General features: G+C 30.2%; 54 protein-coding genes (2 of these 54 cut by a window edge). 28 read left to right on the top strand and 26 right to left on the bottom strand.

The genetic code is table 11. The features are described from left to right. A protein-coding gene (locus Q1A46_RS13745) for an outer membrane beta-barrel family protein (protein ID WP_299679733.1) crosses the window boundary here: on the top strand, positions 1 to 1,096 show its 3' portion. 1,373 nt of this gene lie to the left of the window's left edge; 1,096 of the gene's 2,469 nt are visible here — the last part of the coding sequence; its start codon lies off the left edge, out of view; the stop codon is at positions 1,094 to 1,096. Positions 1,097 to 1,180: 84 nt separating this feature from the next. Here Q1A46_RS13745 and Q1A46_RS13740 read toward each other — a convergent pair whose 3' ends face one another. The 6 genes from Q1A46_RS13740 to rpmH form a co-directional block, all read right to left on the bottom strand. Beyond that, positions 1,181 to 2,506 (bottom strand): TolC family protein, encoded by a 1,326-nt coding sequence (locus Q1A46_RS13740; protein WP_299679730.1) that lies wholly within the window; start codon positions 2,504 to 2,506, stop codon positions 1,181 to 1,183. Next, a complete protein-coding gene (locus Q1A46_RS13735) occupies positions 2,507 to 5,677 on the bottom strand; it encodes an efflux RND transporter permease subunit (RefSeq protein WP_299679727.1) in 3,171 nt (1,056 codons plus the stop codon). Between the two features lie 3 nt (positions 5,678 to 5,680). Then, on the bottom strand, positions 5,681 to 6,814 hold the full coding sequence (locus Q1A46_RS13730) for an efflux RND transporter periplasmic adaptor subunit (RefSeq protein ID WP_299679724.1): 1,134 nt from the start codon (positions 6,812 to 6,814) through the stop codon (positions 5,681 to 5,683). An 8-nt stretch (positions 6,815 to 6,822) separates the two neighbouring features. Beyond that, the gene (locus tag Q1A46_RS13725) at positions 6,823 to 7,278 is read right to left on the bottom strand and encodes a MarR family winged helix-turn-helix transcriptional regulator (RefSeq protein WP_299679721.1); all 456 of its coding nucleotides are present in this window, start codon (positions 7,276 to 7,278) and stop codon (positions 6,823 to 6,825) included. A 140-nt stretch (positions 7,279 to 7,418) separates the two neighbouring features. Next, entirely contained in the window at positions 7,419 to 10,271 is a 2,853-nt protein-coding gene (carB, locus tag Q1A46_RS13720; RefSeq protein WP_299679718.1) for a carbamoyl-phosphate synthase large subunit, read from the bottom strand. 104 nt (positions 10,272 to 10,375) lie between these two features. Continuing rightward, positions 10,376 to 10,537, bottom strand: coding sequence for a 50S ribosomal protein L34 (rpmH, locus tag Q1A46_RS13715; protein WP_095072834.1), 162 nt, complete (start codon positions 10,535 to 10,537; stop codon positions 10,376 to 10,378). Between the two features lie 218 nt (positions 10,538 to 10,755). Here rpmH and Q1A46_RS13710 point away from each other — a divergent pair, with 218 nt between their 5' ends. From Q1A46_RS13710 to Q1A46_RS13700, 3 genes are all read left to right on the top strand, one after another. After that, entirely contained in the window at positions 10,756 to 12,369 is a 1,614-nt protein-coding gene (locus Q1A46_RS13710; RefSeq protein WP_299679715.1) for a CTP synthase, read from the top strand. A 157-nt stretch (positions 12,370 to 12,526) separates the two neighbouring features. Next, positions 12,527 to 13,096 (top strand): Crp/Fnr family transcriptional regulator, encoded by a 570-nt coding sequence (locus Q1A46_RS13705; protein WP_299679712.1) that lies wholly within the window; start codon positions 12,527 to 12,529, stop codon positions 13,094 to 13,096. Positions 13,097 to 13,155: 59 nt separating this feature from the next. After that, positions 13,156 to 13,578 carry an SRPBCC domain-containing protein gene (locus Q1A46_RS13700; RefSeq protein WP_299679709.1) on the top strand — a complete coding sequence of 141 codons (423 nt, stop codon included), beginning with the start codon at positions 13,156 to 13,158 and terminating at the stop codon, positions 13,576 to 13,578. A 128-nt stretch (positions 13,579 to 13,706) separates the two neighbouring features. On the opposite strand, the gene Q1A46_RS13695 is transcribed toward Q1A46_RS13700, so the two are convergent. The 4 genes from Q1A46_RS13695 to Q1A46_RS13680 all read right to left on the bottom strand — a co-directional run bounded on the left by Q1A46_RS13695 (position 13,707) and on the right by Q1A46_RS13680 (position 17,458). Further along, entirely contained in the window at positions 13,707 to 13,928 is a 222-nt protein-coding gene (locus tag Q1A46_RS13695; protein WP_299679706.1) for a hypothetical protein, read from the bottom strand. Between the two features lie 86 nt (positions 13,929 to 14,014). Next, on the bottom strand, positions 14,015 to 15,331 hold the full coding sequence (locus Q1A46_RS13690; protein WP_299679703.1) for a TlpA family protein disulfide reductase: 1,317 nt from the start codon (positions 15,329 to 15,331) through the stop codon (positions 14,015 to 14,017). Between the two features lie 402 nt (positions 15,332 to 15,733). Beyond that, complete coding sequence (locus Q1A46_RS13685; RefSeq protein ID WP_299679700.1) at positions 15,734 to 15,973, bottom strand: hypothetical protein; 240 nt, start codon at positions 15,971 to 15,973, stop codon at positions 15,734 to 15,736. A 252-nt stretch (positions 15,974 to 16,225) separates the two neighbouring features. Continuing rightward, entirely contained in the window at positions 16,226 to 17,458 is a 1,233-nt protein-coding gene (locus Q1A46_RS13680; protein ID WP_299679697.1) for an FtsX-like permease family protein, read from the bottom strand. 4 nt (positions 17,459 to 17,462) lie between these two features. Here Q1A46_RS13680 and Q1A46_RS13675 point away from each other — a divergent pair, with 4 nt between their 5' ends. Continuing rightward, complete coding sequence (locus Q1A46_RS13675; protein WP_299679694.1) at positions 17,463 to 18,734, top strand: DUF1343 domain-containing protein; 1,272 nt, start codon at positions 17,463 to 17,465, stop codon at positions 18,732 to 18,734. Here the strand turns inward: Q1A46_RS13675 and Q1A46_RS13670 are convergent. Together Q1A46_RS13670 and Q1A46_RS13665 are read right to left on the bottom strand one after the other, a co-directional pair. Then, positions 18,712 to 19,728 (bottom strand): PLP-dependent cysteine synthase family protein, encoded by a 1,017-nt coding sequence (locus Q1A46_RS13670; protein WP_299679691.1) that lies wholly within the window; start codon positions 19,726 to 19,728, stop codon positions 18,712 to 18,714. The genes Q1A46_RS13675 and Q1A46_RS13670 overlap by 23 nt on opposite strands. Before the next feature lie 106 nt (positions 19,729 to 19,834). Beyond that, the gene (locus Q1A46_RS13665) at positions 19,835 to 21,931 is read right to left on the bottom strand and encodes a S9 family peptidase (protein ID WP_299679688.1); all 2,097 of its coding nucleotides are present in this window, start codon (positions 21,929 to 21,931) and stop codon (positions 19,835 to 19,837) included. 132 nt (positions 21,932 to 22,063) lie between these two features. Here Q1A46_RS13665 and Q1A46_RS13660 point away from each other — a divergent pair, with 132 nt between their 5' ends. From Q1A46_RS13660 to Q1A46_RS13640, 5 genes are all read left to right on the top strand, one after another. Continuing rightward, positions 22,064 to 22,387 (top strand): YbaB/EbfC family nucleoid-associated protein, encoded by a 324-nt coding sequence (locus tag Q1A46_RS13660; protein WP_299679685.1) that lies wholly within the window; start codon positions 22,064 to 22,066, stop codon positions 22,385 to 22,387. Between the two features lie 8 nt (positions 22,388 to 22,395). Continuing rightward, on the top strand, positions 22,396 to 22,773 hold the full coding sequence (locus Q1A46_RS13655) for a VOC family protein (RefSeq protein WP_299679682.1): 378 nt from the start codon (positions 22,396 to 22,398) through the stop codon (positions 22,771 to 22,773). A 2-nt stretch (positions 22,774 to 22,775) separates the two neighbouring features. Further along, positions 22,776 to 23,090 carry a DUF2752 domain-containing protein gene (locus Q1A46_RS13650; protein WP_299679679.1) on the top strand — a complete coding sequence of 105 codons (315 nt, stop codon included), beginning with the start codon at positions 22,776 to 22,778 and terminating at the stop codon, positions 23,088 to 23,090. Between the two features lie 14 nt (positions 23,091 to 23,104). After that, positions 23,105 to 23,431, top strand: coding sequence for a CCC motif membrane protein (locus Q1A46_RS13645; protein ID WP_299679676.1), 327 nt, complete (start codon positions 23,105 to 23,107; stop codon positions 23,429 to 23,431). A 187-nt stretch (positions 23,432 to 23,618) separates the two neighbouring features. After that, positions 23,619 to 26,594, top strand: coding sequence for an ATP-binding protein (locus tag Q1A46_RS13640; RefSeq protein WP_299679673.1), 2,976 nt, complete (start codon positions 23,619 to 23,621; stop codon positions 26,592 to 26,594). 99 nt (positions 26,595 to 26,693) lie between these two features. Here the strand turns inward: Q1A46_RS13640 and Q1A46_RS13635 are convergent, their stop codons facing one another. The 5 genes from Q1A46_RS13635 to Q1A46_RS13620 form a co-directional block, all read right to left on the bottom strand. Then, complete coding sequence (locus Q1A46_RS13635; protein WP_299679670.1) at positions 26,694 to 26,951, bottom strand: hypothetical protein; 258 nt, start codon at positions 26,949 to 26,951, stop codon at positions 26,694 to 26,696. Between the two features lie 34 nt (positions 26,952 to 26,985). Further along, the gene (gene rocD, locus Q1A46_RS13630) at positions 26,986 to 28,266 is read right to left on the bottom strand and encodes an ornithine--oxo-acid transaminase (protein ID WP_299679666.1); all 1,281 of its coding nucleotides are present in this window, start codon (positions 28,264 to 28,266) and stop codon (positions 26,986 to 26,988) included. Positions 28,267 to 28,407: 141 nt separating this feature from the next. Then, positions 28,408 to 28,515, bottom strand: a complete 108-nt coding sequence (locus tag Q1A46_RS20930) for a DUF6768 family protein (RefSeq protein WP_306420524.1) — start codon at positions 28,513 to 28,515, stop codon at positions 28,408 to 28,410. Continuing rightward, positions 28,481 to 28,792 (bottom strand): DUF6768 family protein, encoded by a 312-nt coding sequence (locus Q1A46_RS13625; RefSeq protein ID WP_299679663.1) that lies wholly within the window; start codon positions 28,790 to 28,792, stop codon positions 28,481 to 28,483. The genes Q1A46_RS20930 and Q1A46_RS13625 overlap by 35 nt, the downstream gene beginning before the upstream one ends. A 6-nt stretch (positions 28,793 to 28,798) precedes the next feature. Then, entirely contained in the window at positions 28,799 to 29,224 is a 426-nt protein-coding gene (locus Q1A46_RS13620) for an RNA polymerase sigma factor (protein ID WP_299679797.1), read from the bottom strand. 248 nt (positions 29,225 to 29,472) lie between these two features. Between Q1A46_RS13620 and Q1A46_RS13615 the strand changes: the two genes are divergently transcribed. The 13 genes from Q1A46_RS13615 to Q1A46_RS13555 all read left to right on the top strand — a co-directional run bounded on the left by Q1A46_RS13615 (position 29,473) and on the right by Q1A46_RS13555 (position 43,201). Beyond that, entirely contained in the window at positions 29,473 to 29,826 is a 354-nt protein-coding gene (locus tag Q1A46_RS13615; protein ID WP_299679660.1) for a hypothetical protein, read from the top strand. Positions 29,827 to 29,950: 124 nt separating this feature from the next. Further along, positions 29,951 to 31,402, top strand: coding sequence for a 23S rRNA (uracil(1939)-C(5))-methyltransferase RlmD (rlmD, locus tag Q1A46_RS13610; RefSeq protein ID WP_299679657.1), 1,452 nt, complete (start codon positions 29,951 to 29,953; stop codon positions 31,400 to 31,402). Positions 31,403 to 31,408: 6 nt separating this feature from the next. Further along, positions 31,409 to 31,891 carry a DUF6452 family protein gene (locus tag Q1A46_RS13605; protein ID WP_299679654.1) on the top strand — a complete coding sequence of 161 codons (483 nt, stop codon included), beginning with the start codon at positions 31,409 to 31,411 and terminating at the stop codon, positions 31,889 to 31,891. After that, positions 31,866 to 32,588: a DUF6048 family protein gene (locus Q1A46_RS13600; protein ID WP_299679651.1), complete on the top strand. Its 723-nt coding sequence runs from the start codon at positions 31,866 to 31,868 to the stop codon at positions 32,586 to 32,588. The genes Q1A46_RS13605 and Q1A46_RS13600 overlap by 26 nt, the downstream gene beginning before the upstream one ends. Before the next feature lie 61 nt (positions 32,589 to 32,649). After that, positions 32,650 to 33,597 carry an isopenicillin N synthase family oxygenase gene (locus Q1A46_RS13595; RefSeq protein ID WP_299679648.1) on the top strand — a complete coding sequence of 316 codons (948 nt, stop codon included), beginning with the start codon at positions 32,650 to 32,652 and terminating at the stop codon, positions 33,595 to 33,597. 6 nt (positions 33,598 to 33,603) lie between these two features. After that, positions 33,604 to 33,927: a translation initiation factor gene (locus Q1A46_RS13590; RefSeq protein WP_299679646.1), complete on the top strand. Its 324-nt coding sequence runs from the start codon at positions 33,604 to 33,606 to the stop codon at positions 33,925 to 33,927. Between the two features lie 174 nt (positions 33,928 to 34,101). Next, on the top strand, positions 34,102 to 35,034 hold the full coding sequence (locus Q1A46_RS13585) for a DUF1835 domain-containing protein (RefSeq protein WP_299679643.1): 933 nt from the start codon (positions 34,102 to 34,104) through the stop codon (positions 35,032 to 35,034). A 7-nt stretch (positions 35,035 to 35,041) separates the two neighbouring features. Then, positions 35,042 to 35,911 carry a nucleoside phosphorylase gene (locus Q1A46_RS13580; protein WP_299679640.1) on the top strand — a complete coding sequence of 290 codons (870 nt, stop codon included), beginning with the start codon at positions 35,042 to 35,044 and terminating at the stop codon, positions 35,909 to 35,911. Further along, positions 35,912 to 36,766, top strand: a complete 855-nt coding sequence (locus Q1A46_RS13575) for a substrate-binding domain-containing protein (RefSeq protein ID WP_299679637.1) — start codon at positions 35,912 to 35,914, stop codon at positions 36,764 to 36,766. It begins immediately after the preceding gene. Positions 36,767 to 36,790: 24 nt separating this feature from the next. Then, positions 36,791 to 36,949 carry a hypothetical protein gene (locus Q1A46_RS13570; RefSeq protein WP_157730221.1) on the top strand — a complete coding sequence of 53 codons (159 nt, stop codon included), beginning with the start codon at positions 36,791 to 36,793 and terminating at the stop codon, positions 36,947 to 36,949. Between the two features lie 206 nt (positions 36,950 to 37,155). Then, entirely contained in the window at positions 37,156 to 41,637 is a 4,482-nt protein-coding gene (locus Q1A46_RS13565) for a T9SS type A sorting domain-containing protein (protein WP_299679628.1), read from the top strand. 11 nt (positions 41,638 to 41,648) lie between these two features. Beyond that, the gene (locus tag Q1A46_RS13560; protein ID WP_299679625.1) at positions 41,649 to 41,813 is read left to right on the top strand and encodes a hypothetical protein; all 165 of its coding nucleotides are present in this window, start codon (positions 41,649 to 41,651) and stop codon (positions 41,811 to 41,813) included. 140 nt (positions 41,814 to 41,953) lie between these two features. After that, on the top strand, positions 41,954 to 43,201 hold the full coding sequence (locus Q1A46_RS13555) for a T9SS type A sorting domain-containing protein (protein ID WP_299679622.1): 1,248 nt from the start codon (positions 41,954 to 41,956) through the stop codon (positions 43,199 to 43,201). 31 nt (positions 43,202 to 43,232) lie between these two features. Here Q1A46_RS13555 and Q1A46_RS13550 read toward each other — a convergent pair whose 3' ends face one another. Further along, positions 43,233 to 43,874, bottom strand: a complete 642-nt coding sequence (locus tag Q1A46_RS13550) for a protein-L-isoaspartate(D-aspartate) O-methyltransferase (protein WP_299679619.1) — start codon at positions 43,872 to 43,874, stop codon at positions 43,233 to 43,235. Between the two features lie 117 nt (positions 43,875 to 43,991). On the opposite strand from Q1A46_RS13550, the gene Q1A46_RS13545 reads away from it, so the two are divergent. Together Q1A46_RS13545 and Q1A46_RS13540 are read left to right on the top strand one after the other, a co-directional pair. Further along, positions 43,992 to 44,957, top strand: coding sequence for a Gfo/Idh/MocA family protein (locus Q1A46_RS13545; RefSeq protein ID WP_299679616.1), 966 nt, complete (start codon positions 43,992 to 43,994; stop codon positions 44,955 to 44,957). A gap of 32 nt (positions 44,958 to 44,989) precedes the next feature. After that, positions 44,990 to 45,877 carry a 3-hydroxybutyryl-CoA dehydrogenase gene (locus tag Q1A46_RS13540; RefSeq protein WP_299679613.1) on the top strand — a complete coding sequence of 296 codons (888 nt, stop codon included), beginning with the start codon at positions 44,990 to 44,992 and terminating at the stop codon, positions 45,875 to 45,877. A 461-nt stretch (positions 45,878 to 46,338) separates the two neighbouring features. Here the strand turns inward: Q1A46_RS13540 and Q1A46_RS13535 are convergent, their stop codons facing one another. The 5 genes from Q1A46_RS13535 to Q1A46_RS13515 all read right to left on the bottom strand — a co-directional run bounded on the left by Q1A46_RS13535 (position 46,339) and on the right by Q1A46_RS13515 (position 53,457). Continuing rightward, complete coding sequence (locus tag Q1A46_RS13535) at positions 46,339 to 48,930, bottom strand: T9SS type A sorting domain-containing protein (protein ID WP_299679610.1); 2,592 nt, start codon at positions 48,928 to 48,930, stop codon at positions 46,339 to 46,341. 195 nt (positions 48,931 to 49,125) lie between these two features. Further along, positions 49,126 to 50,247 carry an efflux RND transporter periplasmic adaptor subunit gene (locus tag Q1A46_RS13530; protein ID WP_299679607.1) on the bottom strand — a complete coding sequence of 374 codons (1,122 nt, stop codon included), beginning with the start codon at positions 50,245 to 50,247 and terminating at the stop codon, positions 49,126 to 49,128. A gap of 30 nt (positions 50,248 to 50,277) precedes the next feature. Beyond that, positions 50,278 to 51,519, bottom strand: a complete 1,242-nt coding sequence (locus Q1A46_RS13525) for an ABC transporter permease (RefSeq protein WP_299679794.1) — start codon at positions 51,517 to 51,519, stop codon at positions 50,278 to 50,280. Positions 51,520 to 51,524: 5 nt separating this feature from the next. Continuing rightward, a complete protein-coding gene (locus tag Q1A46_RS13520; RefSeq protein ID WP_299679604.1) occupies positions 51,525 to 52,754 on the bottom strand; it encodes an ABC transporter permease in 1,230 nt (409 codons plus the stop codon). Between the two features lies 1 nt (position 52,755). Further along, entirely contained in the window at positions 52,756 to 53,457 is a 702-nt protein-coding gene (locus Q1A46_RS13515; protein ID WP_299679601.1) for an ABC transporter ATP-binding protein, read from the bottom strand. 138 nt (positions 53,458 to 53,595) lie between these two features. Here Q1A46_RS13515 and Q1A46_RS13510 point away from each other — a divergent pair, with 138 nt between their 5' ends. Genes Q1A46_RS13510 through Q1A46_RS13500 form a run of 3 tightly spaced genes read left to right on the top strand, consistent with a single transcriptional unit; the run spans position 53,596 to position 55,355 of the window. Further along, on the top strand, positions 53,596 to 54,012 hold the full coding sequence (locus Q1A46_RS13510) for a thiol-disulfide oxidoreductase DCC family protein (protein WP_299679598.1): 417 nt from the start codon (positions 53,596 to 53,598) through the stop codon (positions 54,010 to 54,012). Next, positions 54,013 to 54,663 carry an HAD family phosphatase gene (locus Q1A46_RS13505; RefSeq protein ID WP_299679595.1) on the top strand — a complete coding sequence of 217 codons (651 nt, stop codon included), beginning with the start codon at positions 54,013 to 54,015 and terminating at the stop codon, positions 54,661 to 54,663. It abuts the gene before it with no gap. Next, positions 54,663 to 55,355 carry an SMI1/KNR4 family protein gene (locus Q1A46_RS13500; RefSeq protein WP_299679592.1) on the top strand — a complete coding sequence of 231 codons (693 nt, stop codon included), beginning with the start codon at positions 54,663 to 54,665 and terminating at the stop codon, positions 55,353 to 55,355. Before Q1A46_RS13505 ends, Q1A46_RS13500 begins: the two co-directional genes overlap by 1 nt. Positions 55,356 to 55,359: 4 nt before the next feature. Here Q1A46_RS13500 and Q1A46_RS13495 read toward each other — a convergent pair whose 3' ends face one another. The 3 genes in view from Q1A46_RS13495 to Q1A46_RS13485 are tightly spaced (at most 29 nt apart) and all read right to left on the bottom strand, a layout consistent with a single transcriptional unit that may run on beyond the window. Then, positions 55,360 to 56,514 (bottom strand): flavohemoglobin expression-modulating QEGLA motif protein, encoded by a 1,155-nt coding sequence (locus tag Q1A46_RS13495; protein WP_306420523.1) that lies wholly within the window; start codon positions 56,512 to 56,514, stop codon positions 55,360 to 55,362. Between the two features lie 29 nt (positions 56,515 to 56,543). Next, positions 56,544 to 57,374 carry an N-formylglutamate amidohydrolase gene (locus Q1A46_RS13490; RefSeq protein WP_299679586.1) on the bottom strand — a complete coding sequence of 277 codons (831 nt, stop codon included), beginning with the start codon at positions 57,372 to 57,374 and terminating at the stop codon, positions 56,544 to 56,546. Next, positions 57,375 to 57,671, bottom strand: partial view of a hypothetical protein gene (locus Q1A46_RS13485; RefSeq protein ID WP_299679583.1) — the 3' portion only. 42 nt of this gene lie beyond the right edge of the window; only the last 297 of its 339 coding nucleotides appear in the window; its start codon lies beyond the right edge, outside the window — the gene reads right to left on this strand; it ends in the stop codon at positions 57,375 to 57,377. It lies immediately after the preceding gene.

Genomic DNA, 57,671 nt, shown 5'->3' with positions numbered 1-57,671 from the left:
AAACCAAGAAAGACATGTAATTACTGGAAATACTATTACAGGTACTACTCCTATCGGAAATTCTAGTTTTACATACGACAGAAAAATATATTCTGGTTATGTGAATTACGGACATCAATTCGGAAAACTTACGATGCAGTTAGGAGCTCGTTTAGAACAATATGAAATCGTAGGAAACTTTACAGGATTAGATGATAACTCAGTATTAAGAACAGAAGTAGTTACAGATGATATTTTCTCTGTTTATCCGTCTGCTTTCTTTACGTATAATCCATCAGAAAAGAATCAATTTCAATTAAGTTATAGTAGAAGAGTTGATCGACCAAGCATACAACAATTAAATCCGATTCGAGAATGGAGTACGCCATTAATTACTTCAATTGGTAATGAAAACTTAGTTCCACAGTTTACAAACTCTCTTGAGGTTAACTATACACGTAGAATTAAAGGCGGATCTATTACTTTAGGAACATTCTATAGAAATATTAATGATGTAATCTCTAGAGTTACATTTAAAGATCCTACAGATGTTTCAGATGTACGTCAGATTTTAACATTCCAAAACTTTGAAGATACAGACGCATATGGAATTGAACTTTCTGCAAATTATAAAATTGCAAACTGGTGGAGAGCTAATGCTAGTGCAGATTTCTATTCTCAAAAGCAATTTGGTGTTACCGATTTAAACGATCCTAATGCATCAAGATTAGAAGTACAAAACGAAGTATTTAACGCAAGAATTAGTAATAGTTTTACAGTATCTAAACGATTACGTTTACAATTATTCGCTATGTACCGTGGTGCTCAAGAAGATATTCAATGGAAAACAGATCCTATGAAAATGGTGAATTTAGGAGCTAATTATACTGTATTTAAAGGAAAAGGAAATGTAACTTTTAGAGTTAACGATATTTTTAACACAATGCAATTCCAATTCCAATCTAGTAATCCATTTGTTCAGAATGGAAGATTTAAATGGGAAAGTAGAACAGCATATATTGGATTCAACTACAGATTTGGCGGTGGAAAAAATAAAGCGAAATCTAGAAGACGAAGAGATAGCAACGAGAAACAAGGTGGCGGCGGTTTCTTTTAATTGAAGGGTAAAGTATTAATGCCAAAAAATCCGAAGTTGTTAACTTCGGATTTTTTTTGTTGTACATTTAACTATATAGAAAAGTTAAAAATTATTATTATCAAGTAAACTTCCAGCTAATTGTAACAACTGAAGTTCTGCATTTTTAGCCACATATTTCGCATTGTTTCTATTAAGCTCAGCGTTTATAAGATTAATTTGTGCTTGTCGAAAATCTATTGAAGATATTTGACCTAGTTTATATCGTTCATTTGAACGCTCGAAATTCAATTTATTAGTTTGAACATTTTGCTCTTGAACCTTAAGTGAAAACAAACTGTTTTGATAAGTTTCCCAGGCATTATTTACATCTCTTTCTAATTGTTCTTCTAATTGATTTTTACGAATCTCTTGTGTATCTAAAGCTATTCTTGCATTAGTTACGTTTGTCTTCGTTCTACCTCCATCGAATATATTCCAAGATAAATTTACACCTGCATTTAAACCTGTTCTAGTATTACTAATTGGACTAAATGCATTTGTTGCATCACTATTACTTTTATTCCAAGCATAAGAACTAGTTAAACTCACGTTTGGCATCCAACCTGATTGGTTAATTTTTACATCTAACTTACTTAGCTCTATATTCTTTTGAGATTGCAATAAATTAGCATTATTAGCATTAGCTTGTGATAAAATAGAATTTAACACCAAATCTTCACTATACAAAACATTAGTATCTACAGTAACAGGAGTATTTACTTTTCTACCTAAAACAACATTTAAATCTCGCTTAGCATTATTTAATTGTCTTCTTACATCGATATAAGTTATACTATCGTTATTTACATCAACTTCAGCATTTAAAACTTCAAGTTTTGTACTTTGTCCATAATCAAAACTGTACTTGGCTCTTTTTAAACGCTCTTTTGATATAGTTAACGCTTGTTTTTGAGTGCTTTCATTTTCTGTTAACCTTCCAACTTCATAGTATGCTATAAACAAAGTAATTAATGTATTTTCCATTACTTGACGCGCTTGTAATTCGGTTAGATTATAACTTTCTTTTAACCTTTTAAAGGTATTCTTTCTATTAAACCCGTTAAAAAGCGTATAGTTTAATCCAACCGAAGCATTATACGATTTAGATTCTGCTCCAGTAACAGAATTAATAGTACCATCTTGAAATTCAAGATCTGTGTCATTATTTGTATAATTTGCTCCAGCATTTCCAGTAACAGTAGGTAAATAACCACTATTGTAAATACTTTTATTGTTTTTAGCTGCTTCTAAATTATTCTTAGTAATTCGTATATCGTAATTATTTTCTAACGTTAATTCTACCGCCTTTTCTTTACTTAATAATTCTTGAGCATGAAAAGAATAACCCGTTAGTAAAAATCCTAATATGATTCCTATTTTATTTCTCATCTATATATCTTTTATGCTAATTTCTTCACTTTCTGATTTTAATTCTTTGATAGCTCTTTCAACCTCTTCTCTACTTGGTTTTTTCCCTTCCCAGAACCATTTTACGTATACTTTTGCATAATTAGAAATTGAAAGTAAAACTGGTAATGTTAGTAATGTTAAGAAAGTTGCTATTACAATTCCATACGCAATAGAAATTGCCATAGGAATTAAAAACTGAGCTTGTCTACTTTCTTCAAAAATTAAAGGTGCTAATCCAGCTACTGTAGTAATTGTCGTTAAGAAAATTGCTCTAAATCTCGATTTTCCAGCTGCAAATAAAGCCTCTTCATATTTTAATCCTTCTTTTAAATAACTGTTGAATTTACTAATCAACACTAAACCGTCATTTACCATAATACCGATTAAAGCAATGATACCTAAAAGAGATAAAATATTCACTGCGAAACCATGAAAATAATGTCCCCAAGCAACTCCAATTAAACTAAAAGGAACCATTATTAATAACATAAAAGGTTGTCCGTAAGAACGGAATGTAAATACAATAACAATGTAAATTAACAGTAAAATAACTGGTCCTACAACTGCTGCTGACCCTGAAACTTTTGACGCTTCTCTATTTTGACCTTCATATAAAGCAGTTACTGATGGATATTTTGCAGTGATTTCTGGCATTATTCGTTCTTGAATATCTGTTAGAGCGTCTGTTGCACTCGCTTGTGCATCTTTCATGTCTGCTTCTACCTTAATCTCTCGCTGTCCTTCAAGATGATTTATTGAAATTTCTCCTCTTTCAATCTCATAAGTCGCTATTTCAGCTAAAGGAACTCTATTCCCTGAAGGAGTTGCGATTCGCATTTCATCTAAATTTTTAATAGATGAACGTTCTTTCTTATCGTAACGCACCCAAACTTTAATTTCATCTTGTCCTCTTTGAAAACGTTGTGCTTGTCTACCAAAGAAACCACTTCTAATTTGAGACATTACTTCATTTAAATTCAAACCTAAGAGATATGCGTTGTCTTTTAATTGAATCTTAATTTCTTTAATACCTTGCGGATCATTATCAGTAACATCTTTTAATTCCTGATTTTTTTTCAGTTCTTCTTTCAGCTCTAATTTAGCTGCTTTTAGTTCTTTTATATTATTACTTAATAAAGAAACAGAAACCGGACTTCCTCCAAAATTTCCTCCTGAACCAAAGGTTAAAGATTCTACTCCATAAACATCTCCTACTCTATCACGAATTACATTTGTGATTTCTCTAGAGCTAAAAGTTCTTTCTTCACCTGGTAATAAATTGATTCGCAGAGAAGCTTGAGCAGAACCTGGACCAATTTGTTTTAATATATTTTCTACAACTGGTTCTCCATCAACTCCATATTTTTCTGTAAACTCTTTCTCTACTTCCCAAACTTTAGCCTCAACAACAGAAATAATACTATCTGTAATTTTCTCATTAGTTCCTTGAGGCATTGTTAGATTTACTGAAACACGATCACTTGCTATAGACGGAAAAAATGTTCCTCTAATAATACCACCTTTAAATGCACCTGTAGTAATTAATAATAATGCAAAAGGAATTACTAAACCTATTACTTTATAATTTAAAACAAATTTTAATGCTGGTGCATAAATATTATCACGCATAAAATCCATAGCGATTTCTGCGTATTTGTTTAATGTATATAATTTTTGATTTCTATCTAATGATTTAGAATGCGCTACGTGAGCAGGAAGAATTATTAATGCTTCTACCAAAGAAAGAATTAATGTAAGCGCTACAACTGTTGCTACTTCCCCAAAGAACTCTCCAATATTACCATCTAAAAAGAAGAAAACCGAAAAAGCTAAAACTGTTGTTGTAATTGCTGAAATAATTGGAGGAACGACTTCCATAGTTCCATCAATTGCTGCACGAATTGGATTTTTACCTTGCTCGAAATGATGATAAATATTCTCGGATATTACAATTCCATCATCCACCAGAATTCCAATTACTATAATCATTCCGAATAACGACAATACATTAATTGTGATATTAAAATATCCTGCTAACATAAACATTCCAAAGAATGCTACTGGTAAACCTGCTGCTACCCAAAATGCTAATCGTGGACGTAAGAATAATGATAAAAATAACATCACCAACAACATTCCCTGCCAAGCATTTTTAAATAATAGTTCGGTACGTTGGTTTAAAGTAATGGAAGAATCTCGTGTAATTTCTACTTTAACAGTATCGTGTCCTTCATTAAACTTTTCTACGTACTCATTAATTTTCTTAGCTGAACTTAAAAGATCTTCATTATTTGTATTACTTACCTGTACTCTTACCGCTAAATTTCCATTATAATAGTTTCTATTTGGGGTTTCATTCCAAATATCTCTAACTGTAGCTACATCTTTTAATCGGATAATTCTTCCAGAAGCATCTGCTCTAACTACCAGATTATCTAATTCATCTCCATAGTACGATCTATTATTGGCTCTAATTAAATATTCTTCGGCATCTGTTTTTACAGAACCTCCTGTAGTTAAAATATTTGATGTAGAAACAGCATTTGCAACTTGATTGAACGTTAAATTATAAGCGATTAAATCATTCTCTCGAACAGCTATTTCTATTTCTTCAGCAGGATAACCTGAGACTGTTATTTGAGAAATCCCATCAATTCTTCGAATATCATTTTCTATATTTCTTGCAATATCTTTTAATGATTTTAATGGGATTTTATCTCCTGTAACTACGAAACTTATGGTCTCTGCAACATTTTCAACTTTTGCTACAACTGGAGGTTCCATTCCTGTAGGAAAATTCGGAACTTTATCAACCGCATTTTTTACATCTGCTAAGACTACATTTATATCGTAATCTTTAAGCGTTTCTACTCGAATACTAGCAGAATTTTCAGAAGATGTCGATGTAACTCGATCTACTCCAACTAAACCTTTTAAATTGTCTTCAATTTTAAGTACAACTCCTTCTTCTATTTCTTGTGGAGAAGCACCTGGATACACAACATTAATATTGATAAACTTTGCTCTTGTTAAAGGAAAGAAAGATGATTTTAAAGTTGAAAAACCAAAGTATCCTAAAATTACAAAAGCAATTATGATAATGTTTACCGCAACAGGATACTTAATAAAATATGCTATTATTTTCTTCATTCCTTACTTTTTTACTTCTTGTTTCGCTTTAGAAAATAATTTCACTGGCATACCTGCATAAGCTCCTGGAACAGGCTTAGAAACTAACTGTATTCCATTTTCTAATCCTTTTATAATAACTGTATTTTCATTAAAATGAACAGGATTAATATCTACCAAGTCTAATTGATTGTTGTTAACTACATAAACAGCTTTATTTTCTATCAATAATTTTCTGTTGATTTCTAAAGCATCTTGAATAGATTTTGTAGCAACACTCGCTTCTAAATACATTCCCTCTCGTAAACCTTTTCCTTTAACTTCAATAAAAACCTGTACAGTTTGTGAAGTTTGATCTATCTTTCCATTAATTCTGGTTACTATTCCTTCCCAAGTTTTTGTTTTTTCAAGATTATATAAAACTACTTTTTTTCCTTTCTCTAAAAGATCAGCAAAACTTGCACTTACTGACAAAGGAAGCTCTAATACCGAAGTATCGATAAACTCACCCATTTTTTGTCCAGATCTTACTAAAGTTCCATTAGTAACTAAAGCTTCAGTTAAAATTCCATTAAAAGGAGCTCTAATATTATATTTTCCTAAACGAACTTCTAAATTTTTAATGTTATAGAACGTTGTATAAATATTCTTACCTGAAATGAAGTACTTTTCTTTATCTGACTTTGGTTCTGGTAATGGCTTTAAGGTAGAATTAATATCAAAGCTTTTTAAATAAGTATCCCAAGCTTGGAAAGACTCAGAATAATCTAAACGAATGTCTGGCATTACAGAAGCTATTAAATTCTGTAAAGAACTTCTTTGAGATTGGATAGAAGCGTAAAACTCTTGATTATTTATTCTTAGTAAAGTTTGTCCTTTTTTATATGAAGTTCCTACTCTAAAATCCTTTCCAGCAGTTTGTAAAACTCCCTGAACTTCAGAATAAACATCTACTTTATTTTTTGCTATTAAGTTACCATTTGCAGTAATTTTAATTGGAATTTCACTGTTTTTAACTGATTCAACAAAAACGGTTTTTTCTACTTTTGTTGCCTTTTTTTTCGGCGTCTTTTTACTACTTTCAAATCGTTTTGATACAATTACTGCTAAGGCTAAGATTAATATTCCTACTCCTATTGATATGATTAGTTTTCTCATGTTTATATTTAGTTGCTAATACAACTGTTATCTGATTTAGCTATTAAATTTTCTTGTACTTTTTTGATGACTTTTATTGTTGCTTTTATCTCTTCCTCAGAAATATTTTCTTGTAATGACTGTGCAAAGTCTTCTATAATTGGTAATGTTTCTTTAAATAATAATTCTCCTTTTTTAGTTAAAAAAATATGGTTAATTCTCTTATCTAATTTTGATGGGATTCTTGCTACCAAACTTTTCTTTTCCATAGTATTTATTAAACGAGTTAATGAGGTTTTATCTCTTCCTGTTAAAAAAGCTAACTCTTGCTGCGGCACACCATCTTTTTCGTCTAATTTCTTCAACAATATCCATTGTGTTTTCGTGAGCTTAATATTTTTCTCATGAAAGATATCTTGAATATGATTGTCAATCATTTTCGTTGTTTTACCTAACCAAGGTGCTAATGTATTTTCTAATCCCATAAAAGCTATTTATAAGATGCAAAATTACGGTTAAGGTTTAATTTAGTTGCATATACAACAAGTTAACTTTCTGTTAAAAAAGGCAAAAAAAAACCTGAAGATTGCTCTTCAGGTTTATATTATAATTTACTTATAAGTAATTATTTACTTAAATACATTTTTCTTCTAGAATATAAATCGTAGAAATCATCGTCTCTTAAATTATCTATAAATAAGATGCTCTCTCCTGTACTCTTCATCTCTGGTCCTAGATTCTTATTTACATTTGGAAATTTATTAAAAGAGAATACTGGTTGCTTGATTGCAAACCCTTCCAACTGCGGATTAAAATCAAAATCAGTCACTTTTTTATCTCCTAACATTACCTTCGTAGCATAGTTTACATAAGGTTCTTTATAAGCTTTTGCAATAAACGGAACAGTTCTAGATGCTCTTGGGTTTGCTTCAATGATGTATACTTTATCATCTTTAATAGCAAACTGAATATTAATTAACCCAACAGTATCTAATGCTAGTGCTATTGTTTTTGTATACTCTCTTATTTGATCTAATACTAACTCACCTAAGTTAAAAGCAGGTAATGTAGCATTTGAATCTCCAGAGTGAATTCCACATGGCTCTATATGCTCCATAATACCGATAATGTATACATTTTCTCCATCACAAATTGCATCAGCCTCTGCTTCAATTGCTCCTTCTAAATAGTGATCTAATAATAATTTGTTATTTGGAATCTTACGTAATAAATCTACTACATGCTCTAATAACTCTTCTTTATTGATTACAATTTTCATTCCTTGACCTCCTAATACATATGAAGGGCGTACTAAAATTGGAAAATCCAACTCATCTGCCAACTTTAATGCCTCATCAGCATTTTCTGCCACACCAAATTCAGGATAAGGAATATTATTTTCTTTTAATAATGTAGAGAAGCTTCCTCTATCTTCTGCTAAATCTAACGCTTTGTAACTTGTTCCAATAATTGGAATTCCGTAACGATCTAACTTCTCAGCCAATTTTAAAGCTGTTTGCCCACCTAACTGAACAATTACACCTTCTGGCTTCTCATGTTTAATAATATCGTAAATATGCTCCCAGAAAACAGGTTCGAAGTATAACTTATCAGCTGTATCAAAATCTGTAGAAACAGTTTCTGGGTTACAGTTAATCATAATTGTTTCGTAACCAGCTTCTTTGGCAGCATAAACTCCGTGTACACAACAGTAATCGAATTCAATACCTTGACCGATACGGTTTGGTCCTGAACCTAAAACGATAATCTTTTTCTTGTCAGATACTTTACTCTCATTTGCTACATAACGTTCTCCATTAGCAGTTTCAATCTCTTGCTCGAATGTTGAATAGTAGTAAGGAGTTTGTGCTTTAAATTCAGCAGCACAAGTATCAACTAATTTATAAACACGTTTGATTTTATAATCTTCACGCTTCTTGTATACTTCACTTTCTAAACAGTTTAACATGTGAGCGATCTGACGATCTCCATATCCTTTTTGTTTAGCTTCAAGTAATAACTCTCTATCTAAAGTATCAATTGTATATGTAGAAATTTCCTTCTCTAAGTGGAATAACTCTTCGTATTGTTTTAAATACCACATATCAATCTTAGTGATATCGTAAATCTTACTTAAAGGAATTCCCATAGCAATAGCATCGTAGATTGCAAAAACACGATCCCAACTTGCGTGAGTTAATTTATCTATTACTTGGTTATAATCTTTATATCCTTTTCCATCTGCTCCTAAACCGTTACGCTTAATCTCTAAAGATTGAGTTGCTTTGTGTAACGCTTCTTGGAACGAACGTCCAATTCCCATTACTTCTCCTACTGCTTTCATTTGCAATCCTAAAGTTCTATCAGAACCTTCGAACTTATCGAAGTTCCAACGAGGAATTTTTACGATTACATAATCTAAAGTTGGTTCAAATAATGCAGAAGTAGATTTTGTAATTTGATTATCTAATTCATCTAAAGTATAACCGATTGCTAATTTAGAAGCAATTTTAGCAATTGGATATCCTGTTGCCTTACTTGCTAAAGCAGAAGAACGAGATACACGTGGATTAATTTCAATTGCAATGATATCTTCTTTCTCATCTGGAGAAACTGCGAACTGAACATTACATCCACCAGCAAATTCACCAATACTACGCATCATTTTAATTGCCATATCACGCATTTTCTGATATGTTTTATCAGATAATGTCATTGCTGGAGCAACTGTGATAGAATCACCAGTATGAATTCCCATTGGATCCATATTTTCAATAGAACAGATAATAACAACATTATCGTTATCATCACGAAGTAATTCTAACTCGTACTCTTTCCATCCCATCATAGCTTTATCAATCATAACTTCGTGGATTGGAGAAATCTCTAAACCTCTAGTTAATGATTTTTCAAACTCTTCTTCATTATATACGATAGAAGCTCCTGCTCCACCTAATGTAAAAGATGCTCTAATACATAATGGAAAACCAAACTCTTGAGCAATTTCTTTACCTTTTAAATATGAAGTAGCTGTAGCTTGTGGTGCCATCGGTACATCGATAGTTCCCATTAACTCTCTGAATTTCTCTCTATCTTCTGTAATATTAATAGCATCAATATCTACTCCGATAATCTCTACTCCAAAATCTTCCCAAATACCTTTTTCATCAGCCTCGATACATAAGTTTAATGCTGTTTGACCTCCCATAGTTGGTAAAACTGCATCTATTTGTGGATGTTCTTTTAAAATTTTGATTATAGAACGAGTATTAAGAGGCAATAAGTAAACGTGATCCGCCATTGAAGGATCAGTCATTATCGTTGCAGGATTAGAATTGATTAATATCGTTTCAATTCCATCTTCTCGTAACGAACGTAACGCTTGCGACCCTGAATAGTCAAATTCACATGCTTGTCCGATTACAATCGGTCCAGATCCAATAATTAAAATCGATTTTAGTTCTTCTCTCTTAGGCATTTGTGTTGTATTGTGTTGTTTATGTAAAAATATAAAATTGATTAGGTATAAAAAAAGGTGTTACTAATAAAAAGTAACACCTCTATATAATTGAATAACAATCATTATTTCTTTGGTCTCGTTTCAGATGAAACTGATAATTTTTTTCTTCCTTTTGCTCTTCTTCTAGCTAATACTTTTCTACCATTAGCAGAAGCCATTCTTTCGCGGAAACCGTGTTTGTTTCTTCTCTTTCTTTTTGATGGTTGGTAGGTTCTCTTACTCATTTTAAATAAATCTTAAAATTTTTCTAAACTTATCTTTTGCTAATAGTGAAATTCGACTGCTAAAAGCGTGGGCAAATATACAACAGTTTTTCGTTCTGACAAATCTTAAAAAGTTTTTTTTTAGAATATTTTTTTTAGATTGATTTTCACACATTTTTTTACACTTTTTCGTTGCAAAATCTATCATTGTTATTACTTTTGCGCAAACCTAATACTACATGAACAACACTAAATATGTATTCGTAACAGGTGGTGTAACTTCGTCACTTGGTAAAGGAATTATTGCAGCTTCTTTAGCTAAGTTACTTCAAGAACGTGGATACTCTGTTACAATTCAAAAACTAGATCCTTATATTAATATAGATCCAGGTACTTTGAACCCATATGAACATGGGGAATGCTATGTTACAGATGACGGTGCAGAAACGGACTTAGATTTAGGTCACTACGAGCGCTTTTTAAACATTCCTACTTCACAAGCTAATAATGTTACAACTGGTAGAATATATCAGTCTGTAATAAATAAAGAAAGAAGAGGAGATTTCTTAGGAAAAACAGTTCAAGTTATTCCTCATATTACTGATGAAATTAAACACCGTATTAAGATTTTAGGAAATACTGGTGATTATGATATCGTAATTACCGAAATTGGTGGAACTGTTGGTGATATTGAATCATTACCTTACATAGAAGCTGTTCGTCAATTACAGTGGGAACTTGGTGAAGACAATGCCATTGTTATTCACTTAACTTTAGTTCCTTATTTAGCTGCAGCAGGTGAATTAAAGACTAAGCCAACACAACACTCTGTAAAAATGTTGATGCAAAGTGGTATCGGTCCGAATATCTTAGTATGTAGATCTGAACATGAAATTTCTGAAGACATAAAGAGAAAACTTGCTTTGTTTTGTAATGTAAAGAAAGAAGATGTGATTCAATCTTTAGATGCTGAAACAATATATGATGTTCCTAATTTAATGTTTGAAGAAGGTTTAGATCGTGTAGTGTTAAATAAATTAAATCTTTCTACAGAAAAACAACCAGAACTTGTTGATTGGAATTGCTTCGTTAAAAAGTATAAAAATCCAAAGCGCACTTTAGAAATTGGACTGATTGGAAAATATGTTGAGTTACACGATTCTTATAAATCGATTACAGAAGCATTTATTCATGCTGGCTCTACTCATGAAGCTAAAGTAAATGTTCGTTGGATTCATTCTGAAGAATTATCAGTAGATAATATTAAAGAACATTTAGAAGGTTTAAATGGTATGTTAGTTGCTCCTGGTTTTGGTGAACGTGGAATTGAAGGTAAAATTGAAGCTGTTAAATATGCTAGAGAAAATAACATTCCTTTCTTAGGAATTTGTTTAGGAATGCAAATGGCAGTTATTGAATTCGCTAGAAACGTATTAAATTTATCTGATGCAAATTCAACTGAAATGAATGAAGAAACTTCTGCTCCTGTGATTAATTTAATGGAAGAGCAGAAAGATATTACCAACATGGGAGGTACGATGCGTTTAGGAGCATGGGATTGTGAATTGATTAAAAATTCTAAAGCTTTTGAAGCTTATAATTCTCTTGCAATAAGTGAAAGACATCGCCATAGGTATGAATTTAATAGTGACTACAAAGAGCAAATTGAAGCTGCAGGTATGAAGGCAACTGGTATAAATCCTAAAACAGGATTGGTAGAAGTTGTTGAAATCCCAAATCATCCTTGGTTTGTTGGAGTACAATACCATCCAGAATATAAGAGCACAGTTTTAAATCCGCATCCTTTATTCTTAAGCTTTATTAAAGCAGCGATTACATATTCTGAAAATTAATTTTTCTAAATTAAATAGATTAACAAGGCTATCTGAAAGATAATTTTTCATCAATTTATTCTTATTTCAAATTGATAATATTGAAACTTTTTAGATAGCTTTTTTATGTGTGAAAAAATATTTTTAGCTTTAACTATCGATTAACCTAATTTCGTATATGCTTTCTTTACAACAACAGCTTCGATCTTATTTTGGAATTACTTCTGATGAATTTAAAGCTATTGAACATTTATTTTTAAGACATCAATTAAATAAGGACAGTTATTTTGTTAAAAAAAAGCAATATTGTAAAAAATTAAGCTTTGTTGAACATGGATATATTCGTGTTTTTGCAAATGTAAAAGACAAAGAAGTTACACAATGGATTACTACTAGTAGTTATTTTATTACAGACTTACATAGTTTCTTTTTTGATCAAAGATCACGCTGGAATATGCAAGCTTTAACAGATTGTACTTTATATACCATTTCTAAAGAAGATTATAAGCAACTGAGCAACAAAATACCGAACTGGTATAACGTAGAGAAAAATTTTATTTCTTCTTGTTTTTCAACATTAGAAGATCGTGTTTTTGATCATTTATCTTTAAATACAGAAGAACGCTACCTTAAATTCTTCAATCAAAATAAAATATTATTTAACGAAGTACCTTTACAATACTTAGCTTCAATGCTAGGTATGACACCTGAAACTTTAAGTAGAATTCGTAAAAAAATTAATTCTTGATTTATATCAAGTAGAACAATTGTATTCTTCTTGAAATTTGTATTCATAAAACTATTTTTATGCATACAGAAATCACAACTTCTATCCATATCAAAGCAACTCCTGAAAAAATTTGGAAAGTACTTTTAGATTCTGAAACCTACCCTAGTTGGAATCCTTTTATTTCTTCAATAGTTGGTGTCCCTCAAACTGGAAATACTATCGAAGTTAATATTGGAACTATGACATTTAAACCTATAATTCTCGAATCCAATCCCAATATCGAATTAAAATGGAAAGGTAAATTACTTTTTAAAGGGTTATTCGATGGTGAGCATCGATTCTACCTTCAAGATAATAACAACGGTACCACTACTTTTATCCAAAGCGAAAAGTTTAATGGGATTTTGATTCTTTTATTTAAGAAAAAGATACATACCGACGTGAAAAATGGTTTTAATAGTATGAACAACGCTTTAAAAAGTATGGTTGAAGAGCGTTAAGTTTATTCGCTACTCAAACTTAATTGCTTTAGATGGCTACTACTATATATTCTGAAAATTAATAAAAGAGGATTGAAAACTAATTTTCAATCCTCTTTATTTTCTACAAGAAAATATGCTTTGTTATTCTAACATTTTAACTCTTTCTTTTTTCCTCCACTAACTGTAAAACAACCAACTCCATCGACTGCTACACACCCAGCACCAGTACACTTTACAGTAACTCCTCCTGCGCATTTTGCTTCACATGTTGCGAATTCTCCTTGAGAAAAAGACGGAGCTAATCCTCCTAAAATATTCTTTAATTCATTCTTTTTTAAAACTCTTTTAATTTCAAAATTTAATTTCATTTTCAATATTATTTAAGTAAAACTTATTGTTTTTTATAGACATAATAAGATCTAATGTCTTCCTTTTATATATTTTGATTTTTTTATTATTTTTCTAAATAATTGTTTACAAATTGAACTAAACTATCAAACGATTCATCATTACCATACGACTTATATAAAATATTCAATTCTTTATCTACTAAAATAAAAGTAGGATAACCAATAATCCTTAACTCTCTAATTAAAGGAGATTTAGAAATATTATTAGTTTTTGGCTTCTCTTTGACAATACCATTAAACCATTTAATATCATTATCTAAATTATACTTTTTTACAGGTTCAATATCCTCTTGATAAGCTACACTAACTAAACCCAAATTGTCGTTGAGTGATTTATTTAATTGAATAAGTCTAGGTGTAAGCTCTTTACAAGGTTCACACCAAGTTCCCCAGAAATCAAGTAATAAAAGTTTTTGATTTCCAATAAATAAACTAGAAACCTTATTTTTATCTCCTTCTAAATTTTCTATTCCATAATCTTTCATTTTAAACCCTGGTCTAAAACCAAACTGTTTGATTTTATTGTTCTTTTTGAGCTTCAACTGAAATTTAGGGTCTAATATTAAAGTGTCAATTACATAGAACTCTTTTCCAATTTTTACATCATCCTTTAACAAATAAGAATCATAAAAAGCATTCGAGAACTTTTGGTTCTGATTTGAGAATTTAAATTCATCTCCGAAAAAACCGTCTTTATTTACTCTTACTTTAAATTGTTCTTTTGGACTTGCTGAAAACTCTCCATAAAAATAAGATGATTCTTCCGTAATTAATTGTAATCTATTTTTCAATTCAACATTTTTATTTGACTCAGGATAGTCAAAATAATTAGCATCTGGATAAAATCTTAAAGACACTGTATCTTTATATATAAAATCCTTAGTAACTTTTGAAACTGGAATTAAATAATTTCTGAATAAACTATCTATTAACTTATTGTTATTTGCAGTAAGATTTGTTATTTGTTTATCAAAAAAAACTACTTCATCATCTTTAAAAGAAAAGTTCATATTCTCATCAACTATGAAAAATTGTTTGTCTTCTGATAAGCCTGAAATCAAATAAATTCTAGACTTAAAATCTTGATATTCTTCCTCTGATATTTTCTTCTCTTTAAATAGTTTTTTTATTTTTTCATTTGGTGTAATCTCAAAATATCCTACTCTCGATAAGCTATCTGATGTATATACATCTTTCAGTTTCTCGGGTATTGAATTCAAAAAAGAGACTGGTGTTAATATTGTTGATGATGGGTCACCATGTCTTTTATATAAATCTATTATTAAATCATTCTTATTTTTACATGATATCATAAAAAATATAATGTATAACAAATAAAATCTTTTTCTAATTTTATTCATGTTTGATCTATTTTATTAATACAATGGATAGTAAAAGTTCTCCATTTTTATTTTAATATTTAATTACAAAATTTTTTAGTATTAATCCGTTAGAACATGCCTCACAAAAGTCTTTCAAGCACCTCTCAATCTAGAGTAAATACATTTATTATCTTAAGTATATTTCGCCCATCTCTACATTTAACAGGATAATTTTCCATATTCAAACTGTTTAGAAATTAATCCTTTCAAAATATTTTTAAGTTCACTCTTTTCCCTTACTTTTTTTAATTCAAAATTTAGTTTTTTCATTGTTTGTAATTTTAATAGTAGAATTAAGAAATCTATATATAACTGTTATATTTATAGTATATATTAAATGCTAGAAAGGAGAGTGAAAAAACCTCCTTTCTAGCAAATCCTTTAAGATTTACAGGTTTTTTTAACTTTTTTACCATTAGAACTTGCTTCACAAAATCCTTTAGCTGACCCTATTGTATCTACGGCAGAACATCCACCTCCACTACAAGATACTTTGGTACCATCTCCACATATAGCTGAACAATTACCTCTGGCAAAGAACTGAGGTACTAAACCTCCAGTAATAGATTTTAACTCATCTTTTTTAAGCACTCTTTTTACTTCAAAATTTACTTTTTTCATTATTTAATTTTAATAGTTAGACTTAGAAATTTATAGACACCTAAGATTTTTGTCTTTTACAAAATATATAAAAGATTTTAACATCCGTTAAAACGAATTAACTTAACAACTAATAATAAAGACTATAGCTAGATTTAAGGTCGACTTAACCTAAATTTTATCTTTCTTCTCATCAATTTAAAATATAAAATAAGTAATTATCATGCAAAATCCAAAATATATTGTAATAATTAAAATTAAGAATTAAAATATTTAATCAAATTTAATTGCTTTTGAAGGTTGTATTTTAGAAATTATCATTGAAGGTACCAATAACATTAATAAACACAAAAACAAAGTACCTATATTCAATAAAAAGAGATAGAAAAAGTTAAATTCTACAGGAACTGTAGACACATTATAAGTTTGTGGATTTAAACTTATTATTCTAAAATATTTTTGAATAAACAATAGAACAAAAGAAATTAAATTACCCCAAAGCAATCCTTTTAAAATTAAATAAGAGGCATTGTATAAAAAAATCTTCCTTATTTCTGTGTTTTTACTACCAAGCGACTTTAATATTCCAATCATTTGAACACGCTCAAGGATTAGAACTAATAAAGCAGTTATCATATTAATTCCAGCAACTAAAATCATAATTCCAAGAATAAACCACACATTATTATCGAACAACTTCAACCAATCAAAAAGTTGCCAAAATGTTTGCAACAAGGTATTTGCCTGTAAAGTTGGACTAATATTCATGTTTATCTCCTCTCCTTTTTCTTTCAAATCATCAAAATCATCGATTAACACTTCAAAACCTCCAACTTCATCATCTTCCCATTTATTTATTCGTTGAACTTCTTTTAAATCTCCTACTATTATAGAGTTATCAAATTCAGCAAAACCAGTTTTATAAATCCCAACAATTATTGGTTTTCTTGATTTAAAACCTGTAGAAGACTCTACTTGAAATCCAATATTTATAGTATCATTTAATTTCAGTTCTAACTGATCTACGACGGATTTTGATATTAATATTTCTCGATTACGTGGTTGATCATAATTTGGTAATCGCCCATTAACTAAAAACTCTTCGAAAAAAGAAAAATCATAATTTTTATTTACTCCTTTAAATACAATTCCTTGAAAGTTATTCTTTGTTCTAATTAAACCTGCTTTATTAATGTAAGGTTGAACTTTTTTTATTCCAGAAACAGAAGTAAAATTTGGGTAAAAATCTTGGTTTAAACTTAAAGGTACCGTAGAAACATCAGAATAATTATTGTCATAATTTGTAATCTGAACATGGCCTTTAAATCCAGCTATTTTCTCACGAATTTTATTTTTAAAACCTAAACTTACAGATACTGAAATAGACATAATCGCAATTCCTAAACTAATAGCAACAATTGCTATTTTTATTATTGGAGATGATACACTATTTTTATGCTCTTTACCAGCAATTATTCGTTTTGCAATAAATAATTCGTAATTCAAAGAAATGTTTTTTAATACAATCAAAAGTACATATTTATTCTTGTTTTTAACTACGATTTTTTCTCTTAGTTCTTGTAAACAAACTTCTCACATATCTGTTCAAGAAAAAAAGGAAAAAGAAATTGTTATTGAGAAAAAAGACACGCTAATTCTTACAGCAGCAGATCAGACTGGAATTTACATTCCTAAAATTTTAAATAAAAATATTGGAATTGTAGCTAATCAAACTTCGATAATCAATAAAGTTTCAAAATTTAATCCAGATATCACTCAAATTCACTTGGTTGATTACTTACATAATTCAACAAAAATTAATGTAACAAAAGTATTTGCACCTGAACACGGATTCAGAGGAAAAGCAGATGCAGGAGAAAAAGTAAAAGATGGAATTGATACTAAAACAGGATTACCAATTATTTCCTTATATGGAAAAAACAAAAAGCCTTCTAAAAAACAATTAGAAGACATCGATCTTATGATTTTTGATATTCAAGACGTAGGAGCACGTTTCTACACTTATATTTCTACCTTACATTATGTCATGGAAGCTTGTGCAGAGAATAATATTCCTTTACTAGTTTTAGATCGACCTAATCCGAATGCTCATTATGTAGATGGTCCTATTTTAGAACCTGAATATACTAGTTTTATTGGCTTACATAAAGTTCCTGTAGTATATGGAATGACAATTGGTGAATACGGTAAAATGATTAACGGAGAAAAATGGTTGAAAAATGGAATTCAATGTGATTTAACAGTAATACCTAATAAAAACTACACTCATCAATCTAGTTATAGTTTACCTGTAAAACCTTCTCCTAATTTACCAAACGACACTTCTATTAATTTATACCCTAGTTTGTGTTTTTTTGAAGGAACAAATGTTTCTGTAGGTAGAGGAACTTCAAAGCAATTCCAAGTTGTAGGTAGTCCATTTCACCATTTAGAAAACCATAAATATAGTTTTATTCCTAAACCAAATGAAGGTGCGAAATATCCGAAACACGAAAACAAAGAATGTTTTGGTTACGATTTATCTTCAGAAAAAAAATTAGATCAACTGAGTTTAAAATGGTTAATTGAGTTTTACAATGCTCATAAAGAACATTCAAAAGAAAAAGCATTTTTTACTTCTTTCTTCACAAAATTAGCCGGAACTAAACTATTACAAAAACAAATAGAAAATGGTTTATCTGAAGAAGAAATCAGAAAAACTTGGCAAAAAGATTTAGATGAATTTAAAAAAATAAGAGCTAAATATTTACTTTACGAGTAATAGAAAAACCTTGAGCTTTCATCCATTCATCTGAATAAATTTTATCCATATAACGAATTCCGTGATCTGGAAGAATAACAACTACAAAACTATCCGATTTAAACATTCCTTTTTCGGCATATTGTTGTGTTGCTTGAATTACTGCTCCTGAAGTATAACCACACAATAAACCTTCTGAACGAACTAATTCTCTTGCAGCTAAAGCGGCATCTTCATCTGTTACTTTTTCGTAAATATCAATAATATCAAAATCTGTTGAAGTAGGAATTAAATTCTTACCTAAGCCTTCTATTTTGTATGGTGAAATTTCGTTTGGATCAAACTCTTTTGTTTCGTGAAATTTTTTAATTGCAGAACCAACAGCATCTACTCCTAAAATTTTTATGTCAGGATTTTGTTCCTTCAAAAACCTTCCTGTTCCAGAAATAGTTCCTCCAGTTCCACTAGCAGCAACCAAATGAGTAATTTTTCCTTCTGTTTGTTTCCAAATTTCTGGTCCAGTTGTCGCATAATGAGCTTCTATATTTAACTCATTAAAATATTGATTGATGTAAATTGAATTAGGAGTTTCTTTATGAATTCGTTTTGCTGTTTCATAATAAGATCTTGGATCATCTGCTGCCACATTAGCCGGACAAACATGAACCTCTGCTCCCATTGTTTTTAAAACATCAATCTTATTTTTTGAAGATTTATCGCTTACAGCCAAAATACAACGATAGCCTTTTACTAAACTAATCATAGCTAAGCTAAATCCTGTATTTCCTGAAGTAGTTTCTACAATAGTATCGCCAGGAGTTAAAATACCTTTCTTTTCAGCATTTTCGATAATATGAAGTGCAATTCTATCTTTTGCTGACTGTCCCGGGTTAAAAGATTCTAGCTTTGCGAAATATTCCCCTGGTAACTCTTTAGTTATGTTATGTAATCTAACAATTGGGGTCTCTCCTACTAAATCTAAAATCGAATCTACTATTGCTTTGTTCCTATCCATTCTATATATAAAGAAACGTTATTGCAAAATTTATCATCTAATTGTAATTGAGATGTTTGTTTTTACAATAACGCTTACACTTACTCAATCGAGGGCAAAAATATAATTATTTTTCTAACTTATCTTCTAATACTAACAAGAAAGTATATTCTCTAGCTGTTTCTTTTAAAGAATCGAACCTACCAGATGCTCCTCCATGACCTGCTTCCATGTTTGTATGTAAAAACAGTAAATTATGATCTGTTTTTACTTCTCTTAGTTTAGCAATCCATTTCGCTGGTTCCCAATATTGTACCTGACTATCGTGTAATCCTGTAGTCACTAACATATTTGGGTATGATTTCGATTCTACTTGATCGTAAGGTGAATATGATTTAATGTAATCATAATATTGCTTGTCATTTGGATTTCCCCATTCGTCATATTCTCCTGTCGTTAATGGAATACTATCATCTAACATTGTAGAAATTACATCAACAAAAGGTACAGCAGCTATAATTCCATTATATAATTCAGGATTTGTATTCACTACAGCTCCCATTAATAAACCTCCTGCAGAACCTCCCATAGCATACAAATGCTTTGAAGAAGTATAACCGTTATCAATTAAATATTTAGAACAATCGACAAAATCGTTAAATGTATTTTTCTTATTCAACATTTTTCCATCTTCATACCATTCTCTTCCTAAATATTGACTTCCTCTAATATGTGCTAAAGCGAAAATAAAACCACGATCTAACAGACTTAAACGTGTCGTTGAAAATCCATCAGAAACCGTATATCCATAAGAACCATATGCATATTGTAAAACTGGAGTATTCTCGTCTATTTTAGTATCTTTTCTGTAAACAATAGAAAGTGCAACTTTTTTACCATCTCGGGCTGTCACCCATAAACGCTTACTTGTATAATTATTCTTATCGAACTTTCCACCTAAAACTTCTTGTTCTTTTTTGATTTCTTTAGATTGATCTTTCATATTGAAATCAATTACAGAACTTGGAGTGGTCATTGAGTTATACGAATAACGAATTACATTTGTATCAAATTCAGGATTTGAATATACACCTGCTGAATACGTTTCTTCATCAAAAGGCAAATAGTAATCCTCTGTTCCATCCCAACGTTTTATTCTAATTTTAAATAATCCGTTATTTCTTTCTTCAAGAACTAAATAATCTTTAAAAATTGAAAAATCTTCTAAAAACGTATCTTCTCTATGCGGAATAACATCTACCCAATTTTCTTTAGCTGTATTATTTTCTGGAGTTTTCATAACTTTAAAGTTAGTTGCTCCATCAATATTTGTCTTGATATAAAAATGATCTTCATAATGAGCAATATCATATTCTAAATCACGCTCACGTGGTTGAATTAAACGAAACTCACCATTTGGATTATCAGCTTCTAAAACTTGGTATTCACTAGAAACTGTACTGTAAGAACCTATAACTAAATATTTTCTCGACTTTGTTTTAGTTACAAAAGTTCCGAACGTTTCATCTTTTTCTTCAAAAACCAAAACATCTTCAGAAGTATCCGTTCCTAAAACATGTTTGTAAATTTTAGAACTTCGTAATGTTACAGGATCTTTCTTTGTGTAGAATAATGTTTTATTATCATTAGCCCAAACACTTCCTCCTGTTGTATTTTCTATTTTATCACTATAAACTTCACCTGTTTCAAGGTTCTTAATTTTGATAAAATACTGTCGTCTACTAACCGTATCCGTTGCATAAGCAACTAAAGTATTATTTGGTGACACATTTAATCCGCCTAGTTGAATATAATCATGTCCTTCTGCCTCTTTATTAACATCGAACATTATCTCTTCTTCAGCTTCTAAATCACCTTTCTTTCGAGAGTAAATAGGATATTGTTGTCCTTTTTCATACCTAGTAATGTAGAAATAGCCATTCTTTTTATAAGGAACAGACTCATCGTCTTCCTTAATTCTTCCTTTCATCTCTTCAAATAAAGATTCCTGAAAGTTATTCGTATGCCCCATTACCTTATCGAAATAGGTATTTTCAGCTTCTAAATAATCGTAAACTTTTTGAGTTTGTTCGTCTTTTTTTTCTGCGTTCTTCTGTTCATCTGTTAAACGCATCCAGAAATAGTTATCTATTCTTACATCACCATGTTTCTCTAACTTTTCTGGATTTTTATCAGCTACAGGTGGTTTTATATTATTCTCCATCTTTTCTTTTTTGCAGAACGCAAAAATAACACTTATAGCAATACTTAATACAAGATTTTTTTGGTTTGATTAATTTTTGGTAGTGTAAAGTAGTAATTTTGCAACTAAACATTATTTAAAATCATATAACTTATGTTCGGAGATTTATCTGGAATGATGGATAAGCTTAAACAAGCACAACAAAAAGTTGAAGAAACAAAACAACGTTTAAACACTGTATTAATTGATGAAAACGGTGCTGACGGGAAAATTAAAGTTACTGTTACTGCTAACAGAGAAATTAGAGCAATTAGTGTTGATGATACTTTATTACAAGATGCTGAAGAATTAGAAGATTACTTAGTATTAACTTTAAATAAAGCACTAAAAAGAGCAGGAGAAATAAATGAACAAGAAATGGCTATAGCTGCTAAAAGCGGAATGCCAAATATTCCAGGTATGGATATGTTCAAATAACTATAAAAATGAATTTAAATCAAATTACTGTTCCTTCTTTAGATTTAACAAAATCAATCCCTTTTTACGAGCAATTAGGTTTAAAGCTAATTGTTAAAGCACTTCCACATTATGCTAGATTTGAATGCCCAGATGGAAATGCTACTTTTTCAATTCATTTAGTTGAAGAATTACCTGTTGGAGATGGAATTTATGTCTATTTTGAATGTGAGGATTTAGATACTCAAGTTAAAAACCTTAAAGAAAAAGGAATCGTTTTTGATCAAGACCCTGTGGATCAAACTTGGCTTTGGCGCGAAGCTAGGTTAAGAGATTTAGACGGGAATAAAATCATTTTATTTTACGGTGGAGACAATAGATTAAATCCGCCATGGAGAATTAAATAAAAATGCAAGAAGCAAAAGAAAATAAAAAAGCGGAAGATTACATGTTACCTTGTTTTAACAAGAAAATGTTTGGAATTGATTGCCCAGGTTGTGGTTTTCAAAGATCGGCTGTTTTAGTTGCTAAAGGTGAGTTTAAACAAGCCTTTAATTTATTTCCAGCAATTTACACTTCTATTTTTTTTATTTTAGCCATCGGTTTTCATTTTTTCAGTAAGAAGAAAATCTCAGCAAAAATATTGCTTATTGTAGCTATCATTAATGTTTTAACTTTAATCGTAGCGTATCTAATAAAAATGAATAAACTATTTTTCAATTAAATAAACTTTAAAATATGTTCGAATTTGAAGAAAGAAAACTACCTAATGCTACAGCTGTATTAGTTCTTGGTATATTTTCTATACTAACTTGTTGTTGCTATGGGGTTCCTGGAATATTACTAGGAATTGTGGCCTTAATTTTACATAAAAAAGATAAAGATTTGTATTTATCGAACCCTAGTGTTTATACAAATTACTCTAACTTAAACACAGGTTTTATTTTATCTATTATAGGTATTGTTTTAAGTTTCATTTTTATCTTAATGATTGTTTGGGCAATTTCTACAATAGGTTTAGAAACATTACAAGATCCTGAATTAATGAGAGAGCTAATGGAATAATTAAAGTGAATAAAACTAACTCATAATAAAACTTAAAAGTGATTATTCCATCACTTTTAACAATACGAAAAGCAGACCTTTATAAAAAGTCTGCTTTTCGTTAATAAAAAACTTTCAAAAAGCAACTTCTTATTTTATTATTATCCTATTTTCGCCTGCTTTAGTTTAAGATTACGGGGATTATATAATGAACGAAAAAAACTGGTTACACTATTACAAAAACAGCCTAACTGATAGTGAAAATTTAGCAGTTGATATTGCTAAAATTAAAAATTTGTATCATCAAAACAATTCAGATTTAAGTAATGCTTTTATAAACAACAAGCAAGCTACTGAATTGATAGATGCAGAGGAAAGAAGGATAAATAGATTACGCGGTATTTTAAAAAAAGACAGTAGTAATTGGCATGAAATTGATCAAACAAAAATTTTAATAGCTCCTTTCCATTTAGAATATCAAACTGATAATCCTAAATTCAAACAAAAATTAATTCATCCTTTTTGGATTTATGCTACAGTAAATAGATTAGGACAATTATCTGCTCCTAAAGATATTTTCCCTCTAATTGTTCGTAATTACATGACGCCAATGGCAGATGTAAAAAACGATTTCATTTTCACTTCTATCGACACAGTTTTAGATGCTAAAGAAATTGAACCTCCAATGCCAGAATATGAAGACGAAGTGGTTCCTTGGAATGAATACTGGGATTATATTAATGAGGTTTTTAATGCTATTACTTACAAAAACTTATACCAATATAGAGCTGAAAAATATACTACACAGTTTAAGTTAACTTACTTTTCTGTAAGTTCTAAAATATCTACAGCAAAAAGTATATTATTTTTATACGAGAACTTATTAAATTATGATGAAGAGTTACCATTACTCTCTAAAATAATTACTCCTGAACAAGTTGTAAAAAGAGATGCCATTACAGATCATGATTTTTTAAACTTCAATCATCTACATTTAGGTCAAATGTCAGATAGTTTCCCTTTATCTGTAAGTCAACGTAAAACTTTATTATCCTATTTATCTGCTGAAGAAAGTTCTGTTACCGCAGTTAATGGACCTCCAGGAACTGGAAAAACAACTTTATTACAAAGTTTGGTAGCTACAGAAGTAGTTAGAAGTGCTATTATTGGCGAAGAACCTCCAATTGTTTTAGCGTGTTCAAACAACAATCAAGCTGTAACAAATATTATAGATAGTTTTATTAACTCTGAAAGTAGCTTAACAGAATTATCAAAAAGATGGATTCCAAACTTTAAAGGTTATGCCACTTATTTACCTTCAAATGGAAAGAATGAAAAGTATTTAGGTGATATTAATTTCTTAAAAGGTAATTTATTCGGACATGAAGGAACATTATGTAATCTTGAAAATGAAGAATATTTAGAAGACGCAGAATATAATTTCTTAACTGAATATTGTAATTATTTTAATGTACAGAGCAATTCTATAGAAGATGCCATTGATCATATTCAAGATGAAATTTTTATTATTGAAGAACAATTGATTGAAAGCGTTGATTTTCCTAGAAATCATATAAAGTCAATTAATTTCATTAATAAAGCACTACTAAACGAAGAAGATCATGTTACTCGAGAAAACTTCAATATTGGTAAACTTACTGCTTGGAGAACTACTTTAAGTTCTTTAAAAGCTAGTTACAAAAAAGCTGATTTTCTTTCTTTAGTAAAAGAACACTTTAAAGTTAATAATGAAGAACCTACAGAACATAAAGAATGGATTTTTAAAATAGGTGAAATCACAATTAACGATAAAGAAAAAACAAATACATATCTAAAAGAGCTTATTAATCATTTGAATATCGCGCTTCAAACCAATTTAAAATTGAAAAGTTGGAGAAAGCAAATGAATATTGAAAGCTTCCCTATTTTGAAGGAAGAAGAATTATGGGCTTCTGAATTTGAAAAATTAAATTCGAAAAACACTACTCCTCGTTTTTATTATGATGAACTAGATGTTTCTTTACGCCACAAAGCTTTTTTATTAGCAACACATTACTGGGAAGGCAGGTGGTTATTAGCCACAAGAGAAGCTTTAGAAGAAGATACTGAAAGAGGAACAGGAGAACAAGCCATTATGTTAAAATGGAAACGTAGAGCCATGTTAACACCTTGTTTTGTGGCAACGTTTTACATGGCACCAAGTCACTTTTTATACAGCCAATATCAAGGAGAAAATGAAAATGGAAAACCTATTTTTGAATATTTCCCTCTATATAATTTTATCGATTTATTAATTATTGATGAGGCCGGACAAGTTACTCCTGAAGTAAGTATTCCTGTTTTTGCGATAGCTAAAAAAGCTTTTGTTGTTGGTGATTTAAAACAAATTGAACCTATTTGGTCTATTCCTTCTAGAATTGATAAAGGAAATTTATCAAGCTTAAATATCATTCAGCAAGAACAAGACATGTATTCTTTAGAAAATTCAGGTTTTTTAGCTTCCAATGGATGTATTATGAAAATGGCTCAAAACTCTTGTGAGTATGAAACACCAATTAACAACACCAAAGAACAAGGTTTAATTCTTTTAGAACACAGAAGGTGTAATGATGAAATTATTGATTTCTGTAATGAATTGGCTTATGGTGGTATTTTAAAACCAATGAAAGGTAAAGCTAGAGAAGGACAAGCTTTTCCTTCGATGATGGCTTATCACATTAACGGCGTAAGCGAACGTAAATATAATAGCCGACAAAACATACAGGAAGTAAAAGCTATTATTACTTGGTTACAACAAAATAAAGAAAAAATACAAGATGCTTACAATGTAGATCATATTGAAGAAGTTTTAGGAATTATCACTCCATTTGCAAGTCAAAAAGGAGAATTATCTAAAGCTTTAATTGAAGCTGGTTTTAAAGTTAGTAATATTAAACTAGGAACAGTGCACGCATTACAAGGTGCAGAAAGAAGTATTATTTTATTTAGTTCTGTATACACTAATGAAGATGAAGGTACTATGTTCTTTGAAAAAGATAATAAGCCGAATATGCTAAATGTTTCTGTTTCTAGAGCAAAAGATAGTTTTATTTTATTTGGAGATACTAGAATTTTTGACGAAACAAAAAACACTCCTTCAGGAGTTTTGAAGAAACATTTGAATATTTATGAAATGGCAACTTAATTGAATTTTAAATTAAGTGTTATCAACCAATAAGTTTAGGTAAAAAAAAGATCTGGAAAATATTTTCCAGATCTTTTTTTTATATTGATATTATCCTCTTTATTTATTACAAAAAATACTACTATCCTTTTTTGAAAAGCTTTTTAAAATTAAATAATAACTTCCGTCTAATTTTAACTTTAAATAATAAGTAGCATAAGGTTTCTTTTTAAAGAAAATTGTATCATTATTATAAGTCCAACCATATCTTTTTTCAAAAGTAATTACATCTTTTAAATGCATACCTCCACAATACTTCCAATTTTTTTCATCTTCTATTATTTGTTTATTATTCTTACAATTAAGAATTAAAAACAACAGGAATATAAAAGTTATAGACTTATAGATTAACTTATTTATCAAACTCTAAAATTGTTTTCTTAATAATAGAAATACAATCTCTAAGCTCTTCTTCATTCATTACTAATGGTGGTGCAAAACGAATAATATTTCCGTGAGTTGGCTTTGCTAACAATCCGTTATCTCGTAATCTCATACAGATATTCCAAGCAGTTTCACTCTCTTCAGAATCGTTAATTACAATCGCATTTAACAATCCTTTTCCTCTTACTAAAGTAACTAATTCAGTCTCTTCAACTAATTTACCTATCTCTTCTCTAAAGATTTTCCCTAATCGATCTGCATTTTCAGCTAGTTTCTCTTCTTTAACTACATCTAAAGCTGCAATAGCAACTGCTGCTGCGATAGGATTTCCTCCAAAAGTAGAACCGTGGTTTCCAGGACGAATTACATTCATAATTTCGTCATTTGCTAATACTGCTGATACTGGATAAGCTCCTCCACTTAACGCTTTTCCTAAGATTAAAATATCTGGTTTTACATCTGGAGTTCCAGAACAGTTTTTATCTTCACAAGAACAGTTTCCACAAGTAGCTAATAAACGTCCAGTTCTAGCAATTCCTGTTTGTACTTCATCTGCAATAAATAACACATTATACTTTTCACATAATGCTTTCGCTGCTGCTAAATATCCTTCAGAAGGAACATAAACTCCAGCTTCACCTTGAATTGGTTCAGCCATAAACCCAGCTACATTCTTATTATTCTCTAAAGCCTCTTCTAAAGCTTGTAAATTATCGTATTCAATTTTAATGAAACCATTTGTAAATGGACCAAAGTTTTTACGAGCAACAGGATCGTTTGAAAATGAAATAATTGTTGTAGTTCTACCGTGGAAATTATTCTTACATACTATAATTTCGGCTTCATTTTCATCAATTCCTTTAACTTCGTAAGCCCATTTTCTACAGATTTTTAATGCAGTTTCAACAGCTTCTGCTCCAGTATTCATTGGTAACAACTTGTCAAAACCAAAATACTCTGTAGCATATTTCTCATACTGTCCTAACATATCGTTGTAAAAAGCTCTAGACGTTAATGTTAACGTTTTAGCTTGTTCAACCATTGCATTTACGATTTTCGGATGACAATGTCCTTGATTTACGGCAGAATAAGCAGATAAGAAATCATAATATTTTTTTCCTTCTACATCCCAAACATACACTCCTTCACCTTTACTTAAAACTACTGGTAACGGATGGTAATTATGAGCTCCATACTTGTTTTCTAAATCGATTGCTTGCTGTGACGTTAATTTTTCTAAAACAGCCATTTCTTTAATTTTTAAAAATTTATAAAATAACCATTCCTACTGTACCTTTATTCTTTCGAAGAAGTTCGAAAAAGCAGCGTGGGAGAGAAATCATCCCTAAGAGGTACGCAAATTAATAAATATTCATCGGCTGATAAAATCTTACTTCAAGCTTTTTGATGCTAATGATAAGATTTGTACTTCTAATCTTTTTATTTCTCTTAATAAGGCATTTTTAGCCATTTGCATCCAAGCGAATATTTTCAACATACTTACACCGAGTAAAAATATTACTGCTCCCGAAGCCCACTTTTATTAATTCTTTAATTTCTGATGCTTCAAAAAATTGAACAAGGCAGAATATAAAAAATCCGAAAAAGATTAATGTAACCATATTCATGGCAACTAAAATCCATTTATTCTTCCCTTTGAATAAACCAAATACCATCTGCCAAATGGTTTGCTCTTCTAACTCTTGATAAAAAACAGCTTCTTCTTCTGTTAATGTTTTTTTTATCAATTTATCAATGTCTTCTGTAAATTTCATAATGTATTATTTTATTGTATTCTTTAATTTTTCTCTTGCATGAAATAATCTAGATTTCACAGTACTTACTGAAACTTTTAATAATTCACTTATTTCAGTTAATGATCTTTCTTCAACGTAAAAAAGACGTATCACTTGCTGATGTGCTATCTTTAATTCTTTTATTGCTTTACTTAATTTATCTTTCTTTTCATTTACTGATCCTTGGAATTCTTCTTCAATTTCAACATCTTCTTTATAAAATGTGATATGTTTCGTTTGTCTTTGTTTTTTCCTTAAATAATCTAAAGCTTTCCTTTTTACGATTTGTATTGCCCAACTCTTAAACTTGTTTGCATCCTCTAAAGTGTTCAACTTATTTATTATAACTCCCCAACTTTCTTGAGCTATATCTTTGGCCACAACCGAACTATTCACATACGAAAAAGCTATTTTACAAAAAGGTTGATGCCTTTTTTCACCAAAATTACAAGTGCTTTTTTCTCTCCATTTAAATACGTTTTAACAAGCTCTTTATCTGTATGTAGAATTTTATTTTTCATAAATTGTATTCACTTACATGACGTGTAATTTTACAAAAGGTTCATTTTTTTTTTATATATATTGTAGATAACATAGTGACTTTATTGAGTGTAAAGTGTCAAAAAAAATAATTATTAATAATTTAAAATATATTAACCATGAATTTATTCAAAAAAATCGCCTCAATATTTTTTATATCATTAATGTTAATTATGCAAAGTTGTTCTAGCTGCGATAACGAAAATCCTACAGCAAGAGTTACTAACCAAGGAACAGATGACGTAAGTGTTCAAGTAAAAACATCAGGAGGAAATACCGAAAACATAAATAATATTGCTTCTGGCCAATCTTCAGTAACTACAAGTTACGCTCCTGGAGAAATTACTTATACAGTAGTTTTAAAAAACGGAACTGAATTAGTAAAAAAAATAGATGTAAATTTTTGTGAAGATTATGTAGTAATAGTGAAAAGCGATAACACAATTGATATTACTTCTACTCCACGAGATTAGAAAAACAATATAAAAAAACAATGAAGACCTTTTAAAATTACTTTTAAGAGGTCTTTTTATATTAAATTCGATAATAAACCCGTAAGTATTTTCTAATTTTGCAATCTTTAAAATCAATATAAAGATGCCAAGAAGAGAACGTAACAAGTTTGTTAAAAGAGGAGAGATTATTGAAATTCTTATTGAAGACTATGCCTTTGGTGGAAAAGGTATAGGACGTATCCGTAACGAACACGGAGAATTTGTGGTATTTGTTCCGAATACTTTACCTGGACAAACAGTAAAAGCTAGAGTTACGAAATCTCAAAAGAAATATGCTGAATGTAAATTAATTGATGTTCTGAAAACTTCTGAAGATGAAATTTCTTCAAACTATCAAGAAGTTCCTGGTGCACCTTATATTCAACTTCCTATAGAAAAACAACACGAGTACAAATACACAAGTACCATGTCGTTATTCAAAAAAATAGGGAAAATTGAAAATATCGAAGATTACTTTGATGAATTTGTGAGTTCTCCAAACGTATTTCATTATAGAAATAAAATGGAATATAGTTTTTCTGCCATTGGTTACGATCGTGAACAAAAAACAGATGTAGATGAATTTACATTAGGTTTTAAAAGACGTGGTGTTTGGTGGATGGGTGAAAACTTAGATAAAGATAGCGGACTTTTTGATGCTGACTTTGAAAATAGTTTAAAAACAATACGAACTTTCTGTGAAGAAACAGGTTTAGCGCCTTGGCATGGACCAAAAAAAGAAGGTTTTTTCAGATATTTTGTAGTACGAAAATCTTACAAGACAAACGAGTTGTTATGCAATCTTGTTACAACTTCTAAAGATTTAGATAAATTTAGTTTCCCAAAATTTATAGCGCTTTTACAAGAATTATTTGGTGAGCGTTTAGCTGGTTTATTACATACTATAAATGATGAAACTGGAGATAGAACCATTGCTACTTCTGGAAGTATTGATTTGGTATATGGTAAAGATAAAATTGTTGAGGAATTACTTGGATTAAACTTTGAAATAAGCATGAAAAGTTTTTTTCAAACAAATCCAAAGTCTGCTGAGAAGTTATATAACAAGGTAGTAGATTATGCCTTAGAGAATAAAGAAGCTGTTGACAATACAATTGTTATGGATTTATTCTGTGGAACAGGAACTATCGGACAAATTTTAGCTTCTCGTAGTGAAAATGCAAAAATTGTTGGTGTTGATATTGTAGCTTCTGCCATTGAAGATGCTAGAGAAAATGCCAAACGAAATCATATTGAAGGGGTTGAATTCTATGCTGCCGATGTAGGAAAATTCTTATTAGAACAACCTCAATTCAAAAATAAAATAAAAACAATTATTCTAGATCCTGCACGTGCTGGTATAGCTCCTAAAACACTTAAAAAAATCATAAATCTAAACGCAGATAGAATGGTTTATGTATCTTGTAACCCAGCTACTCAAGCAAGAGATACAGAGCAATTACAGGAAGCAGGTTATACTATTAAGAAAATAAGTTTAGTAGATCAATTTCCACATACAGCTCATATCGAAACTGTAGTTTTATTTGAAAAATAATAGTTTATGAGATTTTTAAAATATGCTATCATTTTATTTGTAGCAGCAATTTGTTTTTTATCGTGTGAGAAAGATGATTTTTGCACGCAAAACCCTGTAACCCCTAATCTTGTTTTACGTTTTTACGATAACACTACTTTAACGGAATTTAAAGAAGTAAAACGTTTTACTATATCTACCGGAGGAATTACTTTATTTTCAGATATAGCAACAGATTCTATAGCTATACCTTTAAATACAATTGCGGAAGAAACTATTTTTACTTTAACAAGAAATGAGACTGATAGTGAAGATAATACTGGAGATGAAACAGCAACTTTAACCGTAAAATATACTCCTGAAAACGAATATGTATCTAGATCTTGTGGTTTTAGAGTAATTTTTAATAATGTTACTTTCGAAGCAACTGGCTGGATAGATCGTTTATCTGTAACTGAAGTAGAATCAATAAAAAATCAAGCGAATGCGCACGTTAACATTTTCCATTAAGGTATTCATCTTCTTATTTGCAGTTAACTTGCAAGCTCAAAAAACTTCTAAAAAAGAAACTCCAAAAGATAGTGTAGTTTATAAAACGGGATACGGTTTACGTTTAGGAATAGATTTAAGTAAACCTGGATTAAGTTTTATTGATAAAAGTTATACTGGTTTTGAAATTGTTGGTGATTATAGAGTTTCTAAAAATTGGTATATTGCAGCTGAAATTGGTCATGAAGAAGAAATTACATTTGAAGATTTTACTACATCTACTTCAAAAGGAAATTACATTCGTTTAGGAGCTAACTTAAACACCTATAATAATTGGTTAGACATGAATAATGAAGTTTATATAGGTGGGCGATATGGTTTTGCTATTTTTGAACATACATTAAATGAATTTACGCCAAATATATCTACTGGAAGTACAGATACGCCAATAATATTTCCAAATCAAACTATTACTACACCTGTTAGTGAATCTGGATTAACTGCACATTGGTTTGAATTTCAAATTGGTATTAAAGTTGAAACTTTTAAAAATTTATTCATTGGGTTTCATGGCGCATACAAAATTGGTTTAAGCATAGACGATCAAGAAAATTTCAAAACTTTATATGCTCCTGGATTTAATCGTGTATTTGAAAGTAATACTGGTTTTGGTTTTAACTACACTATTTCTTACTTAATTCCTTTTGTTAATAAATAATTTTAGAGCTTTCCCTCTATTTTACTAATTTTACATTAAGTAATAAACAAACTTATTAACAATGGACAGAATACCTAGCGTTGATCTAAGAGATTTCTTATCTGAAGATGAAAGTAGAAAGCAAAAATTTATAAAAGAAATTGGAAATGCATACGAAACTATAGGTTTTGTCGCATTAAAAGGTCATTTTTTAGATGATGCTTTAGTTGACAACTTATATGCACAAATCAAAAAGTTTTTTGATTTGCCTGTCGACACAAAGCAGAAATATGAAATACCTGGTATTGGAGGACAACGTGGTTACGTTTCTTTTGGTAAAGAAAGCGCTAAAGGTAAAAAAGAAGGTGACTTAAAAGAGTTTTGGCATTTTGGACAATATGTAGAAAATAACCCTGCACTAGAAGAAGAATATCCTAATAACGTAAATGTTGAGGAATTACCAGAGTTTAATGAAGTGGGGAAACAAACCTATAAAATGTTAGAAAAAACAGCTAAATATGTTTTACGTTCTTTAGCTTTATTTTTAAATTTAGATGAAGAATACTTCGATAATCACATTTTAAATGGTAATAGTATTTTAAGACCTATTCACTACCCTCCTATTCACGAAGAACCAAAAGGAGCAGTTAGAGCTGCTGCACATGGTGATATTAACTTAATTACACTTTTAATGGGAGCTCATGGTAAAGGATTACAAGTTCAAAACCATGACGGAGAATGGATTGATGCTATAGCTCAACCAGATGAATTAATGATAAATGTTGGAGACATGTTATCTAGACATAGTAACAACAAATTAAAATCTACAATTCATAGAGTAGTTAATCCTCCTAAAGAACTTTGGGGAACATCAAGATATTCTATTCCGTTTTTTATGCATCCTGTTTCTGAAATGAAATTAGATGTTTTAGAAAACTGTATCGATGAAAACAATCCTAAACAATTTGAAGATATTACTGCTGGAGAATTCTTAAATGAGCGTTTACGCGAATTAGGATTAATAAAATAAAAAGTAATGGACTTACAAGATCAATTAAAAAACCTTTTTCCAGATCATCAATTTGAAGAGCCAAAACAGGAAGAAAAACCAGATGTTTGGTTACAAGATGAACCTTTACTTTGCAAATATGAAAAACGTAAAGGTAAGCCTATTACAATTATAGATGGTTACAATGGAACTACTGAAGACTTTAAAAAGTTAGCTAAGGAAATTAAAACTAAATTTTCTGTTGGTGGTAGTTTTAAAGATGATAAAATTATAATTCAGGGTGATTATCGTGATAAAATCATGGAACTGTTAAAAGAAAAAGGCTTTAATGTTAAGAGAGTTGGTGGTTAATACTTTTAAAAGTATTAACCATTTTTGTTAAAACGCTTTTAGCAAATTCAATAAAAACTACTTTTTTAACAAAAAAAACAATAAATACCTAAAAATTAAACCAAAACAAAATAATATTCTCAGAATATAATTTTTTTTATTAATATTGGAGTGCATTTTTTTAAGTCCCTATTAATGAGCACTTATTTACATATAACTAACGGTGATGTTACTACTCAAATTTTAAAAGATTTAAAAATAGAGGGTGAAATTATTACTTGGAGAGAGATGCTGTGTGAAGGAAAAACAACTACAGATGTTGGTAGTGAAGATTTTTGGAAAGTTCGTTTCGATTTTTTGAATTCTGCCTATAAAGTAACCAAAAAAACTTTTATCGACTTTACTCTAAAAGAATACAGAAACCTTTGTAAACAAAATCAAGATGAAATTGTATTATGGTTCGATCATGATCTATTTTGTCAAGTTAATTTAGTTGCAGTAGTTAGTTGGCTTAAGAAATATAGAAAAGGCAGAAAAATTACTTTAGTTCAAACCGATATTAGCGATCAATCTCAAAGTAGATATGGTTTTTCTGGAGTTTCAAAAGATGAATTAACAGTACTATATAACAATAGAGTAACATTATCACAAGACGATATTGAATATGCCGACTACATTTGGCAATTGTATTGTTCCGATAGTCCTTTACGATTAGAAACAGTTCATAAATTCAATCCTTCTTCTCCATTTATCTACTTAACAGATGCTATAAATGCTCATCTAAGACGTTTTCCTTCTTTAGAAAACGGACTAAATAAAATAGAGAATACAATTTTACACACTGTTAATACTTCAAACTTAAAGAACGAGAATGATTTAATACGCTCTTTATTAACGAATCAAAAAGTTTATGGCTTTGGAGATGTTCAATATTCTAACAAAATAAAAGAATTAAAAACGCTTTTTTCTTCACTAAATCCTGTAAAGCTTAGTGAGTCTGGAATTAAAGTGCTTCATAATCAATTAAATTACTATAGAGAATTACGTTCTGATTTTTCGTATCTTGGCGGGGCTAAAAAATACAGTTATTTGTATGTAAACGCTACAGACAAGTTACTGAAATTATAACATCTTAATGAAGATTAAAAATTCTGAACTTATCCTAAATAGTGATGGTAGTATTTACCATTTAAACTTAAGACCTGAACATATTTCAACAGATATTATATTTGTTGGAGATCAATATAGAGTAGAAAAAGTGACAAAACACTTCGATTCAATCGAATTTTCTACCCAAAAAAGAGAATTTAAAACAACAACTGGAATTTATAAAGGAAAACGAATTTCAGTCGTTTCAACAGGTATTGGCCCAGATAACATTGATATTGTTTTAAACGAACTAGATGCCTTAGTTAATATTGATTTTGAAACTCGAGAAATCAAAAAAAATCACACTCAATTAAATATTACTCGTATTGGAACTTCTGGTTCTTTACAAGACGATATTCCTGTAGATAGCTTTTTACTAAGTAGTCATGCTATAGATTTAAACGGTATGTTACAAGCTTATGATTTAAAAGATATCGCACATCCAGATATTGAAGAAGCATTTGTAAAACAAACCGATTGGTCGGAAAGAAAAGCTTATCCAGTTGTAATTGCTAATTCTGAAGAGCTAGCTAATAAATTAAGTTCTGAAAAAACTCATCAAGGAATTACAGCTACTGCTGGTGGTTTTTACGGACCTCAAGGAAGAGTTTTACGATTACAACTTCAAGATCCTGAACAAAATTCTAAAATTGATAATTTTTCATATCAAAGTCATAGAATTACAAACTTAGAAATGGAAACTTCAGCTATTTATGGACTTTCAAAATTATTAGGTCATAATGCATGTTCTATGAATGCAATCTTAGCAAATAGAGCAAATGGAACTTTTAGTGAAAACCCAAGTGTAGTTGTAGAAAAATTAATTTTATATACCCTAGATAAATTAGTTGAATAAATGTTGAATTTAAAAGTTGGTGGTGTTCCAGAACACTTTAATTACCCATGGTACATCACTCTAAAAAATAAAGAATACACTAAGCAAAACATCAATTTACGTTGGCAAGATTTCCCAGGTGGAACTGGAGCAATGTGTAAAGCTTTACGTGAAAAAGAAATTGATATTGCAATTGTTTTAACTGAAGGAATTATTAAAGATATTATCAATGGTAATCCTTCTAAAATTATTCAAACCTTTGTAAAAAGTCCTTTAATCTGGGGAATTCACGTAGGAACTAAATCTAAATTTCAATCTATTGATGACTTAGAAAACGCAACTGTAGCTATTAGTAGATATGGTTCTGGCTCTCACCTAATGGCTATTGTAAACGCTTATAACAATAGATGGGATATTGATAAACTAAAGTTTAAAGTTGTTAAAAATCTACAAGGAGGAATTGATGCTTTAACCAATGGAGAAGCTGATTATTTTATGTGGGAACATTTTACAACAAAACCTTTAGTAGATAATGGTACTTTCAGAAGAGTTGGTGACTGCCCTACTCCTTGGCCTTGCTTTGTTGTTGCGATTCGAGAAGAAATATTAGAAAATCATCCTGAAGAAGTAAAAACAGTATTAGATATTATTAATAATTGTACTTCGGATTTTAAATCTATTGAAAACATAGATGAAACACTTTCTATACGATATGAACAACAATTAGAAGACATCCAAAAATGGTTATCTATTACCGAATGGAATGATGGAAAAACGATGTCTGAAAATTTATTAACCAGTATTCAAAATAAAATGGTAACATTTAACGTTATTGAAGAGAAAATTGATTCTGGTAAATTGATTAAAATTTTATAAATTAGCATTTCTAAAAGTAAAAAAATGAAAAGAGTAGTATTTATTGCAATTTGTGTAGTTGGTTTATTAGGATTAACATCTTGTGGAAGCACAGCTCCTTGTGGCTTATCACAAACAAAAACTAAGCAAACTCAACAAAACTATCAACAAGAGGTTGTTGTTGCGGATGCAACAGCAGAATAAGTTGATTGTTCTTTTTTCAAATTCAATAAATCCGCTTTCTTTAGCGGATTTTTTTGTTATAATATATTTTCATTTCTCTCGTTTACTCCCAAAAAGCTTTCTTTCATTACCATCTATACCTGTTTTATACCAATTCATAATTTAAAACGATCTTTTTTCTTTAGATTTGTATTGAACATATATAATACCCTTAAAAACATTTTATTATGAGAAAAAAATTACTTTTTCTTTTTTTCAGTATGCTCATTTTAAATTATGTGCATGCACAAACTTTAGCTGCTGGTGATATTGCTTTCATTGGAGTTAATGAAGATGTAGGTCCTGGATCTGGTAAAGATCATAGTTTTACTTTTATTGCTTTAAAAAGCATACCTGCTGGAGAATCCATATATTTTAGTGAAGAAGGATGGAATGATGATTTAACTGATACACCACAAGGATTTTGGAATGGTTCTGAAGGACATTTTGAATGGACCTCACCTGTTGGTGGAACTCCTTGTGGAACAGTAGTACATATTTATGAATCTGGTGCAGATGTATTCACTTCTACATCAGGAACTGTATCTGGAATATTAGCAGGAACAGGCTGGAATCTTTTTGCTGGTGATCAAGTAATAGCTTACCAATCAACTACAGGTGCAAGACCAGCTAACACTGTTCCTACTTTTATTACAGCTATCCACTTAAACGATAATCGAGAAAATGGTGGTAACCATAATGCTACTACTGGATGGAGCCTTATCTCTTCTGGAGGTAGTACATCTCATGTTCCTCCTGGGTTAACAAATGGTGTTAACTGCATGGCAATACACGCTCCAACTCCTCTGTCAGATAACGAGGTAGATAATATTAAATATCAAGGATCTCTTACTGGTAATGCTTCAGATTTACTTGCAATGATTTATGACTTAAATAATAAAAACACAAACTGGTATCGTCATAATTCCACTCCTGCAGATATTACACCTGCTGGTTTTTCTCCAAATGTTACATGTGCTGCTCCTTGTAATGAGCCTGATGTACCAACTGTAAGTGCACAAACTGTAAGTTGCCCAAGTGACGATGTTTCTCTAACAATAACTGGTAGTTTAAATGATGCTACAGAATGGATAGTTTACACTGGTTCTTGCGGAGGAACCGAAAAAACTAGAGGTAGTAGCAGTACAATTAACATCGGTAAAGTAACAAGTACTACAACTTTTTATATTAGAGGAGAAGGAGGTTGTGTTACTCCAGGTAGCTGTGCTTCTATTACAGTTAATCCTGCTGTTGATAATGTTAAACCTACAATAGCTAGTATTAGCAATCAAACACTTAATGCAGACGCAAGTTGTGAAGCTTCTCTAGCTAATTATACTAGTTTAGCTGTAGTTTCAGATAATTGTGATACTTCTCCAACTGTAACCCAATCTCCAGTAGCTGGTACTACGATTACTGGATTTACTACAGTCACTATTACAGTGACAGACAGTTCTGGTAATAATAACAGTACTAGTTTTGATGTAAGTTTAACTGATACAACTGCTCCTTCAATAGCTAGTATTAGTGATCAAGATCTTAGTGCAAATGCAAGCTGTAATGTTTCTCTACCTGATTATACTGGTTTAGCTGTAGTTTCAGACAATTGTGATGCTTCTCCTAGTATAACACAATCACCAGTAGCTGGAACGACTATTACAAATACAACTACTGTTACTCTAACAGTAACAGACGCTTCTGGTAATAACAACAATACTAGTTTTGATGTAAGTTTAACTGATACAACTGCTCCTTCAATAGCGAGCATTAGTAATCAATCAATTAGTGTATCATCCGTATGTCAAGCTTCATTACCAGACTATACTGGTTTAGCTGTAGTTTCAGACAATTGTGATGCTTCTCCTAGTATAACACAATCACCAGTAGCTGGAACTACTATTACAGCTACAACTACAGTTACTCTAACCGTAACAGACGCTTCTGGTAACAATAACAATACAAGCTTTGATGCTGCTTTGGATTGTAAAATAAAAGCTTATGTGGATATTAATGCAACAGGTAATAATGATGGAACATCTTGGACAGATGCTTATACAAATCTACAAGAAGCAATAGATGAAGTAGTATCTAACGGTGAAATTTGGGTAGCGGCAGGTACGTATTTACCTACAGAATCTCCTGATGGTGTTTCAACTGATCCTAGAGATTATGCATTCCATTTTAATAAAGATATAAAGTTATATGGTGGTTTTGCAGGTAACGAAAATGCTTTAAGTGATAGAGCTGATACAGGAAATACAACTATATTAAGTGGAGATTTAGGTACTCTTAACGATAATAGTGACAATGCATACCATGTATTAATTGGAGCAACACCTGATCCATCTTCATCTAGTTCTAATGCTAGTATTATAGATAGATTTACAGTGTCTAATGGATTGGCTAATGGTACCGGAGACATCACATATTCTAACACAAAATATAATAGAAATAATGGAGCTGGAATAAGTTTATTTGATAGTAGTGCTACAATTTCAAATCTTATTATTGAAAATAATATTGGTGATCTTGGAGGTGGACTCTATATGAGAGCACCTAGCTCTGCTAATCTTACAAATATTATCTTTAAAAATAATACAGCTAACTTTGGAGGAGGAGCATATATCACTACATCTTCTCCAACATTTCAAAATGTTATTTTTGCGAATAACACAGGAGTAGTTCAAGGAGCAGGAATTGAAGGTTTTTTTAATAGTTTTCCAATTATTAATAACGCAGTATTTGTAAATAATTCATCAGATACAAATGGGGGAGCTATGCACTTTAACAATAATAGTTATCCAACTGTTTATAACTCTACTTTTTACAACAATACTACAGGTTTAACAAATGGAGGTGCAGCTATACATATTACTAATGGAGGAAATCCTCTTATAGTAAATAGTGTGTTTTATAATAATTTAGCAAATGGTAGCACAAATAATTATTTTAACGACAGTTCTTCTGAAACAGGATTTAACAATGCAAGTGATGATAGTACAGTTGTTGGTGCTTCTGTATCTTTAACTGCTAATCCTTTCTTAAGCACAAATGATTTAGATGGAGCAGATAATGTTTTTGGTACTTTTGATGATGGATTAAGACCAAGTTCAGGTAGCGCTATCATAAATACTGGATTAAATGGTATAAATTCAATAGCAAATGATATTACTGGTAAAGCTAGAGTTATTAATGCTACGATTGACATAGGTGCCTATGAAGCTAATCCTTCTGTTTGGACAGGAACAACAAATAACGATTGGAATACCGCAAGTAATTGGTCGACAAACGCTGTTCCAACTACAAGTTCAGATGTATCTATTCCTGCTGGTATTACAAATTACCCTACAATACCTTCAGCTGTTTCCGTAACTTCTATAGATATTGTTTCTGGTGCTTCTTTAATTGCAAACGCTGGAGTAACAGGAGATGTAATCTATCATAGAAATATTCCTAATACCGATTGGCATCTAGTTGCTTCACCTGTAAGTGGCGAAACTATAGAAGATATCATAACAAATCATCCTTTAGCTACAGGAACAGTAAATACAGCTAATTTAGGTTTTGCTCCTTACACTACAACTTCAGCTACTTGGAATTATCAAAATGCCTCATCTACAGGAACTTTAAATAATGGTCAAGGATATTCTGTGAAGCTAACTTCTGCTTCAGATTTAACCTTTAAAGGTAGTGCTAATACAAGTTCTATAAATTTTGCGGTTACTAATGGAGCTAAATCTTTTAATTTAATAGGTAATCCTTTTACAGCTTATGTAAATTCTGCTACCTTAACTGCTAGTAATTCAAGCATACTTTCAGAACAGACTGTATGGTTATGGAATGGTACTGATTATGTAACACACAATAGTGCAAATCCTATTGAAATTGCACCAGGACAAGGTTTCTTTATTGAAGCAAGCGCTTCAAGTAACTTTAGTTTTAATCAAGCTAATCAAAGCCATCAAGGAACAGATACTTTTCAAAGAACTGCTCCAAAATTAACTTTTGATTTGTTAGTAAAAGATCAAAATACAGAAAGAAAAACCAAAATATTCTTTATTGATGGTAAAACTACTGGCTTTGATAATGGATATGACTCAAAAATGTTTACTGGTGTACAACAAGACTTTGCTATCTACACAGAATTAGTTACAGATAATACAGGAAAAAAATTAGCTATCCAAACATTACCTAATGATAACTTAGACACAACGATAATTCCTGTTGGTATTATAGGTAAAGCTAATCAAGAATTAACTTTTTCTATTCAGAATATTAATTTACCAGAAGGAATAGAAATATATTTAGAAGATAAAATATCTAATCAATTCATTAATTTATCTATTGAAGATTATAAAACTACATTAGAAAATGATAATAATTCTGTTGGACAATTTTACATTCATGTTAAAGCGAAAAGTTTAAGTAACGATGATTTTAAAGATACTCCAATCAGCATTTACAAATCTTCTAATAATCAAATATCAATTACTGGTTTAAATACTAATGCCGAAATACATTTATATTCTTTGCTAGGAAAGGAAATCATTTCACAGAAATTAACTCCAAGTATAATAAATACAATTACTATTCCTGAATTATCAACTGGAGTTTATATCGTAAAAGTTATATCTGAAACTAAAGAAATAACTAAAAAAATCACTTTCTAATCTTAGTAATTATGAGTAAAAAAAATACAGACAATAATATATCTCGTAAAGAGGCTTTAAAAAAAATAGGAAATTACGGTAAATACACTGCTCTAACAGCATTAGGAACTTACTTAATATTAAATCCTAAAAAAGCACAAGCTGCTTCTCCTGAACCACCTGGAAGTGGTTTCTAAAAACAGTAAAAAATCCGCTTTCTTTAGCGGATTTTTTTGTTTCTAACACTTTTATATACTTTTTAAAAAACTAATCAATAGGATTTTAAACTATATTTCACTAGTTTTAACTGTACTTCAACGTAAAGCCAAATAGAAATATGAAATCAAAAATTACTTTAGTAATAGTTTTAATATTCATCTCACTATTTCAACCATACAAAATTAATTCTCAAGTTAACGATGTTCAAGTTTTTGGTTTTATACACAGTTTAGTTCATCATGCTTCTCAGAGGGAAACTCCAATTCCTGAAACTGCAACTTTTTACTGGGTTAATGATATTGTACAAAGTACTTCTGATACATTTGCTGCATCAGGTACATTTGGCCAATTGACAGATCATGTTGATCGTAATCTTCCTCCTAATCCTGGGATTGGCTATGATGGTGTTCCAGGCACATGGGATCCAGATACTGGAGGCACATTTACAACCTCAACTACAAATACCATCTTAATCACTGCTGCTAATTTTATACAATATGTTTCACCTACACAACCAGATCCTGCTGATCCTATAGCTGGACGATCTGTAGTAAATAAAACTGAAACACTTTTTGATTGGTTGAATAATGAAAAACCTAATTTGCGTTTTTATATTTATGGAAATTGGCCTGAGATGGATTTAATGAATAGCTATCCACCTACTTTACCAACTCAAAATGAAATTGACGAATTCCATAATATTACAATGGGAACTTCTGGAAGTTTTGATTCTTGGTGGACCGATTATCAAGATGCAATTGTTACTTCTAGACCTAGTTATAACGCTCGTTTAATTCCTGTAGGTAGAATTATTAGCCAGATATTAACTTCTGTAATTCCAAATCAAATTCCGTTTAATGAATTATACGAAGATTCAGATCCACATGGTAGAGCTAATATCTATTTTTTAGCAGGAATGATAACTTATATAGCGATGTATGAAAAAGAAATTCCAACTAGTTATATGCCGTCTTCAATTATCAGTTCAGCTATAAGAAATAACTTAACTCAAATTCGAAATTTTATTACTCAAGAACTCAATAACTTTAACTTTTCAAATGGAGATAGTAGAGTATTTTATAATCGACCTGTGTTAAGTACAGAAGAAAATCAAATTACAGAAAACCATATCTCTATAACACCAAATCCTGTTAAGAACACTTTTCAAATTGAAAGTCAGACTAACAATACATTTGATGTCTCTATCTACAATATAAACGGGCAAGTATTGAAAAACATTTCGAATTACAATACAACAGAAAGTAATTTTATTAATATCAATAATCTTTCAAGTGGTATTTATTTTTTGAGATTAAAAGATCAAACAAATAATTCTACGATAACACGAAAAATTATAAAAAGGTAGTTTATAGAGTCAACACCTCAAATACTTATAACTAATTCTTTTTCTTTAGCATCGGTACAAACTTGAAATCACCAAGTTCGTGCTTTTCGAATTCTTTAAGAGATTTACGAATTAATAAAGTCATAATTTGAGTTCCTTCACCAACAGGAATTAACAACTTTCCTCCTACTTTTAATTGTCCTAGTAAAGGCTTAGGAATAAAAGGCGCTCCAGCTGTAACTATAATTTTATCAAACGGTGCTTGTTCAGGTAAACCTTTGTAACCATCTCCAAAAATGAAACGTTTCGGTTTATAACCTATTTTAGGCAAAAACAAAGATGTTCTCTTAAATAATTCATGTTGCCTTTCTATGGTATAAACTTCTGCTCGTAATTCTAATAACACAGCTGTTTGATAACCAGAACCTGTACCAATTTCTAATACTTTTTCACCTTCTTTAATCTCTAATACTTGTGATTGAAATGCAACTGTATACGGATGAGAAATAGTTTGGTTGGCTGCTATTGGAAAAGCCTTATCTTGATAGGCGTGATCTTCGAAACTACTATCGATAAATAGGTGGCGTGGAATTTTTCTAACAGCATTTAATACTTTTTCATCTACTATTCCTTTTTTGTTTAACACAGTAGCTAATTGGTTTCTAAGTCCTTGATGTTTGGTAGTATCTCTCACAACATGTAAATTTTCAGCAGGCTAAAAGTAGCAATAAATACCAAAAAAAGTCTATAAAAGTGTATCTTTGTTAACACTGATTTGTAAATCAGTTCAATAAAAATAAATCTGAAATTTATGCTAAAAGCTGGAGTTTTAGGTGCAGGTCATTTAGGAAAAATTCACCTACGCCTTTTACAAGAATCTGATAAATACGAACTCGTTGGATTTTACGATCCTAACAAAGAAAACGCAGATAAAGTAGTTACTGAATACGGCTACAAATATTTTGATACTGTAGAAAGCTTAATCGATGCAGTTGATGTTGTCGATATTGTAACTCCTACGCTTTCTCATTTCGATTGTGCAAAACAAGCGATTAAAAAAGGGAAACACATTTTTATTGAAAAGCCTATTACAAATACCATACAAGAAGCAGAAGCAATTCGAACTTTAGCTAGTCAGAATCATGTACGCGGACAAGTAGGACATGTAGAACGTTTTAATCCTGCTTTTACAGCAGTAAAAGACATTATCGAAAGTCCTATGTTTATTGAAACTCATCGATTAGCCGAATTTAATCCTAGGGGAACAGATGTTCCTGTAGTATTAGACTTAATGATTCATGACATTGATATTATTCTTTCTGTAGTAAAATCTAAAGTAAAAAATGTTTCCGCAAGCGGTGTTTCTGTTATTTCTGAAACTCCAGATATCGCAAACGCTAGAATAGAATTTGAAAATGGTTGTGTTGCCAATTTAACTTCAAGTAGAATTTCAATGAAAAACATGAGAAAAACGCGCTTTTTTCAAAAAGATGCTTACATCTCTGTTGACTTTTTAGAAAAGAAATCTGAAGTAGTTAAAATGAAAGATGCTCCTGAAACACCAGATGATTTTGCTATGATTTTGCAAAATGCTGAAGGAATAAAAAAACAAATCTATTTTGAAAATCCAAAGATAGAACCAAACAATGCGATTTTAGATGAGTTGAATTCGTTTGCAGACGCAATTCACAACAAAACTACTCCGATTGTTTCCTTAACTCAAGGAACAGAAGCTTTACGAGTGGCACATCAAATTATCGATTGTTTTTCTAAATAATAATCCAAAACAACACTAAAATTAAATCTTACATGAAAAATATTGCAGTAATTGGTGCAGGTACTATGGGAAATGGAATTGCCCACACATTTGCTCAATTTGGTTACAATGTTCAATTAATAGACATATCTCAAGCAGCTTTAGATAAAGGTTTAGCTACGATTTCTAAAAACTTAGATCGTATGGTAGCTAAAGAAAAAATATCTGCTCAAGATAAAGAAGATACTTTAAGCAACATTACTACTCATACATCTATTAAAGAAGGTGTACAATCGGTTGGTTTAGTTGTTGAAGCTGCTACTGAAAATATCGATTTAAAATTAAAAATTTTTAAAGATTTAGACGAGGTTTGTGGTGAAGATACTATTCTTGCAACAAACACCTCTTCTATCTCTATTACACAAATCGCTGCTGCTACAAACAGACCAGAAAAAGTAATAGGAATGCATTTTATGAATCCTGTTCCTATTATGAAGTTAGTAGAAATTATTAGAGGATATAATACTTCAGATGAGGTAAACAATACTATAGTTGAACTTACTGAAAAGATAAAGAAAGTTCCTGTAGAAGTAAATGATTATCCAGGTTTTGTAGCTAATAGAATTTTAATGCCAATGATTAATGAATCTATTGAAACTTTATACAATGGAGTTGCTGGTGTTAAAGAAATAGATACTGTAATGAAATTAGGTATGGCGCATCCAATGGGACCATTACAATTAGCTGATTTTATTGGTTTAGATGTATGTTTATCTATTTTAAACGTAATGTATGATGGATTTAAAAATCCAAAATACGCACCATGTCCATTATTAGTAAATATGGTAACTGCAGGTAAATTAGGAGTAAAATCTGGAGAAGGTTTTTACGATTATAGCGAAAGTAGAAAAGCTGAAAACGTTGCTAAAATGTTTCAATAAAATTTTAGTAAATCTTTTATAAACAAAAAGGAACTCTGGTCTTAGAGTTCCTTTTTTTATTGGGGAATTACATGTTCTTTAGATGTAATAAGGGGAAAACATTTGAATGTAATTGGGGATTACACGAACATTTATAGTCTATTATTTATTAAAAGGGTATTTGTTTTTATTTACATAAACTGGAATCTTTTGAACATTCATTTTTGATGGATTCTCAGTTGTGAATAATTTTATTATTAATTCATTTAACATTTGAAAAACTTTCATGATCTTGACTTTTTTAGGGATTGTTACTTACTTCTTACATTGGCTAAATTACGAAAGCTTTTAGCTTGCTAAATTGATTTTTAGACTTCTAGTAGCTATTTTATCGATAAACGGTATCATTTACTCGTTAAACCAAATTAAGATCGTTTTAATTGTTAATATAGACGTAACTCCCTAACTTATCCTTACATGAGTTATTTAAAAATTAGTTTCCCTTTCATTTCACGTTCCTTTGAACTTATTCTGTAGAAATAAATACCAGACGATAATTGATTTCTATTATAGTTTAAGTTATTCACTCCAATCTTAGCTGTAATCTTTTCTTTATGAACTCGTTTACCTAATACGTTAAAAACCTCAAAGCTAAAATCGTTAGTATTAGTAGAATTAAACGTAAATGTTGTATTAGTTACCACTGGATTTGGACTTACGGTTACACTTTCTATTAATGACTCATCTTTAATTGAGGCTGTAGATTGTTTAGAGAATTTAATATTACCTATTTCTAAATTTTTATCTACCATAGTTCCATCGTCTGCTACAAGTGTAATAAATAACATTTTCACATCATTTAAATTGATATCTCCGCTTAAATTAGACATAATATCTCCTTTAAATAAGGTATAACTTTTTAAATCTTCAGTTAAGTTGACTGTAATAAAAGGTTGGTCTTCAAAATTAGCTATACTTTCTTTAACCAATAAGATTTTCATTTCACCTACTCCTTTAGCATCAAATGAGATCTGGTCATACTCTGATAAGTCTACACCATCGAACTTTGGAGTTAAAGACCTATATACCGAGATATCTTGATTAGCAGTTGCTGTAAAATTGATATTTCTTTCAACCTTATACACTCCTTCTTCATCTGTTTCATTATTTGCTACAACATTGAATGTATTCACAAAATTTTGAGAGCTATCATCTACTCCCCAAGTACCATCTGAAAGGAATAAATCATCTGGTGTTAAATCATACTGGTTACGAAGTCTGAATCCAAAGTCATAAATATTTCCAATATCTAAGGTTACGTTATTAATATAACCTGTTAAATCAACATTAAAAGTTACAGGTTCACTAGTTGCTGTTTCTGTTGCCCTTTTATTACCTTCAATTATAATTGTAGACGGTCTTAGATTATTAATAATCTCTAAATCTATTTTACCACCTCTTCTGTATGCTGCTTTTTTAATAAACACAGGTGGAGCATCTGAACTTCTATATTCACTAATTGGCTTCTGAACTTCTAATAATCGTAAAACCTCAACAGACATATTGTATAAATCATCTATAGAACTCGCCCAAACTTGAAAGTTATAATATCCTTTTTCTTCATACTCATCTAAATTCCAGTGAGATTCTACTATAAATGAAGTATTATCAGATGATTCTCTAACAGAGAAACTTGCAACAAATTCAATAGATCCATTAGGCTGTTTTACTCTTGATTTTATAAATAATTCTTCATTTATATCCATATTAGATACTGATAATAATTCAGCACCAGTAAATCGATCACAAATATGTTTTGTGTGTTCATAAACCTTGTTTTCTGTTTTAAGAATTAATAACGTTCCAAATGCTTCGTTATTTCTCATGTAATCAACCGATACTAAATCAGTAGCATTAGTAATATCCACTAAATCGTTTGGAGAACTTTCTACAGCTGTAGTACCAGATATAACATCCATTGGTACAAAATCCCAAAGCGATATATTTTGATTATTAGATCTTCTTGCATAAAAGCTATTTTTTTCTATTTTCCTAGCTTTTGTAGCATCGAATTTGTAATTAGCTTTTATTCTATTGACATTTCTTCTATTGATTTGAGTTGACAAACGATTATTACTTTCTAAGCCTCCGCTATTACCTGTAGAAGTTGGGGTGATAGTAGGACAAGCTGCCACTCCTGAACATGAAGGGTCATCACAATCTACCAAACCATCTCCATCATCATCGATTCCATTAGTACAATCTTCTTGCGGTACTGGTGCTGTAGGACATCTTGCTCCATCATTTTGAGAACTTGATGGTCCAAATGCAAAAATATTAGACGTCATATCTAAACTACTTGTCACATTTTGCACAGCGTATACAACATAAACAGTACCTGTTTGGTTAGCTGAAATATAGAAATTACCATCAACATCGAAATACACAGCTCCGTAAGTGTAATTTAAACCCGATAGAATAGGAACTTCTCCTAACACTGTAACATTACCATTAGAAGAATCTATTTTATACAAAATATTAGAATTTTTTTCTACCGTATATAACATATCGTCAACAGCATTGAATGCCCAATCGTGATTTCCTATGCTTTGAGATAATGTTCCTGTTCCTGTTTTAGTTAAATAAGTTGCTGATGCAGGATCTAAATCGATAGTATAAAAAGAGTTTCCTCCTGATTTTAAATAATAAATACCATCTTGGTTTACATCTCCAACATAACTGTAAGATGCACCTGCAACAGTATAAACTGTAGTTTCATAATCATTTCCAACTCTAATAATTGTATTTCCATCTGTAGATTTGAGAGAACCCCAGATGTAACCGTCCTTCTCATTGTAACCAACACCATTTATCACAAAAGGTGAAAGGTTTATTCCATCTAATATTGCATTACCAGAAGCTAAATTCTGAGCGTATACATCATTACTTTGAAATAAATATGCCTCTGTAACACAGTTGAATGGTTCATTAGTTTGAGATATTAGTTCTTGAAAAGAGAAACTAATTAAAATAATAAGTATGAAATTCTTAATCTTTGCGTAATAATTCTTCATGGTAAGATTCAATAATTGGGGGTTTAACAATAATGTTTACAGCAATTTACGATTAAAACACTCAAATCTCTCAGGAAAAATACCGTTTCGTAAGTTTTTAACGGTTAATGGTACAAATGATTAGATCAACATCATTAAAATGAAAAAGGAGCTGTTAAACAGCTCCTTTTTGTTATTTATTAATAATTAGATTCGTTAATTATCTTTTTCTTCATCTTTTTTATCTTTAGATGCTTTGTTCCATATTTTAATTTCATCTGTTGTTGTAACTCCAGATTTAACTTCAATATTTACTCCATCAGAAATACCTAATTCTAATTCCTTTTTCTCAAACTTACCATCTTCCTTTTTTATTTCAACATAAGGTTTCTCAGTTTTCTTATCGAAACGTAATAAAGCTTCTTTAATCGCTAAAACATCATCTTTCTTTTCTAAAACAATATCTGCATTAGCAGAATACCCTGCTCTAATGAAATTACTATCATCTAAGGTTACATCTGCTTTAATTTTAAACTGTACAGCACCTGCTTCTTCTGTTCCTTTAGGCGCTATAAAATTTAATTCAGCAGGAAACTTCTTATCTTCAATAGCCCCTAAAGATACTTGTAATTTAGTTCCTCTTACTAATTTACCTACTTCAGATTCGTCTACTTTACCTTCGAAAATCATTTTATTCATATCAGCAATAGTCGCAATTGTTGTTCCTGCATTGAAACTATTACTTTGTATTACTTGATATCCTTTTTTAACTGGTATTTCTACAATCATTCCCGAAGAAGTAGCTCTGATATTAGTGTTCGCTGCACTTCCTAACCCAGCTGTTGTTCCTCTTTTTACAATATCCATATTAGACTTTGCATTAGATAAACGTTGTTTAGCATTATTAAATGACAACTCAGAATTCTCAAACTCTTGTCTAGAAATTACTCCTTTTTCAAAAAGACTCCTGTTACGGTCGAATTGAGTTTTAGCGTTTTCATAAGACAATTGTGCATTTTTAATTTCGTTATTCGCTGAATTTAAAGCTTCAACATTTGGCACTACTCTTACTGTTGCAATTAAATCTCCTGCTTTAACAATTTGACCTTCTTCAACTAAAATTCGATCGACAATTCCAGCAATTTGAGGTTTAATCTCTACTTCTTCTAATGGGACTACTTTACCTGTAGCTACTGTTTTTTTGACAATAGTCGTTTTGAAAGGTTTTTCTGTTTCATATTCGACCACATTTTTCTTGTTCTTTTTCGCAAACCAAACTAAAACGGCTGCAAACAAAATTGCTACAATTGCTAATATAATTTTGGCTCTTTTACTCATTGTATTTATTTATAAAGTCTGATTATTATTTTATTCTTCTCTTAATGCTTCTATAGGTTTTATTAAAGTTGCCATGTAAGCTGGTATTAACCCTATTGATGTTCCTAATACTATTAAAATCCCGAAAGCTATTAGTATGATAGGAATATTAACTGTCGGATTTAATAATGCCGCATCTGGACCTGTAGCAAATGCTTTATCTATCCCATAAAGTACGAGACCTCCAAAAATGATTCCTAACATTCCTGCAACTACAGTTAAAAAAATTGATTCTAGTATTACTTGTAATCTTATTTCTATTGGAGTTGCTCCTAACGCTCTTCGTATTCCTATTTCTTTGGTTCTTTCTTTAACCGTGATCAATAAGATATTTCCAATTGCAAAAACTCCTGCTATTAATGTTGCTATTCCTACAAACCAAGTTAAAAATTGCATTCCAGTAAGGAAACCTGTAAATTTTCCTATTTCTTTCCCTAAGTTGATCCCGCCTAATGCTTTATTATCTTCAGGATCTACCGTATGTAGGTTTTTTAAAGCTAATTGAATATCTAATTCAAACTGTTCAATATCTATACCTTCTTCAGCAGTAATCATCATCCAATCTATTCTATTTCCTCTATTATAAATTTGCTGAAAAGTAGTAAATGGTATGTAAGCTGTGTCACCATCAAAATCAATTGCTCCAGATTTATAAACTCCAACTACTTTATAGTTTACATTATTAATAATGATATATTGATTGATTGGATCTTCATTTTTTTCAAATAACTGTTTATAAATATTTTCTTCTATTACAGTCACTTTAGTTTTATTATCAATATCATTCTGATTTAGAAATCTTCCGTAAATCAAATTTTTCTTCTGTACCTTATCTAGTACTGGATAATCTCCACTAACTTGAAAATCTCCAGACTTAAAACCATTTACCATTAAATTCATGGTTTGACATCTTGGCACAATATATTTTAAACGTCCTTTAAACTCTTCTTGTAATACTTCAACATCTTTTGTCTTTAATTGTATTCTTCGACCTTTTTGAAATCCTTTAAATGGTTTTTCAGTTCTTTGTGTCCAAACTACTAGGCTATTTGTCGCAAAATCACCAAATAAGTTTTTAAAATTATTTTCCATTCCTCTAGCAGCTCCTAAAAGAACAACTAACAAGAATATTCCCCAAAGCACTCCAATAATCGTAATCACTGTACGAGTTTTGTTTTTACGAATTCCTCCGTAAATCTCTTGCCAAGTATCTGAATCAAATAAAAATTTAATCATAATTAATCTGCTCTTAGTGCTACAATTGGTTTGATTTGTGCGGCTCTTTTCGCTGGTAAATATCCTGCAAGTAAACCTGCTAATATTAAAATAATTGTAGCTCCTACAACTATTCCTGTACTTACGCTAGGGTTATAGATAAAATACTTCTCTAATCCGTCTCCTATTTGATCAAGTATGAAAGTTCCAAGTAAAAGCCCAAAATATCCTGCTAAACCGGTTATTAAAAGTGATTCTTTCACCACCATTGCTATTATTGAAACAGGTTTAGCTCCCAATGCTTTTCTTATTCCAAATTCTTTTGTTCTTTCTTTAATAGAAAAAATCATAATATTACTAATTCCAATAATTCCTGCTATTAATGTTCCTGAACCTACAAAAATCACAATAAAGAATAATGCTGTTGTTAACTGACCTACACCTTTATTCGCTTCTGCCATATTTCTAATAAACAAAGCACTTTGATCATCAGGATGTATATCTAATCGTTGTTTTAAATCTCTCTCTAATCCATTACCAAATGATAAAGCTTTATCAATTGTAAGTCTCGGATTATATCCAATTAAAATATTATCGATAAAATCATTGTTTCCATATAATTTTTGAGCTGTAGTAATTGGCATATATATATTACGTTCTTCTCGATCTCCACCTTCATCGGAAAAAACCCCAACTATTTTATATGATATATTATTTACATTAACATACTTACCTAAAGCTACTCGTTCTCCAAAAAGATCTTTCTTAACCAAGCGCCCTATAACAATTACTTTATTGTTTTGATTTAGATCTAATTGATTTATAAATCTTCCTTCATCAATAATCGTTTTTTCTAAATATCTATGATCTGGATGAACAGCTCTAATGTTATAATTATCTTGATTATTTTTATAAACAACCTGAGCACTTAAGTATTTTCTTGCTGATATGTATTGAATCTTATCAGAATAATTATCTACGATATAATCTAAATCTTTATTTCTAAGCTTTATTCTTCTACCAGATTGTAATCCTTTATACGGTTTAGTAGTTTTCCAAACTCTTACAAACATTGAATTATTTGCATCATCAACAAAAGCTTGAGTAAAAAAATTCTGAAGTCCATTTACAATTCCAAAAAGAAGTGTAAATAATAATATTGCGAATGAAATTGTAAACCCAGAAAGTATGGTTCTAAGTTTATTTTTGTTGATACTTTGAAATATCTCTCGCCAAGAATCTATATCGAACATACTAATAAACTTTTTTCAAATCGTGTTTTTTTGTATACTCGTCACTTATAATTACTCCATCTTTTAATCGAACAATTCTATTGGTTTGTTCTGCTACATCTTCCTCATGAGTAATTACAAAAACTGTCATCCCTTCATCATTAATTCCTTTTAAAAGATCCATAACAGAATCTGTTGTTTTAGAATCTAATGCTCCAGTTGGCTCATCTGCTAAAATTACTTTAGGTTTTGTTACTAGAGCTCTAGCGATTGCTACTCTCTGTTTTTGTCCTCCAGATAATTCATTAGGTAAGTGATTAGCCCAAGGTCCAAGCTCTACCTTTTCTAGGTATTCTTGAGCTATTTTTAATCGTTCTTTTCTTCCCATACCTTTATAGTACAATGGAAGTGCTACATTTTCGACAGCTGTCTTATATGAAATCAAATTAAAGGATTGAAAGACAAATCCAAGAAATTTATTTCTTAAAATAGCAGCCTTTTTTTCATTTAGGTTTTGAATTAGTTGTCCGTTTAAGTAATAATTCCCTATATCGTGATTATCTAACAAACCAACAATATTTAGTAATGTTGATTTTCCAGAACCTGAAGATCCCATAATTGAAACAAATTCACCTTCTTTAATATGTAAATCAAGCCCTTTTAATACATGTAGCGATTCTTTTCCTATTGGATAAGATTTGTGTAGTCCTTCTATTCGAATCATATGGTTAGTTAGTTTTACTTTAAAATAAGTACACAAAAAACCTAATATTGCATACTTACAAACACTAGACGCCGACAATTAAAATTTGTTACAAGAAGTTATCGTAATTTTGTAAAAAAAAGATTAATTCATTTTTTTATGACTGATTTACCAAAGAATAAACAAATTATACTTTTTGATGGAGTTTGTAATTTATGTAATGATTTTGTTTTGAAAGTGATTAGATTTGATAAAAGAAATAACTTTTTATTTACTTCTTTACAATCAGAAACTGGAAAAGAAATACTGAAACATTTAAATATTGATACTTCAAAAATAGATTCAATTATTTTGTTTGAACCTTCTTCTACTTATTACATTAAATCCTCAGCAGCGTTAAAAATTATGAATAGCTTCGGAAGTGTTTGGAAATTAACTTATTTTTTCTGGTTAATTCCAAAACCTTTACGTAATCTTGCCTACGATTTTATAGCCAAAAATCGTTATAGGTGGTTTGGTAAAAAAGAACAGTGTATGATACCAACCCCAGAATTAACATCTAAATTTTTAAATTAAATGGTACAAGATTTAAAATGTGTGATTTTTGACATGGATGGTGTAATAATAGATTCAGAAGAATTACATAAAAAAGCTTATTATCAAGTTTTTGAATCTTTAAACCTTAAGGTTAACGAAGCTTTGTATACATCATTTACAGGCTCGTCAACTTTAAATGCATTTCAAAAATTAGTAGCACATTTTAATTTAAATGAGCAACCAGAGGATTTGGTTTTAAATAAAAGAAAACGATATGTTGACTTTTTTGAAACTGATCCTAATTTAAAATTGATAGATGGTGTTGAAGATTTGATTAAATATTTTTATAGCAAAGGATATGTTTTGGTTTTAGCATCTTCTTCTGCTATGGTAAATATAAATAGAGTATTTAATCGTTTTGATTTACAACAATATTTTAAAGCCAAAATTAGTGGTGCAGACCTAAAAGCTTCTAAACCACATCCTGAAATATTTGAAAAAGCTGTACATTTGGGTGGTTATAATAAGGGGGAATGTATTGTAATCGAAGATTCTGACAATGGTATTAAAGCGGCAAATGATGCTGGTGTATTTGTTGTGGGATATAATAATCCTGTAGTTACAAATCAAACTTTAGAAAATGCCGATATGGTAATCTCTGATTACAAAGAACTAATTGAATTATTTTAATGAAAGCAACGTCATTAAAAGCGTTTTTTATTACGCTTGTATTTATACTATCGTTTGGAGGCTTATCTATATACATATCTAAAAAGTCAAAATCCAACGCTGAAAAGAAAAATGTAGCTGAGAAACTTCAAATGGTAAAAAGGGTTAGAGATCAAATAGATTCGGTAACTTTAGATACCAAGACTGAAGATAATACTATGGAGCAAGTGATTAAATTGCTCGATGACTACGAAAAACATCAAAAAATTGGTAGAAAACTTACCCATTTTGATATCCAAGAAGTCGAACAACGTTTAGATTTAATTTTCCCACAATCTTATGTAACTTTCCTAGAATACTTCGGAAATGGCGGTTCTATTTATAACAATAATATTTTAAGTGTTAAAGAGCCTTTATTTTTATCTGAATATCTTAAAAATACAGACAGAAAAGTAGAAGATGAAGATGGATTTCAAATAAATACAAATTCTGTTTTATGTTTAACTTCTGAAGATTCTAAAAAAGGAATTTGGTGTTGGTTAACAGAAAACGATGCTAACAATTCTGGTGAATGGCCAATAGCATATTTCAATAATAATGAAAAGAAACTCTACTACGGAGTTGATAATTTTAATCAATGGTTAGATTTACTTTTAATTCACAGATCTGAAATTGCAACTGTAATGAGTAACGACTCAACTTCAGTTGAATAATTTTTTACTTTAAATTATCTAAAATAAAATTTATCGTTGTGTTTGAATTATTATTCACAGCATAAGAATCTGTAATAAATTTTGGAGGAACAGCATAACCTTGATCTATTAAATACTTAATATCGTCTGCAAATTCTAATGTTACTTTCCCTGTTAATAATACTCCTAAATCTTTACCTTCTTTATGATAATTGTAGATCTTTTTTAACCCAGTTAAATATAAATAATCTTTGGTAAAACCTCCTCCTCTATAAGCTCTTAAAGTTATATAAAAAGCAGCTTCTCTATTTAAATCATAAGTATTATGAAGTGATCTGAATGTTTTTGAAAAAGAATATCCTTTCGCTAAACCATTTACTGCTAAAACTCTATAGGCTAATTCTTTTAATCGTTTTATGGTTAGATTTCCAGACATATATTCACTAAAAACAGCTAAACCTTCTTGGGTTTCTTCATTATTAGGAAATCCATGAGAAAAGACTTTTAAATCATGTTCCAAACCATTCATTGTAGTTACCATATGAACTCCAATTTCATGATTGGTTAAAATGGCCATTTCATTTTCAGAATAAGTATGATTGCTATTAACAACTAAACTCTTTGTACTATTTAAAACCATTGCTATAGCACTCATAGTTGAAGAATGCTTGATATTAAAATCAAAATCATACTTCTCTCCATAAGTTTTAAAGATTTCTTCAGCTTCCGATGGTGAATATTTTGGTTGAAAAATAGGATTGTTTTCAGCATCATCTTCAAAATGAAGAATGAACTTAGCGTTTTCTACATCTGCCTCAGTAGGAGAACCAAAAGATCGTAAACTGTTGTAGTAAAACTTCTTCCCTTCTCCAATAGTTTCTATACATTGAATTAATCCTGAATAGAAGTAAATAATTTCTTCATACAAATTTCTAATCCTCTCATCTTCTATTGCTTCTAATTCTAAGGCAAAAAACTGACTATGTAATTTAAATTTATCGAAGTCTCTTTCTGGATATTTAAAATCTGGATCTGTTAAATATTTTGAAGCAAAAAACTTTTGTTTTTCCTCTTCTATATTAACAGGATTTACATATCTCAATAATTCAATTTTCTTAACAAGCGTATCAATTTGCTTGTCTATATCCAATAGTTTTTGTGCTTTTACAGAAGTATCCATTATCATTAAAAAAACTCAATACAGCAAAGTTAAGATTTATGTTTTGCATAAAAAGTTTCTGCATGTTCTTTTAACATTACATCTAAATAAACTTTTACAGCTTGTACAACTTCAGGATATATAATTTGATTGAGTTCATCGCAATAAACCTTAGCGACTTCAGTTGCCAAAACCAAAGTATTTTTAAAATTTTGAGTGATATATTTTAAGAAATACCCATTTCCTTGAAAAGTATCATTAATCTTCGAAGTAGATTTTATGCCTTTTGGCAAAGGCATTTTTTCTAAAATTGCTCGCCAACTTTCTATTTCTTGTTTAAAACGAATTTGATCAACATTAGAGGTACCTAAATTCCAAGTTGGCACTTCTCTATCCCAACGTTGCCAATTATAACTATGCATATCATAAACAATACACAATCCAAATTTCTCTTCTATTTTATGTATCAAGGCATGAACAACTTCATAAAATGCCGAATGTTTTTGTAAACTTTTACTTTTTTGTTCAGATGGTAAAGGAGTTTTCCAAAGTTGTTTTCCCCAAGCATCTTCATATATCGCATTGTCTGGAGCTCTATTTAAATCATATTCAAATCGAGAATCTAAACCAGCAATAACAATCGGATGAGATGCTATCATTTGTTTTGTATAAGGATCTTCTTCATACCAACGATCATATTCAGTATGCAAACAATTACTCCATAATTCTTTCCTAAATTGATGTCCATCATGTACTGCTCCACAAACATATGGTACATAATCATCAATTTTTATCGTGAAAGAATACTCATTTGAAACAGCTTCAAAAACCTCTTCAGAAGTAATTTTTTGAATAATTTCTTGAACTGATAATCTCTCCATTTAATTCAAAATCTTTTGTAATGTTTTAAAAATCGACTTCTCAACTTTATCAACAGTTCCGTCTGCAAAAAAGACTTCTTTTATATCTTTTATTAATGCTCTTTTTTCTTCTTGAGAAAATTTATTAATTAGTAAATACTCTTTAATATTTTCTAAAATATCTTCCTCTTTATCAAAAACAATTTGAGTATGTACTTTGTTAAATGTTTTCTCATCTACTTTAGAAAGAATATAGTCTCTTTCTTCTTCTGTTTCTAACATATTACATTGTGCTGCATACAATAACACATATGCTTC

It is taken from the genome of uncultured Tenacibaculum sp. (assembly GCF_947502995.1).
Lineage (GTDB): Bacteria > Bacteroidota > Bacteroidia > Flavobacteriales > Flavobacteriaceae > Polaribacter.
Note: the sequence above shows the minus strand (reverse complement) of the source record. Positions and strands in the feature narration are given on the sequence as shown.

Coding starts and splice junctions, on each gene's coding strand:
- Q1A46_RS13740 (WP_299679730.1), bottom strand. CDS start 2,506: ATGAGAAATAAAATAGGAATCATATTAGGATTTTTACTAACGGGTTAT.
- Q1A46_RS13735 (WP_299679727.1), bottom strand. CDS start 5,677: ATGAAGAAAATAATAGCATATTTTATTAAGTATCCTGTTGCGGTAAAC.
- Q1A46_RS13730 (WP_299679724.1), bottom strand. CDS start 6,814: ATGAGAAAACTAATCATATCAATAGGAGTAGGAATATTAATCTTAGCC.
- Q1A46_RS13725 (WP_299679721.1), bottom strand. CDS start 7,278: ATGGGATTAGAAAATACATTAGCACCTTGGTTAGGTAAAACAACGAAA.
- carB (WP_299679718.1), bottom strand. CDS start 10,271: ATGCCTAAGAGAGAAGAACTAAAATCGATTTTAATTATTGGATCTGGA.
- rpmH (WP_095072834.1), bottom strand. CDS start 10,537: ATGAGTAAGAGAACCTACCAACCATCAAAAAGAAAGAGAAGAAACAAA.
- Q1A46_RS13710 (WP_299679715.1), top strand. CDS start 10,756: ATGAACAACACTAAATATGTATTCGTAACAGGTGGTGTAACTTCGTCA.
- Q1A46_RS13705 (WP_299679712.1), top strand. CDS start 12,527: ATGCTTTCTTTACAACAACAGCTTCGATCTTATTTTGGAATTACTTCT.
- Q1A46_RS13700 (WP_299679709.1), top strand. CDS start 13,156: ATGCATACAGAAATCACAACTTCTATCCATATCAAAGCAACTCCTGAA.
- Q1A46_RS13695 (WP_299679706.1), bottom strand. CDS start 13,928: ATGAAATTAAATTTTGAAATTAAAAGAGTTTTAAAAAAGAATGAATTA.
- Q1A46_RS13690 (WP_299679703.1), bottom strand. CDS start 15,331: ATGAATAAAATTAGAAAAAGATTTTATTTGTTATACATTATATTTTTT.
- Q1A46_RS13685 (WP_299679700.1), bottom strand. CDS start 15,973: ATGAAAAAAGTAAATTTTGAAGTAAAAAGAGTGCTTAAAAAAGATGAG.
- Q1A46_RS13675 (WP_299679694.1), top strand. CDS start 17,463: ATGTTTTTTAATACAATCAAAAGTACATATTTATTCTTGTTTTTAACT.
- Q1A46_RS13670 (WP_299679691.1), bottom strand. CDS start 19,728: ATGGATAGGAACAAAGCAATAGTAGATTCGATTTTAGATTTAGTAGGA.
- Q1A46_RS13665 (WP_299679688.1), bottom strand. CDS start 21,931: ATGGAGAATAATATAAAACCACCTGTAGCTGATAAAAATCCAGAAAAG.
- Q1A46_RS13660 (WP_299679685.1), top strand. CDS start 22,064: ATGTTCGGAGATTTATCTGGAATGATGGATAAGCTTAAACAAGCACAA.
- Q1A46_RS13655 (WP_299679682.1), top strand. CDS start 22,396: ATGAATTTAAATCAAATTACTGTTCCTTCTTTAGATTTAACAAAATCA.
- Q1A46_RS13650 (WP_299679679.1), top strand. CDS start 22,776: ATGCAAGAAGCAAAAGAAAATAAAAAAGCGGAAGATTACATGTTACCT.
- Q1A46_RS13645 (WP_299679676.1), top strand. CDS start 23,105: ATGTTCGAATTTGAAGAAAGAAAACTACCTAATGCTACAGCTGTATTA.
- Q1A46_RS13640 (WP_299679673.1), top strand. CDS start 23,619: ATGAACGAAAAAAACTGGTTACACTATTACAAAAACAGCCTAACTGAT.
- rocD (WP_299679666.1), bottom strand. CDS start 28,266: ATGGCTGTTTTAGAAAAATTAACGTCACAGCAAGCAATCGATTTAGAA.
- Q1A46_RS20930 (WP_306420524.1), bottom strand. CDS start 28,515: ATGTTGAAAATATTCGCTTGGATGCAAATGGCTAAAAATGCCTTATTA.
- Q1A46_RS13625 (WP_299679663.1), bottom strand. CDS start 28,792: ATGAAATTTACAGAAGACATTGATAAATTGATAAAAAAAACATTAACA.
- Q1A46_RS13615 (WP_299679660.1), top strand. CDS start 29,473: ATGAATTTATTCAAAAAAATCGCCTCAATATTTTTTATATCATTAATG.
- rlmD (WP_299679657.1), top strand. CDS start 29,951: ATGCCAAGAAGAGAACGTAACAAGTTTGTTAAAAGAGGAGAGATTATT.
- Q1A46_RS13605 (WP_299679654.1), top strand. CDS start 31,409: ATGAGATTTTTAAAATATGCTATCATTTTATTTGTAGCAGCAATTTGT.
- Q1A46_RS13600 (WP_299679651.1), top strand. CDS start 31,866: ATGCGCACGTTAACATTTTCCATTAAGGTATTCATCTTCTTATTTGCA.
- Q1A46_RS13595 (WP_299679648.1), top strand. CDS start 32,650: ATGGACAGAATACCTAGCGTTGATCTAAGAGATTTCTTATCTGAAGAT.
- Q1A46_RS13590 (WP_299679646.1), top strand. CDS start 33,604: ATGGACTTACAAGATCAATTAAAAAACCTTTTTCCAGATCATCAATTT.
- Q1A46_RS13585 (WP_299679643.1), top strand. CDS start 34,102: ATGAGCACTTATTTACATATAACTAACGGTGATGTTACTACTCAAATT.
- Q1A46_RS13580 (WP_299679640.1), top strand. CDS start 35,042: ATGAAGATTAAAAATTCTGAACTTATCCTAAATAGTGATGGTAGTATT.
- Q1A46_RS13575 (WP_299679637.1), top strand. CDS start 35,912: ATGTTGAATTTAAAAGTTGGTGGTGTTCCAGAACACTTTAATTACCCA.
- Q1A46_RS13570 (WP_157730221.1), top strand. CDS start 36,791: ATGAAAAGAGTAGTATTTATTGCAATTTGTGTAGTTGGTTTATTAGGA.
- Q1A46_RS13565 (WP_299679628.1), top strand. CDS start 37,156: ATGAGAAAAAAATTACTTTTTCTTTTTTTCAGTATGCTCATTTTAAAT.
- Q1A46_RS13560 (WP_299679625.1), top strand. CDS start 41,649: ATGAGTAAAAAAAATACAGACAATAATATATCTCGTAAAGAGGCTTTA.
- Q1A46_RS13555 (WP_299679622.1), top strand. CDS start 41,954: ATGAAATCAAAAATTACTTTAGTAATAGTTTTAATATTCATCTCACTA.
- Q1A46_RS13545 (WP_299679616.1), top strand. CDS start 43,992: ATGCTAAAAGCTGGAGTTTTAGGTGCAGGTCATTTAGGAAAAATTCAC.
- Q1A46_RS13540 (WP_299679613.1), top strand. CDS start 44,990: ATGAAAAATATTGCAGTAATTGGTGCAGGTACTATGGGAAATGGAATT.
- Q1A46_RS13535 (WP_299679610.1), bottom strand. CDS start 48,930: ATGAAGAATTATTACGCAAAGATTAAGAATTTCATACTTATTATTTTA.
- Q1A46_RS13530 (WP_299679607.1), bottom strand. CDS start 50,247: ATGAGTAAAAGAGCCAAAATTATATTAGCAATTGTAGCAATTTTGTTT.
- Q1A46_RS13520 (WP_299679604.1), bottom strand. CDS start 52,754: ATGTTCGATATAGATTCTTGGCGAGAGATATTTCAAAGTATCAACAAA.
- Q1A46_RS13515 (WP_299679601.1), bottom strand. CDS start 53,457: ATGATTCGAATAGAAGGACTACACAAATCTTATCCAATAGGAAAAGAA.
- Q1A46_RS13510 (WP_299679598.1), top strand. CDS start 53,596: ATGACTGATTTACCAAAGAATAAACAAATTATACTTTTTGATGGAGTT.
- Q1A46_RS13505 (WP_299679595.1), top strand. CDS start 54,013: ATGGTACAAGATTTAAAATGTGTGATTTTTGACATGGATGGTGTAATA.
- Q1A46_RS13500 (WP_299679592.1), top strand. CDS start 54,663: ATGAAAGCAACGTCATTAAAAGCGTTTTTTATTACGCTTGTATTTATA.
- Q1A46_RS13495 (WP_306420523.1), bottom strand. CDS start 56,514: ATGGATACTTCTGTAAAAGCACAAAAACTATTGGATATAGACAAGCAA.
- Q1A46_RS13490 (WP_299679586.1), bottom strand. CDS start 57,374: ATGGAGAGATTATCAGTTCAAGAAATTATTCAAAAAATTACTTCTGAA.